The organism is Streptomyces sp. MMG1121 (assembly GCF_001280015.1).
Taxonomy (GTDB): Bacteria; Actinomycetota; Actinomycetes; order Streptomycetales; family Streptomycetaceae; genus Streptomyces.
The window spans coordinates 57,136-100,103 of sequence record NZ_LGDV01000188.1 but is presented as its reverse complement, the minus strand read 5'-3'; the positions used below and the strand labels follow the sequence as shown (position 1 = coordinate 100,103).

The 42,968-nt window shown below is 72.0% G+C and carries 40 protein-coding genes, 2 pseudogenes and 1 riboswitch (1 of these 43 running past the window's edge); of the genes and pseudogenes, 17 read left to right on the top strand and 25 right to left on the bottom strand.

From position 1 onward, the window contains the following. Positions 1–63: 63 nt before the first annotated feature. From ADK64_RS18655 to ADK64_RS18630, 6 genes are all read right to left on the bottom strand, one after another. Positions 64–1,356 carry an alkaline phosphatase family protein gene (locus tag ADK64_RS18655; RefSeq protein WP_053660352.1) on the bottom strand — a complete coding sequence of 431 codons (1,293 nt, stop codon included), beginning with the start codon at positions 1,354–1,356 and terminating at the stop codon, positions 64–66. Between the two features lie 41 nt (positions 1,357–1,397). Further along, complete coding sequence (locus ADK64_RS18650) at positions 1,398–2,435, bottom strand: hydroxyacid dehydrogenase (protein ID WP_234384629.1); 1,038 nt, start codon at positions 2,433–2,435, stop codon at positions 1,398–1,400. Positions 2,436–2,443: 8 nt separating this feature from the next. After that, positions 2,444–3,370, bottom strand: a complete 927-nt coding sequence (locus ADK64_RS18645; RefSeq protein ID WP_053660350.1) for a carbohydrate ABC transporter permease — start codon at positions 3,368–3,370, stop codon at positions 2,444–2,446. Then, positions 3,367–4,188, bottom strand: a complete 822-nt coding sequence (locus ADK64_RS18640; protein WP_420712996.1) for a carbohydrate ABC transporter permease — start codon at positions 4,186–4,188, stop codon at positions 3,367–3,369. The genes ADK64_RS18645 and ADK64_RS18640 overlap by 4 nt, the downstream gene beginning before the upstream one ends. A gap of 373 nt (positions 4,189–4,561) precedes the next feature. Continuing rightward, positions 4,562–5,872 carry an ABC transporter substrate-binding protein gene (locus tag ADK64_RS18635; protein ID WP_053660348.1) on the bottom strand — a complete coding sequence of 437 codons (1,311 nt, stop codon included), beginning with the start codon at positions 5,870–5,872 and terminating at the stop codon, positions 4,562–4,564. A gap of 156 nt (positions 5,873–6,028) precedes the next feature. After that, the gene (locus ADK64_RS18630; RefSeq protein WP_053660346.1) at positions 6,029–7,138 is read right to left on the bottom strand and encodes a substrate-binding domain-containing protein; all 1,110 of its coding nucleotides are present in this window, start codon (positions 7,136–7,138) and stop codon (positions 6,029–6,031) included. A gap of 258 nt (positions 7,139–7,396) precedes the next feature. On the opposite strand from ADK64_RS18630, the gene ADK64_RS18625 reads away from it, so the two are divergent. From ADK64_RS18625 to ADK64_RS18615, 3 genes and pseudogenes are all read left to right on the top strand, one after another. Beyond that, positions 7,397–8,140, top strand: a complete 744-nt coding sequence (locus tag ADK64_RS18625) for a TetR family transcriptional regulator (protein ID WP_053660344.1) — start codon at positions 7,397–7,399, stop codon at positions 8,138–8,140. Between the two features lie 160 nt (positions 8,141–8,300). Further along, positions 8,301–8,717, top strand: coding sequence for a Zn-ribbon domain-containing OB-fold protein (locus ADK64_RS18620; RefSeq protein ID WP_053660342.1), 417 nt, complete (start codon positions 8,301–8,303; stop codon positions 8,715–8,717). Positions 8,718–8,923: 206 nt separating this feature from the next. After that, a pseudogene (locus ADK64_RS18615) lies at positions 8,924–10,383 on the top strand (hypothetical protein); the annotation flags it as partial. A gap of 21 nt (positions 10,384–10,404) precedes the next feature. Here the strand turns inward: ADK64_RS18615 and ADK64_RS18610 are convergent. Then, positions 10,405–10,791 (bottom strand): PPOX class F420-dependent oxidoreductase, encoded by a 387-nt coding sequence (locus ADK64_RS18610; protein ID WP_053660340.1) that lies wholly within the window; start codon positions 10,789–10,791, stop codon positions 10,405–10,407. Between the two features lie 10 nt (positions 10,792–10,801). Beyond that, on the bottom strand, positions 10,802–11,998 hold the full coding sequence (locus ADK64_RS18605) for a MalY/PatB family protein (protein WP_053660338.1): 1,197 nt from the start codon (positions 11,996–11,998) through the stop codon (positions 10,802–10,804). 150 nt (positions 11,999–12,148) lie between these two features. Between ADK64_RS18605 and ADK64_RS18600 the strand changes: the two genes are divergently transcribed. Continuing rightward, positions 12,149–12,979 (top strand): SAM-dependent methyltransferase, encoded by an 831-nt coding sequence (locus ADK64_RS18600; protein WP_053660336.1) that lies wholly within the window; start codon positions 12,149–12,151, stop codon positions 12,977–12,979. 291 nt (positions 12,980–13,270) lie between these two features. Next, positions 13,271–14,620: a S1 family peptidase gene (locus tag ADK64_RS18595; protein WP_053660334.1), complete on the top strand. Its 1,350-nt coding sequence runs from the start codon at positions 13,271–13,273 to the stop codon at positions 14,618–14,620. An 84-nt stretch (positions 14,621–14,704) separates the two neighbouring features. Here ADK64_RS18595 and ADK64_RS18590 read toward each other — a convergent pair whose 3' ends face one another. Continuing rightward, the gene (locus tag ADK64_RS18590) at positions 14,705–14,899 is read right to left on the bottom strand and encodes a hypothetical protein (protein ID WP_053660332.1); all 195 of its coding nucleotides are present in this window, start codon (positions 14,897–14,899) and stop codon (positions 14,705–14,707) included. Between the two features lie 100 nt (positions 14,900–14,999). Beyond that, positions 15,000–16,148, bottom strand: coding sequence for an ROK family transcriptional regulator (locus ADK64_RS18585; RefSeq protein WP_234384627.1), 1,149 nt, complete (start codon positions 16,146–16,148; stop codon positions 15,000–15,002). A gap of 119 nt (positions 16,149–16,267) precedes the next feature. Between ADK64_RS18585 and ADK64_RS18580 the strand changes: the two genes are divergently transcribed. Next, positions 16,268–17,470, top strand: coding sequence for a Gfo/Idh/MocA family protein (locus ADK64_RS18580; protein ID WP_053660372.1), 1,203 nt, complete (start codon positions 16,268–16,270; stop codon positions 17,468–17,470). Between the two features lie 29 nt (positions 17,471–17,499). Here ADK64_RS18580 and ADK64_RS18575 read toward each other — a convergent pair whose 3' ends face one another. After that, the gene (locus ADK64_RS18575) at positions 17,500–18,195 is read right to left on the bottom strand and encodes a L,D-transpeptidase family protein (RefSeq protein ID WP_053660330.1); all 696 of its coding nucleotides are present in this window, start codon (positions 18,193–18,195) and stop codon (positions 17,500–17,502) included. Positions 18,196–18,307: 112 nt separating this feature from the next. After that, the gene (locus ADK64_RS18570) at positions 18,308–18,958 is read right to left on the bottom strand and encodes a maleylpyruvate isomerase family mycothiol-dependent enzyme (RefSeq protein WP_053660328.1); all 651 of its coding nucleotides are present in this window, start codon (positions 18,956–18,958) and stop codon (positions 18,308–18,310) included. A gap of 70 nt (positions 18,959–19,028) precedes the next feature. Here ADK64_RS18570 and ADK64_RS18565 point away from each other — a divergent pair, with 70 nt between their 5' ends. Beyond that, on the top strand, positions 19,029–19,928 hold the full coding sequence (locus tag ADK64_RS18565; protein WP_053660326.1) for a LysR family transcriptional regulator: 900 nt from the start codon (positions 19,029–19,031) through the stop codon (positions 19,926–19,928). 120 nt (positions 19,929–20,048) lie between these two features. Here the strand turns inward: ADK64_RS18565 and ADK64_RS18560 are convergent, their stop codons facing one another. From ADK64_RS18560 to ADK64_RS18540, 5 genes are all read right to left on the bottom strand, one after another. Continuing rightward, the gene (locus tag ADK64_RS18560) at positions 20,049–20,837 is read right to left on the bottom strand and encodes an SDR family NAD(P)-dependent oxidoreductase (RefSeq protein WP_063789921.1); all 789 of its coding nucleotides are present in this window, start codon (positions 20,835–20,837) and stop codon (positions 20,049–20,051) included. A 54-nt stretch (positions 20,838–20,891) separates the two neighbouring features. Then, positions 20,892–21,806, bottom strand: a complete 915-nt coding sequence (locus ADK64_RS18555; RefSeq protein WP_053660324.1) for an SDR family oxidoreductase — start codon at positions 21,804–21,806, stop codon at positions 20,892–20,894. A gap of 73 nt (positions 21,807–21,879) precedes the next feature. Then, positions 21,880–22,248, bottom strand: coding sequence for a DUF4180 domain-containing protein (locus tag ADK64_RS18550; protein WP_053660322.1), 369 nt, complete (start codon positions 22,246–22,248; stop codon positions 21,880–21,882). Between the two features lie 27 nt (positions 22,249–22,275). Then, a complete protein-coding gene (locus ADK64_RS18545; RefSeq protein WP_053660320.1) occupies positions 22,276–22,905 on the bottom strand; it encodes an MBL fold metallo-hydrolase in 630 nt (209 codons plus the stop codon). After that, positions 22,905–23,993, bottom strand: a complete 1,089-nt coding sequence (locus ADK64_RS18540; RefSeq protein ID WP_053660319.1) for an S-(hydroxymethyl)mycothiol dehydrogenase — start codon at positions 23,991–23,993, stop codon at positions 22,905–22,907. Before ADK64_RS18540 ends, ADK64_RS18545 begins: the two co-directional genes overlap by 1 nt. Positions 23,994–24,215: 222 nt before the next feature. Between ADK64_RS18540 and ADK64_RS18535 the strand changes: the two genes are divergently transcribed. Next, positions 24,216–24,995 carry an acyltransferase domain-containing protein gene (locus tag ADK64_RS18535; RefSeq protein ID WP_078992709.1) on the top strand — a complete coding sequence of 260 codons (780 nt, stop codon included), beginning with the start codon at positions 24,216–24,218 and terminating at the stop codon, positions 24,993–24,995. Between the two features lie 188 nt (positions 24,996–25,183). Here ADK64_RS18535 and ADK64_RS18530 read toward each other — a convergent pair whose 3' ends face one another. Continuing rightward, the gene (locus ADK64_RS18530; RefSeq protein WP_053660315.1) at positions 25,184–25,477 is read right to left on the bottom strand and encodes a hypothetical protein; all 294 of its coding nucleotides are present in this window, start codon (positions 25,475–25,477) and stop codon (positions 25,184–25,186) included. Between the two features lie 171 nt (positions 25,478–25,648). On the opposite strand from ADK64_RS18530, the gene ADK64_RS18525 reads away from it, so the two are divergent. Next, on the top strand, positions 25,649–26,014 hold the full coding sequence (locus ADK64_RS18525) for a nuclear transport factor 2 family protein (RefSeq protein WP_053660313.1): 366 nt from the start codon (positions 25,649–25,651) through the stop codon (positions 26,012–26,014). 236 nt (positions 26,015–26,250) lie between these two features. After that, positions 26,251–26,331, top strand: a riboswitch (ZMP/ZTP riboswitch). A gap of 24 nt (positions 26,332–26,355) precedes the next feature. After that, entirely contained in the window at positions 26,356–27,204 is an 849-nt protein-coding gene (locus tag ADK64_RS18520; RefSeq protein ID WP_053660311.1) for a bifunctional 5,10-methylenetetrahydrofolate dehydrogenase/5,10-methenyltetrahydrofolate cyclohydrolase, read from the top strand. A gap of 32 nt (positions 27,205–27,236) precedes the next feature. On the opposite strand, the gene ADK64_RS18515 is transcribed toward ADK64_RS18520, so the two are convergent. Further along, positions 27,237–28,226, bottom strand: a complete 990-nt coding sequence (locus tag ADK64_RS18515; RefSeq protein WP_053660309.1) for a CU044_5270 family protein — start codon at positions 28,224–28,226, stop codon at positions 27,237–27,239. A 395-nt stretch (positions 28,227–28,621) separates the two neighbouring features. Beyond that, a pseudogene (locus ADK64_RS43120) lies at positions 28,622–28,897 on the bottom strand (sigma factor-like helix-turn-helix DNA-binding protein); the annotation flags it as partial. Between the two features lie 180 nt (positions 28,898–29,077). On the opposite strand from ADK64_RS43120, the gene ADK64_RS18510 reads away from it, so the two are divergent. After that, complete coding sequence (locus ADK64_RS18510; RefSeq protein WP_053660368.1) at positions 29,078–30,307, top strand: glycosyltransferase; 1,230 nt, start codon at positions 29,078–29,080, stop codon at positions 30,305–30,307. Positions 30,308–30,629: 322 nt separating this feature from the next. Here the strand turns inward: ADK64_RS18510 and ADK64_RS18505 are convergent, their stop codons facing one another. Continuing rightward, positions 30,630–31,391, bottom strand: coding sequence for an SDR family NAD(P)-dependent oxidoreductase (locus ADK64_RS18505; RefSeq protein WP_053660367.1), 762 nt, complete (start codon positions 31,389–31,391; stop codon positions 30,630–30,632). A 294-nt stretch (positions 31,392–31,685) separates the two neighbouring features. On the opposite strand from ADK64_RS18505, the gene ADK64_RS18500 reads away from it, so the two are divergent. Then, positions 31,686–32,261, top strand: coding sequence for a TetR/AcrR family transcriptional regulator (locus ADK64_RS18500; RefSeq protein WP_053660307.1), 576 nt, complete (start codon positions 31,686–31,688; stop codon positions 32,259–32,261). Between the two features lie 367 nt (positions 32,262–32,628). Next, positions 32,629–33,684 carry an IS630 family transposase gene (locus ADK64_RS18495; protein ID WP_234384626.1) on the top strand — a complete coding sequence of 352 codons (1,056 nt, stop codon included), beginning with the start codon at positions 32,629–32,631 and terminating at the stop codon, positions 33,682–33,684. Between the two features lie 147 nt (positions 33,685–33,831). Here ADK64_RS18495 and ADK64_RS18490 read toward each other — a convergent pair whose 3' ends face one another. Together ADK64_RS18490 and ADK64_RS18485 are read right to left on the bottom strand one after the other, a co-directional pair. Further along, a complete protein-coding gene (locus ADK64_RS18490) occupies positions 33,832–34,857 on the bottom strand; it encodes an alcohol dehydrogenase catalytic domain-containing protein (protein WP_053660305.1) in 1,026 nt (341 codons plus the stop codon). 185 nt (positions 34,858–35,042) lie between these two features. Then, positions 35,043–35,705, bottom strand: coding sequence for a TetR/AcrR family transcriptional regulator (locus ADK64_RS18485; protein ID WP_053660303.1), 663 nt, complete (start codon positions 35,703–35,705; stop codon positions 35,043–35,045). Between the two features lie 140 nt (positions 35,706–35,845). Here ADK64_RS18485 and ADK64_RS18480 point away from each other — a divergent pair, with 140 nt between their 5' ends. Beyond that, complete coding sequence (locus ADK64_RS18480) at positions 35,846–37,099, top strand: YncE family protein (RefSeq protein WP_053660301.1); 1,254 nt, start codon at positions 35,846–35,848, stop codon at positions 37,097–37,099. Positions 37,100–37,163: 64 nt separating this feature from the next. Here the strand turns inward: ADK64_RS18480 and ADK64_RS18475 are convergent, their stop codons facing one another. Together ADK64_RS18475 and ADK64_RS45065 are read right to left on the bottom strand one after the other, a co-directional pair. Further along, the gene (locus ADK64_RS18475; protein ID WP_053660363.1) at positions 37,164–39,029 is read right to left on the bottom strand and encodes a cellulase family glycosylhydrolase; all 1,866 of its coding nucleotides are present in this window, start codon (positions 39,027–39,029) and stop codon (positions 37,164–37,166) included. 70 nt (positions 39,030–39,099) lie between these two features. Then, a complete protein-coding gene (locus ADK64_RS45065) occupies positions 39,100–39,528 on the bottom strand; it encodes a hypothetical protein (protein ID WP_107093015.1) in 429 nt (142 codons plus the stop codon). A gap of 131 nt (positions 39,529–39,659) precedes the next feature. Here ADK64_RS45065 and ADK64_RS18465 point away from each other — a divergent pair, with 131 nt between their 5' ends. The 3 genes in view from ADK64_RS18465 to ADK64_RS18455 are tightly spaced (each overlapping or abutting the next) and all read left to right on the top strand, a layout consistent with a single transcriptional unit that may run on beyond the window. Continuing rightward, complete coding sequence (locus ADK64_RS18465; protein WP_053660298.1) at positions 39,660–40,178, top strand: (2Fe-2S)-binding protein; 519 nt, start codon at positions 39,660–39,662, stop codon at positions 40,176–40,178. Next, positions 40,175–42,538, top strand: a complete 2,364-nt coding sequence (locus tag ADK64_RS18460; protein WP_053660295.1) for a xanthine dehydrogenase family protein molybdopterin-binding subunit — start codon at positions 40,175–40,177, stop codon at positions 42,536–42,538. The genes ADK64_RS18465 and ADK64_RS18460 overlap by 4 nt, the downstream gene beginning before the upstream one ends. Then, positions 42,535–42,968, top strand: the beginning of a protein-coding gene (locus ADK64_RS18455) for an FAD binding domain-containing protein (RefSeq protein WP_053660294.1). Its footprint extends 442 nt past the window's final position; 434 of the gene's 876 nt are visible here — the first part of the coding sequence; it begins with the start codon at positions 42,535–42,537; the stop codon falls past the right edge of the window. The genes ADK64_RS18460 and ADK64_RS18455 overlap by 4 nt, the downstream gene beginning before the upstream one ends.

Below are 42,968 nucleotides of genomic sequence, written 5' to 3'. Positions count from 1 at the left end.
GTGGTCGGGGGCGCCGTCGTGTGACGGGGGTGGCTGGTGTGGCGGAGGGGTCCGCCTCCCTGTTCAGAGACCGGCCGCCCACAGCTCCGCGGCGTCGAGGCCCGTCAGCCCCCGGCGTACGGTGCGGCGCGGTGCCGGGGCGAGTGGTGTGGAGGCCGGTACGGCGAGGACCCGGCAGCCGGCTGCCTCGGCCGCGGTGAGGCCGGCGGTCGAGCCGGTCACGGCGAGGCAGGCCGCCGGGTCCGCGCCCAGGGTGCGGGCGGCGGCCAGGTACGGGGCGGAGGCGGGCGCGGTGCGGCTGGTCTCGCCCACGGCGACCGTGGTGGCGAAGGCGGGGGCGCCTGCCGTGTCGAGCGTCTTCAGGACGGCGTCCGCGTCCGGCCGCGAGGACGCCGACACGAGGGCTGTCGGGATCTCCAACTCCCCCAGCAGGGTGAGCAGTTCCACGACGTCGCCGAGGTGGTCCGGCGTGAGCGACCGGGACTCGGTGCCGGCCAGGTCGAACAGTACGGCGTGCGGCCGGGCCGCGAACGGGCGGCCGTCGAAGGTCCAGTGCCGGTCCGGGTGCCGGCCGAGCGCGGCGAAGACCTGGGCGGCGACGTCGGCATGCCGGATCCGGCGCGGCGCGGCGGGCCCGATGCCGGGGCCGGCGGCCACCAGCCAGGCGGTGCGCTCGGCGGCGGTACGGCCACCGTGCCCGCCCGCGTCGGCATGGCCGTGGTCGGTGACGACCAGAAAGGTCCACTCCTCGTCGCCGTACGCGGGACGGGAGCGTACGGCGGCGAGCAGACGGCCGAGCCAGGCGTCGGCACGGCACACCGCCCTCTCGTACGCCTCCCCGCAGCCGAGGACGTGCGCGGTCTCGTCGGGTGCGCCGAGGTAGACGAAGGAGGCCGCCACGTCGTCCTCCGCCAGCACGCGCACCGCGGCCTCGGTGATCCGCCCGTCGCACTCCTCCCATGCCTCGGGGGTCTCGGCACGCGGGGCGATGTGCACGGTGCTGGACGGTGACCGGAAGAGGGGGCCGCCGTCGCACGGCTGGAGGAGGGGGCGCCAGCCGGCGGCGACGAAGGTGCGGCGGCCGTCGTGCCGGTCGAGGCGGGTGGCGAAGTCGGGGAAGACGTCGAGGCGGTGGCCGGAGAGGTCGTTGCTCCACACGCCGTGCTTGGCGACGTCCACTGCGGTGACGATCGTCGCCCAGCAGGGGCCGGACAGGGTCGGGGTGTCGTCGTCCACCTCGACCGGGGTGAGGAATCCGTCGGCCGCGAGGGCGTCGAGGTGCGGGGTGGGCAGCCGGCGCAGGGTGTCGAGGCGTACGCCGTCGACGCCGACGACGAGGACACGGCGCACTGGCATGAATCTCCTTGCCTGGAATGGGAGTTGTGGGCGATCGAGGGTTATGCCGAGCGGGTGAGTTCCTCGGGTCCGACCGGGTGGGCGAAGGGCAATCCGTGTGCGTAGCGGGAGAGTTCGTCCACGGCCCAGTCGGTCATACGGCCCAGTTCGTTGCCGAGCGAGCCCGCGATGTGCGGGGTGAGCAGGACGTTCGGCAGCGTGTAGAGGGGGGAGTCGGCGGGCGGTACGTCGGGGTCGGTGACGTCGAGGACGGCGTTCAGCCGGCCGGTGAGCAGGTGTCCGGTGAGGGCGGCGGTGTCCACGAGGGAGCCGCGGGAGGTGTTGACGAGGGTCGCGCCGTCCTTGAGCAGGGCGAGCCGCCGGGCGTCGAACATGTGTCTGGTCTCGGGGAGTTGGGGTGCGTGGATGCTCACCACGTCACTGCGTGCGGCGAGTTCGTCGAGGCCGGCCGGTTCGGCTCCGAGGGCGCGGGCCTCGGCGGGGTCGACGTAGGGGTCGTGCAGCAGGACGTGCAGGTCGAACGGGCGCAGCAGCTCGATGACACGGCGGCCGACCCGGGAGGCGCCGACCAGGCCGACCGTGCGCCGGTAGTTGCCGTGGCCGGTGTAGTACGGCAGGAGGCTCGGCCGGGTGCGGGTGCGGGCGTAGCCGCGGGCGATGTCGAGGACGCGTTTGCCCGCGAACAGGATGGCGGCCAGGGTGAATTCGGCGACGGGTACGGCGTTGGCGTCGGCCGCGGAGGAGACGGTGATGCCGCGTTTCCAGACGGCGTCGGTGACATGGTGCTTGACCGATCCGGCCGCGTGGACGACGGCCCGCAGCCGGGGCATACGACGCAGTGCGTCCTCGGTGAGCGCGGGTGCGCCCCAGTGGGTGAAGAGCACTTCGGTGCGGGCGAGCCGGACGGCCGTCGCCGGGTCGGCGTCGCTGATCGTCGTGATCGTCGTGGTCGTGTCGATGCGGGCGATGGCGTGGAGCCGGTCGAGACGGCCGTCGGTGAGCAGGGTGTGGTGGATGTCGGCGCCCATGGCGAGTGCGGTGCGCGGGCGCGCAGGGGTGGGGGAAGGGGTGGAGGTCACGGTCACCTTTACTTCACCGCGCCGGCGGTCAGGCCGGAGCGCCAGAAGCGCTGCAGACAGACGAAGGCGGCGATCAGGGGGAGGACGGCCACGAGCGAGCCGGTGATGACGAGCGCGTAGTACTCCGGTTGCTGCTGGGTGATGCTGTTCCACATGAACAGGCCCAGGTTGACCGGGTAGAGATGGTCGTCGTTGAGCATCACGAGCGCACCGAAGAAATTGTTCCAACTGGCCGTGAAGGAGAACAGGAAGATCGTCATGAAGCCGGGCGCCAGCATGGGCAGCCCGACGCGGGCGAAGGTGCGCAGTTCGCCGGCGCCGTCGACACGGGCGGCTTCCAGGACCTCGTCGGGTACGTAGCCCTCGGAGAAGACGCGGGCCAGATAGACGCCGAAGGGGTTGACCAGGGCGGGCAGCAGGAGCGCCCAGTAGGTGTTGACGATGCCGGCCTTGGTGGCGAGCAGGTACATGGGCAGCTGGATGACGGTGCTGGGGACGAGGACGCCGCCGAGGACGAGGGCGAACAGTTTCTCCTTGCCCTTGAAGTCGTACTTGTCGAAGGCGTATCCGGTGGCGACGCAGATGAGGCTGGAGGCGGCGGAGCCGACGACGGAGTACAGGACGCTGTTGCCGAACCAGCGCAGGTAGATGCCGTCGTCGAAGGTGAACAGATGCCGCAGATTGGCGAGGAGGTTGACGTCGCCGAGTGTGAAGCCGGAGGTGGCGAACAGGTCCCGGTGGTTCTTGGTCGCGGCGATGAGCAGCCAGCTGACGGGCATCAGGGTGTAGCAGGCGGCGAGGATCAGCAGCCCGTTGACGACGGTCTTCGACAGCAGGCCGTGCGCGGATGTGCGGCGGCGGGTGCCGGGCCGGGCGGGGCGTTCGGCGGCGGGCCGCCGGTCGGTGACGGAGGTGTCGTGGGTCAGGGTGGTCATACCGCCGCCTTCCAGCGGTTTCCGAGGCGGGTGACGACGAAGGAGAGGGCGATGCCGAGCGCGGCGAGCAGCAGGGAGGCGGCCGCGGCGAGGCCGTAGTCGTGCTGCACGAATCCCGCCTTCCAGATGAACAGGGTGGGCGACCACGCGGTGTCGATCGAGGGCGCGCCGCGCTGGTTGAGCAGCTTCGGTTCGGTGAAGAGCTGGATCGCGCCGACGCAGGTGAACAGGACGGTCATGACGATCGCCGAGGTGATCATGGGGATCTTGATCCGCACGGCGGTGCGCAGATGGCCGGCCCCGTCCACGACGGCCGCTTCGATCACTTCGCGCGGTACGGCCTGGAGGGCGGCGTAGAAGATGACCATGTTGTAGCCGGTCCACTGCCAGGCGGACAGGTTGACCATCGAGAGCAGGACGTGATCGTTGGCGTAGAAGTCCCAGCTGCCGCCAGCGGACTGGATCCAGTCGAGCACGGGGCTGAGGCCGGGGGTGTAGAGGTAGATCCAGATGATCGAGGCGATCAGTCCGGGGATCGCGTGCGGCAGGAAGAGCGCCAGCTGGAAGAACCGTTTCGCTCGGGCGAGGGCCGAGTCGACGAGCAGGGCGAGGGCGAGCGAGGAGCCGATCATCACCGGGATGTACAGGGCGCAGTAGAGCGCGATGTGCAAGAAGGAGTCTCGGAAGCTGGCGTCGGAGAGGGCGGCGGTGTAGTTGCCGAGCCCGGCGAACACCCGACGGGTGCCGCCGAAGCCGAGGCCGGAGGAGCGTTCCTGGAACAGGCTCATCCACAGCGCGTAGCCGATCGGTGCGACCATCACGGCGCCGAACAGCACGAAGAACGGGGTGATGAGCAGGGCTGCGGCCCGGCGCTGGCCGCGCCTGAGCGGTACGGCTGCGGACGGCCGGGCGGCGTCCGGTCCGGCCGAACCGCGCTGCCCGGCCGGCCAACCGGCGGTTCGGGCCGGGGGTGCTGCCACGACGGCTCCTTCGGAGTCGGGGGTGGGCGGTGGAGGGGGAGACGGGTGAGGCGAGGGGGTGCGGGTCCCTTTGCCGGGCCGGAGTCGGTGGCGCGGGGTGTCGTGAGAGGCCGGGGCGGGTGCGGTGCGCCCCCTTGGCGTGCCGCACCCGCGCCGCGTCCCCTCCCCCCAGCTCTCTCTCGGGGCTCAAGAGGCGGGAGTCTCCCGTGGGTTACCTGGCGAGCTTCAGGCCGCGGTCGGTGATGCCGGACTCGGCCTTGCGTTCGCCTGCCTCGACGCCCGCGAGGAAGCCGGACTTGGCGGTGGTGTCCTGGATGGCGGTGTAGACGTCCATCTGGTCCGGGCCCCAGGTCCAGCCGGGCACGATGGCGTCGGCTTCCCGGGAGGCGAGGGCGTAGAGGTCCTGGCCGTTGAAGTAGGAGGTGTCGAACTTGGCGGCGGCGACCTTGCGCATGTCCGGGTTGGCGGGCAGTGCGCTGCTCGGGGACGTCAGGTCGGCGAGCCGGGCCTCGACGCCGGCCTTGTTCGTGGTCAGCCAGGTGATGAACTCGGCGGCGGCCTCGACGTGCTTGCTGCCCGTGAGGACGCCGTAGGAGGTGCCGCCGTAGTTGCCGCCGGCGGGGGCGGACCAGCTGGGCATGGGGGCGGCGGCCCACTTGCCCTTGAGGTCGGGCAGGGCGGTCTTCATGCCGCCGGCCGACCAGGAGGCGCCCAGGAAGGAGAGCGTCTTGCCCTCGGCGCGGGCCTTGGTCTCCTCGGGGCTGTAGCCGGTGAAGGTCTGTACGAGGTCGTCCTTGACCAGGCCGTCCCAGTAGGCGGCGACCTTCTTGGTGGCGGCGTCGTCCACGCCGGTCTTCCAGGCGTCGCCCTGGGTGCCGAACCACTTGCCGCCGGCCTGCCAGGCCAGGGCGGCGAGCAGGGCGGGGTCGTTCTTGGGCAGGGAGGCCAGCCGGACGCTCTTGTCCTGCTCCTTGACCTTCTCGGCGGCCTTCTTGAAGTCGTCCCAGGTCTTGGGCACGGTGATGCCGTACTTCTTGAAGAGGTCGGTGCGGTAGTAGAACAGCTGCGGTGCCACGTCGTAGGGGACGGTCCAGGTCCGGCCGCCGAAGGTCACCAGGGACTGGATCGACTTGGGGAACTTCGTCTTGACCGTTTCACCGGCGTATTTGGTCAGGTCGATCAGATTGCCCTGGCTGGCGAACTCGGGGACCATCTGGTATTCGATCGTGGCCACGTCCGGGGCGTTGCCCGCTTTCACCGCGTTGGCCAGCTTGCTGTAGCCCTCGGTGCCGCTCGGTATCTCGGTGAATCTGACCTTGACGTCCTTGTGCGTCTTGTTGAACGCGTCGACGGTCGACTTGGCGCCGAGGGTCCAGGTCCAGTAGTCGATGGTCACGGGCTTGCCGTCGGACGCGTCGCCCGTCGAGCCGGAACCGCCGCCGCAGGCGGTGGCGAGCAGGCCCAGCGCGGCGACGGCGGCGGTGGCGGTGACTGTGCGGAACGATCGTGGCGTACGCGTCATGGCACGGCTCCTACGAGACCTCGTACGGGAAGAGGCGGTCGCAGGACATCTTTTGTGCACGCACGATCAACGTCAAGAGCGTTCGCGCAAGATAATCAAAACGATCGTTATTCGATCGCCTTCCGAGCGCTTCGCCGCTACGGGGAGTGCGGAGAGTCAGGAGGCGTCGTCGGGCTGCTGACCGCCGCAGGAGGAGCGGATACGCAACTCCGGGAGCAGGTCGAGGTGTTGCCGGGGTCCGGGACGCCGTCCTTCGGCCTGCTCGGCGAGGCGGCGCAGCAGCAGTTTCGCGGCGAGTTCGCCGACCGCGCGGGTGGGCGGGGCGATGGCGGTCAGGGGCACGTCGGCGAGGCCGGCGACCTCGTCCTCGTACGTGATGAGCGCGAGGTCGTCGGGCACCCGCACCCCGTGCGCCTGGAGCCGGGGGACGAGCACGATGGCGTCCTCGTCGCTGTGCACCAGGGCTGCGGTGACGCCGCGTTCGCGGACCGCCCGGACGAGGTAGTCGACGGAGGCGTCGTAGTCGCCGTGTTCCCGTACGCTCGGGGCACCCTGGTCGACGTCGATGCCGCGCGCGCGTACGGCGGCCTGGAAACCGGCGCTGATCTGGACGGCGTGCGGGCCTTCCTGGAGCACCGCGGTGATCCTGCGGTGGCCGAGGGCGGCCAGGTGGCCGACGGCGACGGCGGCGCCGTGGGCGCGGTCGGTGCGGACCCGGTCGAGGTCGGCGGCGGGGTTGCCGGGCGGGGCGGAGCGCTCCACCAGCACGGTGGGCACCCCGCTCTCCATCAGCCATTTCTCCTGCCCGTCCTGGGGGACGCCGGCGAACCAGCTGGGCGCCACCAGCAGCCCGCGCGCACCGCCCGCGATCAGGTGCTCCGCCTGGACGCTGTCCTCGGTGTCGACGTAGCCGGAGACGCCGAGCACGAGCCGTCCGCCCCGGGCGGCGACGGCTTCCCGGGCGCCGCGCACGATGGTGGCGAAGAGGTTGACCGTGGTCGGCACGATCATGCCGATGACGGCGCCCTCGAGGGACCCGTGGTGCGGTTCGCCGGCGGTGGCCGTGCCGGGGGCGCGTTCGCCCGGCCAGACGACCGCGCCGTGCAGCCGCCGTACGCGGCCCTGGGCGGCGAGCGTCTCCACGTCGCGGCGCAGGGTGACGGCGGAGACGCCGAGTTCGGCGGCCAGTTCGGCGACGCGGAGGCTGCCCCGCTCCCGGACGAGTTCGAGCACCCGCTCATGGCGCTGGTCGACGTGCAGTCGCATGGGGTTCCCCCTGGAACAGTGATCGCGCGGGATCAGTGATCGCGAGTCGCTTACTCTACGCCCACAATCGTATCGATCGATTACAGTCAATTCGATCGCTCCGGTGTTCGGAAGGACCCGCTCGGCACGCCTCAGCGCAGGCCCCAGCGCAGGCCTCACGGCACACCGCACCCCTCCTCACAGCACTCAGTTCCCCCGCGAGAGCACTCGTACTGCACTGAGTGTCACACTTCCCTTCCGAGTGCTACGTTCCCGTCCATGAGCTCCAGCAGCGCGGCGCCGACCGCGAAGCCGCCGATGCGGGAGGCCCTGGTCGCGGCGGCCTTCCGGCTCTTCCTGGAACGCGGGTACGAGCAGACCACCGTCGACGACATCGTGGCCCTGGCCGGGGTCGGCCGGCGTTCGTTCTTCCGCTACTTCCCCTCCAAGGAGGACGTGGTCTTCCCCGACCACGAGCGCTGCCTGGCCGACATGACCGCCTTCCTCTCGGCGGGCGGCGCGGAGCACGAGCCGGTGCGGCGGGTGTGCGACGCGGCCCGGCTGGTGCTGCGGATGTACGCCGAGAACCCCACCTTCTCGGTGCAGCGCTACCGCCTCACCAAGCAGGTGCCGGGCCTGCGCGCCTACGAGCTGTCGGTGGTGTGGCGCTACGAGCGCGCGCTCGCCGAGTATCTGCGCGGGCGGTTCGCGGGCCTGCCCGACGGGACGTTGCGGGCCGATGTGATCGCGGCCTCGGTCGTCGCCGCCCACAACAACGGCCTGCGCTCCTGGCTGCGTTCGCACGGCGAGGGCGACGCGGGCGCGGCGGTGGACCACGCGTTGGGGTATGTGCAGAAGGCGTTCGGGCGTTCCGCCGAAGTCGAGGCGTCCGTCCGCGTCAACCCGGTGCCGGTCGGCGGGCCCGCAGGAGATCCTGACGACGTGGTGGTGCTGGCCTGCCGCCGGGATGCGCCGCTGTGGCGGGTGGTGCAGGAGCTGGAGGCGGTGCTCGGCCGCGTCTGACGCGGCTCGCACAGATGAATTCAGGGTACGGAGTGCCTTTACGAGTGACACTGAGTGCCATACGCTGTGGGCGTGCACGGTGGCACGGCTGCCGCGTACACGTGTGCCCGGTGCGCGCCGGACACGCGGGATTCCGGCCGAGCGCAGGGAGTTGACCAGCGTGTACCACCACTCAGCAAACGCCTCGTATCCGGCGGCCGGCACCGCGGCGGGTGTGCTCGATCCCGCCCCCGTGGACTCCAAGGACGCCATCCTCTTCCAGCGCTGCGCCTGGTGCGGCACTGCGATGTACCACCGGCTGCTCTGTCCGGTCTGCCAGGGCAGCGAGCTGCGCACGGAGCGCAGCGAGGGCGTCGGAACGGTCCGGCACTCCACCGTGCTGCACCGCAACACGCCCGCCGCGCGCAACGTGTCGCTGATAGAGATGGCCGAAGGGTTCGTCGTACGGGGCAGGGTCATGGGCCCGCCGGTCGGCATCCACAGCGGCGACCGGGTCCAGCTGTCCACCGCCAAGGACCCGGTGCGGGGCGAGCCGGTCTTCCAGCTGCTGGACGAGCCCTACCGGGCCTGGACCTGACGGTCCCGCCCGGCGGAGACGGACGTCGGACCACGGATCCCGGGCCCCGGCTCTCACTCGTCCGCCGCATCGCGCACAGGTACTCACCGGCGCCACACCCCGGGCACCAACTCCCGTACGCCGACCGGCTGTCCGGTCTCGAACGCGCGGTGGGCGCCGAAGCCGACGGCGAGGGCGAGTGCGCCGTCACGTTCGGTGGCCGCGAGCTGTGCAACAAACACGCGGCGACCCGGCTCACCGCCGACCGGCAGCACCAGGCCGGCTCGACGTACATCGCGGCCGCCGCACGGCTGTTCCTGACCGGCGACGACCGGGTACGGCCGCTGCTCGACGGCTCCGGCAAGCGGGCGCCGTCGGCGGACCCCGCGCGGGTCCCATGCGGTGGGGGCGCGCCGGAGTGCCGGGTTCCTGCCGGACGGCGGGGTGTCGGTGACCGGCGCCCGGCTGTGCGACGCGGTGGGCTCCGCCCCGGGCAAGGCCTGTCTGGGGCAGCGGGTGAACGGGGCGTCGCCGCACTTCGCGCGGTGGGCGACCGACCCGGAGACCGGTCGGCGCGCGTTCGCGCTGCGCTGGACCCGCACCGGTGCCCCGGCCCGGGTGAGCGTCCGGCGGCCCGTGTCGCTGTCGGGTTCCGAGGCGCCGGCGCTGCGGCTGTTCGTGCCGCCGAACTCCAAGGGAACGCAGCTGGCCGTGTCCCCCACCGACACCGGCGGCCACCAGGTGAAGCTGGGCCGGGTCCGTGCCGACGGACTGCCCGGCAGTGAACGCACCGCGTCGTACTGGGCGCGGGAGTTCCGGGTGCCGCTGACCGCTGCCCGCCGCGCCGGGCTCGCGCTCGGCTCGGTCAAGTCCCTTGAGCTGACGTCGCGTTCCGCGTCCGGGCAGGCCTGGCTGATGGACGCGTGGGGCTGGCGGCCCGGCACACCGGCGGCGCGGGCGGGCGCGCTGCCCCGCGTCGACATCGGCCGTACCACGGTCGACGGGGGTGACTCGGGTGTGCGCACCTACCGCGTTCCGGTCGAGGTGAGCGGTCACGGCAGCGGGCAGGTGCGGGTGTACGTCGTCGACCCGGTCACCGGGAAGGCGAAGGACCGGCTGGTGACGGTGCGTCCGGGCGGTCACGACATCGACGTACCGGTCGTGGTGAAGGGCAACACGCGCTACGGCGGCGACGTGACGCACGACGTCCTGGTCAAAGCGGTCCGCGGTGCGGTCGTCGGCTCCTACCGGGGCGGCATCACGGTCCACGACGACGATCCGGCGCCGACGATGACCGTCACCCCGGTCGCCGACCGGGGTCGCGGAGGACAAGTCCCTGACGTGGCGGCTGTCGCTGTCGCAGGCGGTCGGCGTGGACATGAACGCGATGTTCACCGTGGTGCCGGCCACCGCGCCGGAGCTGTCCACGAAGGACGTCCCGGCACGCTGGCTGGAGGAGAGCGCCGGGGTCGGGCCCGATCCGGAGCGTCCGCTGTCGAAGGCCGGGGTCTCCCTGTGGGTGGACGTCCCCTCGGGAAGGACGACCGTGGACATCACCGTGCCCACGGTCAGGGACAAGGTGGAGGAGCCGGCGGAGTCGGTGCGGTTCCAGCAGGTCGACATGGCGACCGGCGAGCCGGGGCCCGACGGGCTGACGCTGTCCGGTTCGATGCTGGACGCGTCGTAGCACGCCCTGTCCGGGTGGCCCTCATTCCGCGAGGGTCACCCGGATCCCGACGGTGCCGTCCCGGCCGCGCCGCAGCCGGCTGCCCAGCAGGGTGAGGCGGCCGAGGATGCCGTACTTGCGGGCGAGGAGGTCCCGGTAGCGGGCGGTGGTGGCCGGGTCGGCGATCGCGGCGGTGGCCGGCAGCTGGTCGCCGGTGGGGTTGCCGCGCAGGTCGCAGGGGCCGACGAGGACGTCGGGGCGGCGCCGGATCCGCTTGACCTTGAAGCTGTCGGCGACCGTCCACACCCCGAGGGTGTCACCGTCCCGGACCACCCACACCGGGGTGGCGACCGGGGTGCCGTTCTTGCGGTAGCTGGTCACCAGCAGGTACTTGCCGGAGCCGAGCCGGTCCAGCCGCATGTCGTCCATGCCCGGCAGTCTAGGAGCCCGCCCGCCCTGCGGGCAGCGCCGCCGCCATGCGCCGTACCCCCTCGGCGAGGATCTCGGGCGAGGTCGCCAGGTTCAGCCGTACGTGCCCCGCGCCGCCGGTGCCGAAGGGCAGGCCGGAGTTGAGGGCGACCCGGCCGCGGTCCAGGAAGACCCGCGCGGGGTCGTCGCCCAGGCCGAGGGCGCGGCAGTCGAGCCAGGCCAGATAGGTGGCCTCGGCGGGGTGGAGGCGGATCGCGGGCAGGTGCTCGGCGAGCAGGTCACCGAGCAGCCGCCGGTTGGTGTCGAGACCGGCCAGCAGGGCGTCCAGCCAGCCGGTGCCCTCGCGCAGGGCGGCCGTGTGGGCGATGACGCCGACGTGGCTGGGGCCGTGGCCGACCTCCTCGGGCAGCCGGTCGAGGTCCATGGCAGCTTCCGGTCCGGCGAGCGCGAGGGCGGCCTTGAGGCCGGCCAGGTTCCAGCCCTTGGAGGCGGACATCAGGGACAGTCCGCGTTCGGCGCCGGGCACGCTCAGATACGGCACGAAGGGGACGCCGGGGGCGACGAGCGGGCCGTGGATCTCGTCGGCGACGACCCGGACGCCGTACCGCTCGGCGAGCGCGGCGACGGCGGCCAGTTCGTCCGCGGTATGGACGGTGCCGGTGGGGTTGTGCGGGCTGCACAGCAGGAAGGCGGCGCGGCCGCGGCCGGCGGTGGCCGCCCGGAACGTCGCCTCCAGGACAGCCGTGTCCAGGCGCTGGCCGGAACCGAGCGGGGCCTCGACCACCTTGCGGTCCATGTGGGCGAGGAACTGGAAGAACGGCGGGTACACCGGCGGGTTGACGATCACCGGATCGCCCGGCCCGGTGACCAGTTTGATCATCTCGACCACACCGAGCATCACGTCCGGAACGATCGCCGTGCGCGCGACGGCGATCCCCTGCCAGCCCCAGCGGTCGGCGGCGAACGCGGCGAATGCCTCCGCGTAGGCGGTGCCGGCGGGGTATCCGGTGTCGCCGAGGGCGAGTGCGTCGGTGACGGCGCGGACCACCGGTTCGGCGACAGGTACGTCCATCTCGGCCACCCACAGCGGCAGCACGTCCTCGGGGTAGGTGCGCCATTTCATGCTCGTACGACAGCGCAGTCGCTCCAGGTCGAGGGCGCGCAGCGGGTTCGGTTCGCCGGGATTGCCGTGCAGGGTTCCGGTCATGGGGCACACGATAGGCGGCCGGTGCGGCAGCGGGAACGACCGGAAAACCCGGAGTGCCCGACGATGATCAACTCGGACGTCTAGATTGCGTCATGAACAAATGAACGCGACGCTCGTCCGGCTTTCTCAGGCATCCAGGAGCTGACCCACGTGACCGACAACCCGGCAGCCACCAACGACGTGGCCGTGTCGCTGCGCGGCCGTATCAACACCAGCCAGCCGCACACCGCCCGGATCTGGAACTACTGGCTCGGCGGGAAGGACAACTACGAGGTCGACCGCGCGGCCGGCGACCGGATTCGCCAACTGCACCCCGGCATCGGGGAGTACGCGCGTGCCGACCGGCTCTTCCTCGGCCGTGCCGTGCGCCACCTCGTCGCCGAGGCGGGCATCCGGCAGTTCCTGGACATCGGCACCGGGCTGCCCACCGCCGACAACACGCACGAGGTCGCCCAGCGCATCGCACCCGATGCGCGGATCGTGTACGTCGACAACGACCCGCTCGTCCTCGCACACGCGCGTGCCCTGCTGACGCGCACGCCCGAGGGCCGTACCGACTATCTGGACGAGGATCTGCGCAACGTCGACGCGATCTTCGAACACGCGGCGAAGACCCTGGACTTCAGCGAGCCGGTGGCGCTGATGCTGCTCGGCGTGGTCATCTTCATCGGTGACGACGAGGATCCGTACGGTCTGGTACGGCAGTTGACCGACCGGCTGCCGTCGGGCAGTCATCTGGTGCTGTCGCACACCGTCACCAGCCCCTTGATGCCGGACGTGGACGAGGCGGTGAGGTTCTGGAACGAGAACGGCACGCCGAAGCTGACCCAGCGCACTGCCCAGGACGTGACCCGTTTCTTCGACGGCCTCGAACTCCTGGACCCCGGCGTGGTGTCCTGCTCCCGCTGGCGCCCGGAGCATGCGCACGGGGCCGAGCCGGAGGAGGTCGCCATGTTCGGCGGGGTGGCCCGCAAGAGCTGAGTTCGGCGGGGTCCGTTCCCCGTGGTGGCCGGACGCCGGGACGGGCGGGCTCGCCGTCGTCGCCGCACGCCCGAACGGCGTCGCACACCCGGGCAGGCCGAACCGTCGCCGTCACCACCCGCGGGGGGGCAGGATCGCCTCCGCCGCCGCGCACCCGGTCGGTGAGAACTCCGCCGTCGCTGAACGCCCCGGCCGTGGGCCGCGTATGGAGGTGCGGGTCCTCGATGGGTCGGGGGTCTCGCGCTGTCGGTCCGGGCGGCGCGCTTTCGGGTTCGGCTTCGGGAGCCACGCATGCGGCACGCACGACGACGGATCGTCCGGCGAGTGACACGCCTGGCGGCGGTCGGCGGACTCCTTCTGGGGGGCGCGATGGTCGCCCAGGCGGCCATGGCGAGCGAGACCCCGCCGGCCGCCGGCGCCGGGGACACCGGCGCCGCGCTGGTGGCGCGGCTCGGCACGGGGCACACGGCGGGCGACTGGATCGGCGCCGACGGGCGGCCGGTGGTGGCGGTGACCGACGACGCGGCGGCGCGGGCGGTACGGCGCGCGGGGGCCGAGGCGAAGGTCGTGCCGCACAGCATGGACGAGCTCAAGTCGGCGACCGGTCGACTGCGTTCGGCACCGCGTGTGGCGGGCACGGCGTGGGCGGTGGACTACCGGACCAACCGGGTGGTGGTGACCGCGGACAGTACGGTGTCCCGGGGCGACTGGTCCCGGATGTCCCGACTCGCCACGCGCATAGGCGACTTCGTGCGGATGGAGCGGGCGCAGGGCACGTTCACGACGCGGCTCAACGGGGCCCAGCCGATCCTGTCGACCGGCGGCCGCTGCTCGGCGGGGTTCAACGTGACCGACGGGCAGAGCGACTTCATCCTCACCGCGGGGCACTGCGGTCCGGCCGGATCCACCTGGTTCGCCGACAACCAGGGCGACCGGCAGTTGGGGCAGACGGTGCGCAGCACGTTCCCCGGCAATGACTTCTCGCTCGTGCGGTACGCGTCCGGCAAGGCCGGTGACGGCGCCGACGTCGTCGCGATCGGCGGCGGCAACGGGGTGCGGATCACCGGGGCCGCCGATGCGGCCGTGGGACAGCGGGTGTTCCGCAGCGGAAGTACCAGTGGTCTGCACGACGGCCAGGTCACCGCGCTGAACGCGACCGTCAACTACCCTGAGGGGACGGTCACCGGACTCATCCAGACCAATGTGTGCGCCGAACCGGGCGACAGCGGCGGCCCGCTGTTCTCCGACGGTGTCGCACTCGGTGTCACCTCCGGCGGCAGCGGTGACTGCAGGACGGGCGGGACGACGTTCTTCCAGCCGGTGACGAAGGCGATGGCGGCACTGAACGTCAAGCTCATCGTGTCGGCGCAGAACGCCGGCGGCAGTGCCCGGAGCGCGCCCCCCTCCCCCGCGGCCACGCAGGCCGCGATCGCGCCGAACGCCGCCGCGCCGGGCTCGGCGGCGCCGGTGACGGGCAGCCAGGGGCGGACGCTGCTGGCCCGGCTGACGGACACCCGGACCATCGGCCCCGGGCTGCTGGTCGTCGCGGGCAGTCTGATCGCGCTCGTCGCGACCCGGTACATCCGCGCCGAGCAGGACCGCAAGGCGTATCAGCGGTACTACTCGGCGACGTGGGGCTGACGAGGAGTCGGTGGTGGCACCGGAAGGGCACCCGTGCGCTCACGGATGCCCTGGACGGTACGGCGCGCGGTCCGCGCGAGGCGGTCAGGCCGCCTGGTGCGACGGCGGGGCCGCGGTGGCCCACTCCAGCACGAGGCGCTGGTACTCCGCGCGCTGCTCGGTGGTCAGTGTCCCGCCCGACCGGCGCCACAGGGCCCTGATCTCCTCGTTGACCTCCGCGGCCGATCGCGCGGAGCGATCGGTGGCGGCTTCAACAGTGGTGGACATGCTGTGAAGCATATGCCGATCGACGTGAAGGCGCTGTGAGCAAGCACACGAGATACGGACATTCCGGACCGTGTTACTCGTCACGTCGATGTGTCAAGCGGCAGACGGGAGTTCACACCGGGCCCTCACCCAGCACGAGCACCTGGATCGCCAACACCGCTGCGCCGCGCGCCCAGTCGTGGAAGTCGGAGACCTTCGTCTCCAGGTCGACGGGAGCGGCGAGCGGATGCCGGTGGGCGCGGATGGTCTCGTGGACCGTGTTCCCGGCCACATCCATCAGACCGACGCCCTCGCCGGCGAGCAGGATCTTCTGCGGCAGGGCGAAGTTGGCGATCTGCGCGACCAGGGTGCCGAGTGCGCGGGCGGCCTCGTCGACGACCCGGGAGGCCATGGGCTCGCCCGCGCACGCGCCGGTGAGGATCTCCTCGTAGGAGGTGTCACGGCCGGTCGCGGCGCGGACCTGGTACTCGATGCCGGGGATGGTGAGCAACGACACTGCGCTGCCGCGCGCGCCGTCCGGGGTGAGCGGGCCGTGCGGGTCGATGATCCAGTGCCTGCCGAAGCCGCGGCCCTCCTCGGCGAACGGCACGCGCCGGCCGCCGAGCACCAGCCCGTAGCCGATGCCGGCGCCGATGGTGAGGACGGCGAAGCGGTCGAGGCCGCGGCCCGCGCCGAACCAGGTCTCGGCCTCGGCCAGGGCTGCCACGTCGTTCTCCACGACGACCGGCAGTGCGGTGCGTTCCTGGACCAGTGCGGCGAGCGGTACGTCCCGCCAGCCGAGGAAGGGCGAGTCCTCGACCACCACGCGCTCGCGCACCAGGCCGCCCACGCCGATGCCGATGCCGGCCGGGGCCGGACGCCCCCCGGCCAGTTCGGCGGCCAGCTCCGCGACCAGGCCTGCGACGGCGTCCGGGGCGTGCGAGGCCAGCGGCCGGTCGAGGCGGGCGGTGACCTCGCTGCGCAGGGTGGTCACGACGCCGTAGACCATGTCGGCGGTGATCTTGAAGCCGAGGAAGGAGCAGGAGTCGGCCACGACGCCGAGCGGCTGGGACGGACGCCCCTGGCGCGCCTGCGTCCCGCCGCCCGTCCCGGGGGCCTCCACCAGCAGTCCGGACTCGATGAGGGGCTTGGTCAGCCGGGTGAGGCTGCCCTGGGAGAGCCCGAGGCGCCGGGCCAGCCCGGTGCGGGACAGCGGGCCGTGCACGAGCACCTCGATCGCCACGGAGCGCTCCGCGGGGCTCAGTGGCAGCCAGTCGGTCACGACATCTCATTTCTTTCACATCAGAAGTAACCAGGTCACCCTACTGTGCGCGGAGTGCCCCGCAGAGGCGACCTCCCGCATCTTGACGGCCTGATTCTTGCACCACAAAAGTAATGGGCATGACTTTCTCTCTCGGCATCGTCGGCGCCGGACAGTTCTCCGGGCAGTTCGCCTCGCTGTTCCAGGCCCATCCCGGCATCCGTGACGTGTATGTCACCGATCTGCTGCCCGAGCGGGCCGAGCGGCTCGTCGCCGCGCAGCACCTCGCGGGCGCCTTCCCGTCGTACGAGGCCATGCTGGAGTCGGCGGCGGTCGACGCGGTCGCGGTCTTCACCCAGCGCTGGACGCACGGCCCGCTGGTCCTGCAGGGGCTCGGTGCGGGCAAGCACGTGTACTCCGCCGTCCCCATGGCGATCACCACGGAGGAGATCGCCGCGATCATCGACGCGGTCCGGGCGACCGGGCTGACGTACATGATGGGCGAGACCAGCCAGTACAACCCGGCGACCGTGCACGCCCGCAACCGGATCGCCGAGGGCGCCTTCGGCCGGCTCTTCTACGCCGAGGGCGACTACGTCCACGACATGGACCTCGGCTTCTACGACGCCTACCGGTACAGCGGCGGCGAGAGGTGGAAGGCGACCGCCAGCTATCCGCCGCTGCTCTACCCGACGCACTCGGTCGGCGGGGTGCTCGGCGCGTGGCAGACGCACGCGGTGAGCGTCTCGGCCATCGGGGTGCGGGACGATCGCGGTGATGGCGTTTTCGATCGTTCGGTCAGTCAGTTCGACAACGACGTGTCCAACGCGACCGCTCTGTTCGAAGTGGCGGGCGGTGGATCGTTCCGGACGAACGAGTTCCGGCGGGTCGGCTATCCCTCGCACATCCGCGAGTCCCGCTTCCGCTTCTTCGGCACGCAGGCCAGCATGGAGCAACTGGCGACGGTGGCGCTGTGGCAGGACAAGCACGGGGTCAAGGACATCAGCGAGCTGCTGGAGCCCAGGGCGACGCTCTCCCCCGGCGATCCCTCGCTGGCCCACGTCGCGCCAAAGCTGCGGGCCGCCTTCACCTCGGGCTCGGCCCCGGTGCACGACCGGTCAAGGCTGCCGAGGGAGTTCGACCACCTGCACAACGGCCACGAGGGCAGCCATCACTTCCTCGTGGACGACTTCGTCACCGCCGTCACCACCCGCTCGCTGCCCTCGGTGAACGCGTGGACGGCCGCCCGCTACACCCTGCCGGGCATCATCGCGCACGAGTCCGCGCGACAGGGTGGCGTACGGCTTCCGATCCCCGACTTCGGGGACGCTCCCGAGGTGTGACGGTCCGGGCGGCGACAGTTCGGGGACGCTCAGGTGCCCGGCTTGCGGCCGTAGACGAAGACGTCGTCGCCCGTCCTCAGCAGCGACCAGTACTTCTGGGCTTCCGTGGTGGTCATGTTGACGCAGCCGTGCGAGCCCGGCGGATTCCACATGCTCAGGCCCACCGAATGGAAGGCCTGGCCGCCGTCGAAGAACTGGCTGTAGGGCATCGGCACGTTGTAGAGGGTCGACACATGGTGGAGGTCCCGCCAGTAGATCTTCTTCAGACCGGTGCGGGTGGCGTAGCCCTTGCGGCCGGTACGGACCGGCACCGGCCCGTAGACGAGCTTCTTGCCGTCCTGGATCCAGCTGAGCTGGAGCGTGAGGTTCACGCAGGCGATCCGGCCCTTGTTCACCGGGCACTTGCCGTCCTTGTTCGGGTTCTTCCCGACGGCCTTCTGCTTGTTCATCAGATCCATCACGCCCCAGGTGACGGGTCCGGCGTAGCCGATGTCGGGCGTGATGCCGTGCCTGTCCTGGAAGGCCTTGACGGCCTTGCAGTCGGCGGCGGACTGCCTGCCGTCGACCGGCCGGCCGAGGAACTTCTCCACCTGCTTCTGATACGGCCCCGTCCGCGTGCTGCAGCTCGCGGCCTGGGCCGGCGCGGCGGTGAGGGCGAGCATGAGCGGTGCCACCAGTCCCGTGAGGCCCAGCGCGACGACGCCCCGTCTGCGTATGTCCCCCATATGTCTCCCCTTCTCCCCTTGCCGCCCGGGATCGGTCCCGGGCGCTTTCTGCGCGATTCCCACGAACTCGGACTACTAGACCTGTGCGGGGCGTTGAGGGTTGTGGTTCCGGTCAGGCTGTGACGAAACGGTGAACTTCATCGCCGCGCAGCCGGCCGGCGGGGAGTCTGCGGCCGTAGGCGGCCAGCAGCAGGTCCTGGCCACGGCCGTACAGGGGCGTGCCGGTGCCGAAGGTCCAGTCGAGGTCGTCCGCGCACAGCCGTACGCCGGTGAGGTCGGTGCCGAAGACCCGGAAGGCACGTGGGTCGACGCCGTCGAGGAGCATCCGCAGGCGGTCGCCGGGCACGTCGCGGTCCAGGCCGAGGGCGACGATAACGTCCAGGCCGTGGACCACGTCGTGGGCGAGGGCCGAGGCGAGGCCGCCGATCGGGGGCGTCCAGGGATGGTGCGCGTGGGTGCGCAGGAAGGCGGCGAGTCCGGCGTCCGGGTGCGCGGCCGCGTCCCGGCGGGCGAGCCGGTCGGTCATGCGGTGCAGGCTGCCGCGCGCCTTGACCAGTTCCCGCAGCACCTTCGCCGTCGGGTACCGGAACCCCATCGACATGTGCGCCACGACCTCCCGCACCCGCCAGCCCGCGCACAGGCTGGGCGCCTGCCACTGTGCGGGGGTCAACGTCTCGAAAAAGTCGGCCAGTTCGCATCGTTCGGCGGCGATGGCGGCGGCTGTGGCAGCCCTGTCCGCCGTGCCGTGTGCTGTTTTCCCCATGCCTCCAGGGTGGGGAGGCCGCAACCGGAAGTCCAAGACATGATCCGTCTTCCATCTAGCATGATTCGTTATGGAGTTGAGGCAGCTGCGGTACTTCGTGACGGTGGTGGAGGAGGCCGGGTTCACCCGGGCCGCCGAGCGGCTGCATCTGGCCCAGCCGGGACTGAGCGCGCAGATACGGCAGCTGGAGCGGGAGTTGGGGCAGCCGCTGCTGGACCGGTCGGGTCGCTCGGTGCGGCCGACGGAGGTGGGTGAGGCCGTACTGCCGTACGCGCGGGCCGCGCTCGCGGCCGTCGACGGGGTGCGGCAGACGGTGGAGGAGTACACGGGCCTGCTGCGCGGCCGGGTCGCCGTCGGTCTCGTGCCCGGCACCCTCGCGCACGCCTTCGACGTGGCCGGCCAGCTGGCGGACTTCCACGACGCCCACCCTCGGGTGGAGGTCACTCTCACCGAGGACACCTCCGACCGGATGCTGGCCGGGCTGCGCCGGGGCGAACTGGACCTCGCCGTGATCGGCGTCGCGGACCAGGCACTGCCGCCGGGTGTCGCGCTGCACGTGGTGATCGACGAGCCGCTGGTCGCGGCGGCCGCCCCCGGGCATCCCCTGCTGCTCGAGTACGACGGCGCCGACGCCGTTGCGCCGGCGGCCCTGCGCGGGCACCGGCTGATCGGCCTGCCGCGCGGGACCGGGATGCGGGCCGTCCTGGAACGGCTGTGTGCCGAGGCCGGCTTCCGCCCGGACATCGCGTTCGAGGCGGCGACCCCGGACGGCCTGGCCCGCCTGGCCGCCCGGGGCCTGGGCGTGGCGCTCCTGCCCGGCCTCGGTGCCCGGCCCGGCCTCGCCACCCTGCGCCTCGCCGCCGCGGGCGCACGCGGGCGGGTGGCGCTGGCCTGGCGCACGGAGGGCCCCCTGGCTCCGGCGGCGCGGGAACTGCTGGGACGGCTACGGCAGGCAATGGGCGACGGGTAAGCGCCCTGGGGAGTCCGGCCGTTGCCGGGTACAGCCCCGAGGCGGGGTGCTCGCGCCCATGTGGCCCAGTCGCGTGCCGGTACGACCCCGCGCCGCTCGGGGAACTGCACCGCCGACGGCTCAAGGGTGCCGTAGGGCCGCTTGGAAACCGGTGTTCACCGCCGTGAGGCCGCCGTCGACCACCAACGTGGTGCCGGTGATCCAGGCGGCGTCGCGGGAGGCGAGGAAGGCGACCGCGGCGGCGACGTCCTCGGGCTCGCCGATGCGGCCCAGCGGGTACAGGGGCCGGACGGCGTCGAGTTCGTCGTCGCGTCCCTGCCACGCCGAGGTACGGACCGTGCCCGGCACCACGAGGTTCACCCGCACGCCCCGGGCCGCCGCGTGCCCCGCCAGGGTGCGGGTGAGCGAGCCGAGGCCGGCCTTGGCGGCGCTGTAGGCGTGGTTGCCGAAGTCCTGCAGGCCGTTGACGGAGCTGATGCTGACGATCGCCCCGCGCCCGGAGGCGGCGAGGTGGGGCAGCGCGGCCCGGCAGCAACGGTGGACGCCGGAGAGGGTGATGTCGAGGTCGCGCGCCCACCCCTCGTCGGGGTCGTCCTCGAACAGCGGGACGTCCGGCGTGCAGTGGGCGGCGCAGTTGACCAGTACGTCGAGCGAGCCGAACTCTGCGACGGTGTGCGCCACGGCCGCCTCCACGGTGGTCCGGTCGGCCACGTCGCACGCCAACGCCTGTGCGGCGAAGCCCTGTTGACGCAAGCCGGCGGCGGTCCGCGCCGCCTCGGGCAGGTGCCGGTCGGTCACCAGGACGCGGCCGCCCTCCTCGGCGAGCCGCCGGGCGACGGCCGCGCCGATACCGCGGGCCGCGCCCGTGACGAGTACTCCGTGTCCGGCGAAGCGGGTGTGATCGGTCATGGGCCGACGGTACGGCCCGCGGGCCGCCGTTTCACCGGGTACGGCGGGACCGGATCACCGGTACCCGCTGACGTCCGCGGGCTTGCCCGCGTCCTGCACCTCGACCAGATACCGCCAGGCGTCGGGGCGGCTGCCGTCGAGGTCGGTGAAGCCGTACACCGGCGCGAGTCCGCCGCTGGAGAGCGACTGTCCGTTGAAGCGGGCCACGCCGGGGTCGGCGGCCAGCGCGGCGACCGCACGACCGACGTAGTGCGGGGTCTCGGAGATGGCGAAGTGCGGCTCCTTCGCCAGGGCGTCGCGCCAGTTGTCCTCGCGGACGCCGTAGCCGTCGAGCATCAGCTCCGAGCGCAGCCAGCCCGGGGTGAGCGCGACGGCGGTGGCACCGCGCGGGCCCAGCTCGTGGCCGAGGGCGAAGGCCATGCGCAGGACGGAGCTCTTGGCGAGGTCGTAGAAGAAGTTCACGCGGTAGGTGTCGCGGTTGTGGTCCGCGGTGCCGTCCGTGACCTCCACGACCAGTCCGCCGGGCCGGCGCAGCAGCAGGGGCAGCGCGTAGTGGCTGGTCACGGCGTGTGTCTCGACGGCGAGCCGGAGGAGCCTGAGCCCGTTGTCGAGATCGTGCTCCCAGAGCGGGGTGTCCCACTCGAAGAGTTTCTCGCCGCCCCAGATGTCGTTGACGAGGAGGTCGAGGCGGCCCTGTTCGTCCGCGATCCGGTCCACCAGGGCGCGTACGGCGCGGTGGTCCAGGTGGTCGACGGGTACGGCGATGCCCTGTCCGCCGGCTGCGGTGACGAGGTCGGCGGTGTCCTCGATCGTCTCGGGGCGGTCGTACTCGGAGCGTCGGGCGCGGGTGCTGCGGCCGGTGGCGTAGACGGTGGCGCCGGCCGCGCCGAGTTCCACGGCGATGCCGCGTCCGGCGCCCCGGGTCGCCCCGGCGACCAGCGCCACCTTGCCCTGTAGCGGTCCTGACATGTCCGGCCTCCTGTGCGGTGCGACTGCTGTCGTCCACCACACTCACCGGGAAACCCGACGTCTTCTGTCGGTATTACCTGCGCAGTCGCCCGTCCAGCTCGGCCGCGTCCGCGACGAACCAGAGCTGGCCGCCCTGGTTGGACTCGTAGACGAAGTCCCGCAGGGCGTCGCTCGCCTCGACGTGGGCCGCGATGTCGCCGAGGACGGCGAGCCGCAGCCGGTAGGTCACGAACTTCTGCACGACATCGCCGGCGACACCGGAGCGCAGCCGGAAGAACTCGTCCGCCACCCGCTGCACCGGGACCACGACCAGCTCCGCCTCCTGGCCGAAGGCGTCGCCGATGAGGTCCAGCGCCGCGCGCTCGCCGTCCAGCGCGGGGCCGTCGGGTGCGCAGCGCAGGACGCGTGTGCCGTGCAGGGTCTCCAGCGTGTTCGTGGTCATGATCGTGATCGTACGGGTGTACGGGGCTCAGTGCCCGCGTTTGATCCACTCCTCCAGGTGGGGTGCCTCGGCGCCGATGGTCGTGGACTCGCCGTGTCCGGTGAGGACCTTGGTCTGCGGGGGCAGGGTGAGGAGCTTGTCCCGGATGGAGTCGATGATCGTCGGGAAGTGGGAGTACGAGCGTCCGGTGGCGCCGGGGCCGCCCTGGAACAGGGTGTCGCCGGTGAAGAGGACGCCGAGCCCGGGGTCGTGGAGGCAGACGGCGCCGGGGGCGTGCCCGGGGGTGTGCAGGACGGTCAGGTCGGCCCCGGCCGCCTCGATGACCTGGCCGTCGAGGAGGTGCCGGTCGGGGTCGCGGTCCGGGTGGGTCTGCTTCCACAGCGGCAGGTCGTCGGGGTGCAGCCAGATGACGGCCCCGGTGAGGTCGGCGAGGGCGGGGGCCGCGTCGATGTGGTCGTTGTGGGCGTGGGTGCACACGATCGCGGTGAGGCGACGGTCGCCGACGGCGCGGGCGATGGCCTCGGCGTCGTGGGCGGCGTCGATGACGATCACCTCGTGGTCGTCGCCGACCAGCCAGACGTTGTTGTCGACGTCCCAGGTTCCGCCGTCGAGGGTGAACTGCCCGGAGGTGACGAGGCGTTCGATGCGGACGGTCATCACAGCACCACCACCGAGCGCAGCACGTCGCCGTGGTGCATCCGCTCGAACGCCTTCTCCACCTCGTCCAGTCCGATGGTCTCGGTGACGAACGCGTCGAGCGGCAGCCGGCCTTGCAGGTGCAGGTCGATCAGCATGGGGAAGTCACGGGAGGGCAGGCAGTCGCCGTACCAGGAGGACTTCAGGGCGCCGCCGCGGCCGAAGACGTCCAGCAGGGGCAGTTCGAGCTTCATCTCGGGGGTGGGGACGCCGACGAGGACGACGGTGCCGGCGAGGTCGCGGGCGTAGAAGGCCTGCTGGTACGTCTCCGGGCGGCCGACGGCCTCGATGACGACGTCGGCACCGAATCCGCCGGTCAGCTCGCGGATCGCCTCGACGGGGTCGGTCTCCTTGGAGTTGACGGTGTGGGTGGCGCCCAGGGTACGGGCCGTGGCGAGCTTGCGGTCGTCGATGTCCACGGCGATGATCTTCGCCGCACCGGCGAGGTTCGCCCCGGCGACGGCCGCGTCCCCGACACCGCCGCAGCCGATGACGGCGACGGAGTCGCCCCGGCCGACGCCACCGGTGTTGATGGCCGCGCCGATCCCGGCCATGACCCCGCAGCCCAGCAGACCGGCGACCGCCGGGGAGACTGCCGGGTCGACCTTGGTGCACTGGCCGGCGGCGACGAGCGTCTTCTCGGCGAACGCGCCGATCCCGAGGGCCGGGGAGAGTTCCTGCCCGGTGGCCGCGAGGGTCATCTTCTGCCGGGCGTTGTGGGTGTTGAAGCAGTACCAGGGCTTGCCGCGCAGACAGGCGCGGCAGCTGCCGCAGACGGCCCGCCAGTTGAGGACGACGAAGTCACCGGGTGAAAGACCGGTGACGCCCTCACCGACCGACTCCACCACGCCGGCGGCCTCGTGGCCGAGGAGGAAGGGGAAGTCGTCCGAGATGCCGCCCTGCTTGTAGTGCAGGTCGGTATGACAGACCCCGCAGGCCTGGACGCGTACCACGGCCTCGCCGGGCCCGGGGTCCGGCACCACGATCGTCTCGACCCGTACGGGCTCGTCCTTCCCCGGTGCGATCACGCCGCGTACTTCCTGCGCCATGGCCTGGTCCCTTCATCGGTTGCCTTCCCTGCCGACCCTACGCGCGACCGATCGGTAGCGGGACGGACCACGGCGATGACCGTGGATCTTTCCGGCGGGCCGCACTGCGCGAACTGCACCGGTATCTGACCGGAAATGGTCATTCCATGATGGTAATTTTTTTGCAGGGTGTGGGAGTCTGCCTGGTGTGGGCACCCCGCCCGGCCGTGCCTCAATGGGGGCATGCCCCTTGACGGCCGCACTGGACGTACCGCATTCCTGTTCTCGGCCGGTGCCTCGCCACGGCCCGGAACCGGTCGTGAACTCCGGGCGGAGTTCCCGGTGTTCGCCGAGACGCTGGACGACATCTGCGCGCGCCTCGACCCGTACCTCGAACTTCCGCTGGCCTGCGTGATGTTCGCGGCCGACGGCACGCGTACGGCGGCGCTGCTGGACCGGGTGTCGTACGCCGGTCCGGCGCTCTTCGCGCTGCAGGTGGCGCAGTACCGGCTGCTGGACAGCTGGGGCGTCCTGCCGGACGTGGTCTACGGACAGGCGGCCGGGCGGATGGCCGCCGCGTACGCCGCGGGCGTCTTCTGCCTGGCGGACGCGTGTCACGCGGTCGGTACCCTGGCCCGGCTGCTGGGCGCGCTGCCCGACCCGGCACCGGGGTGCCCCGGCACGGACGGCATCCTCGGCGCCTACGGCCGCACACTCGCCACCCTGCACCCTCGTGCCCCGCGCCTCCCGCTCGTCTGCGACTTCGCCGCCCGCCCGGTGGGTGCCGAGACGGCCGAGCCGGGGTTCTGGGTACGGCGCACCCCGCTGCGCTTCGCGGACACGGCCGGTGTGCTGCACCGCGACGGGGTCCGCACCTGGCTGGAACTGGGCGCGGGCGACGTGCTCGTCCACCTGCTCCCCCACTGCCTGCCGGCCGCCGCGGTCTCGGCGTTCGCGCTGTCCCGGGACTGGCCGGTGCTGCGGACGGGGCCGGACAAGGATTGCGGGGCAGGGCAGAGGTGAGGGTCGTACGGGGAGGCCCGTGCGGGGTGGTTCGTACGGGGTGGTTCGTACGGGATGGGACGTACGGTGGTGCGGGCCGCACCGACGTGACGGCCGCGCCGCCGTGAGGGCTGACGGCCGCGAGGGCCGCTCCCTCGGGGAACGGCCCTCGTCGTGCCCCGGCCGGGGGTGCCGTCCCGGCCGGGGGGTCAGGCCTCGACGGCCGGCAGCAGGCCCGTCGCGGGGGCCGCGAGGCCGGTGACCTGGTGCAGTTCGTTCAGTTGATCGATCCGGTTCAGCGCGCGGATCCGCTTCGAAACGCGCGGGACCCGCGCCCTGTGCGCGGCGGGGATGTCGCTGACGGCGAGCGCGTCGAGCGTGGTGACGGGGTCGGTCTCCCCGTGTTCGCTGCGCTCGCGCCGGCCGCGGTCACCAGCGGGGCGGCAGCCCGTGACCCCGGCGGGGAGGCCGAGGGCGGCGACGATACGTCGTGTGGGGATCACGCCCCGGCAACGGCCCCGGGCCCCGGCCGGACTCGGGCGGCGGACCGCGCTCACCCGTGACGCGGCCCCGCCGACTGCGCTTGCCGTGGCCGCCGGGCCGGAGGAGTCTCGAAGAGTGGGGGCCGCGCGGTCCGCTCCTCGCCGGGCCGCGGGCGCCTGAAGGAGGTCACCATGGGCACCGCGACAGGTTCCGCCTTCGACACCGAGACACTGCGCCGGGGCGTAGAAGGGAACACCGGCAACACCCTGCTCGCGCTCTACGCCGACGACGCTCGGATCCGGATCGTCGACCACAACAACCAGCCCAGCCATCCCACCGTCCTGCACGGCCGGGGCCAGATCGCCGAGTTGCTGGACGACATCTACAGCCGCGACATGACGCACAAGCTGGACCAGTGCGTCCTCCAGGGCGACCACGTCGCCTTCACCGAGACCTGTCAGTACGGGGACGGCACCCGGGTCCTCGCCGAGTCGATGGTCACGTTGCGCGACGGCAAGATCGCCGACCAGCTGATCATCCAGGCCTGGGACGAGTAGGTGCACCCCGGCGTGGCAGGCGGCGGAAGGAGAAGGGCGAGGGTCCAGGTCACCTCCAGGCTGACCTGGACCTTCTCTGCCCGCGCGAGCCTGGGAGGGATACGGCTGCGGTCGGTGCGTGCGCTGCTGAGGGCCGCGCGCCCGCACCCCGTGCCGCGCACCCGGCACTGCCGGCACCGCTGAGCCGCACCCGGCCACCGCCGGGGACGGGGTCGTACGCGCGCTCGGCTACGCTGTACGCGGGCCGTGACTGGCGCTGAGGTGGAGTACCACCGGGGAGCGGTCCGTGGTGGATGCCGCGCGCCTGGGCGAGAGAGTCGATCCGCTCAGGAGTGTGCAGCATGACCCAGGCCCGTCTCATGGACGGCACCGCCCTCGCCCGCCGTACCGTCGAGCAGAGCGCGCACAAGGCCGCCGAACTCACCGCGCGGACCGGTGTGACGCCGTGTCTCGCGACCGTGCTGGTCGGCGAGGACCCGGCGTCCGTGACCTACGTCCGTATGAAGCAGAACCGCTGCCGCAAGGCGGGTGTCGCCTCCCGCCACGTGGCGCTGCCCGCGACCACGAGCACCGCCGAACTCGTGGGCACCCTAAGGGAGTTGTCCGCCGACCCGGCCGTGCACGGCATCCTGCTCCAGCACCCGGTCGGTGACCATGTCGACGAGCGGGCGGCGTTCGAGGCGATCGCGCCCGAGAAGGACGTCGACGGGGTCACCTTCGCCTCCTTCGCGACGATGAGCTTCGGCCTGCCGGGCTTCGTCTCCTGCACACCCGGCGGGATCATGCGGCTGCTGGACGAGTACGGCGTCGACCCGGCCGGCAAGCGCGCCGTGGTCGTCGGCCGCAGCGCGATCCTCGGCAAGCCCGTGGGCATGCTGCTCCTGTCCCGGGACGCCACCGTGACCTACTGCCACTCGCGCACCCGGGACCTGTCGGCGGCCGTCCGTGAGGCCGACATCGTCGTCGCCGCCGTCGGCCGGCCCCGGCTGATCCGCGGGCAGGACGTCAAGCCCGGCGCGGTCGTGATCGACGCGGGCTACAACCCGGGCAACGTCGGCGACGTCGACTTCGGCTCGGCCGTGGAACGGGCCTCGCTGATCACGCCGGTGCCGGGCGGTGTCGGGCCCATGACGATCGCCACGCTGCTGGAGCAGACCGTCGAGGCCGCCGCCCGGCAGCTCGCCGCATAGGGATCAGCGGTACCCGAAAGGGTCCACGCGTGTCAGCGCATCCAGGCGCTGTACTCCATCACGTCCCCGGCCCTCACCCCGAACCGGGGAACGTCCCGGGTGAAGATGGCCTCGCTACCGAGGACGGCACCGGTACGTGGATCGAGGATCAGCATGCGCCGGGCGCCCGGGGCGTCGTACACGTACGCCTGCCCGGGGCGCCCGAGCCGGTCCGTCACCTGCCCGACGGGGCGCAGACCCCGCTCCTGCGCGAGGAGACGCACGAGTGCGGCCGACTCGCGGGATCCGAGTGTCCAGTGGTTCAGCAACTCGTGTACTCCGTCGATGAGTTCGGGCGTGGACAGGGCGTCGCCGCCGGTGTGGGCCGACTCGGTGAGGTAGACGCGCAGGGCGGCCGGGGTGTGCGGGGGGCGTGCGTCGGGCGGGGCGTCGCTCCAGCTCGGCGGGTAGGTGGTCCGGCTCAGCACATGGCCGTCCGCCACCAGGCGCGGCTCGTCGCCCTCGTCGGTGAGGACCGGGCGGCCCGGACAGCGCGGGTCGGTGGCCACGAGGAGTTCGGTGTGGCTGTCGTCCGGGTTCCAGCGCACGACGCGTTCCTCGGGAAGGGTCACGGGCGGCTTGTCCTCGCTCATGCCGAGGCTCCAGGACTGCACATGGGTGCCCTTGCGCAGGCCGGGCGAACCGTCCGCGGCGGCGACGGCGGCCAGTTCGGCCAACTGGTGGAGCGGTACGGCGGCGGAGTGCGCCCGGACGGCGAGCGGACGGGGCGCCGCGACAGCGGGCGGAGCGCTCGTGCCGCCCAGCAGCGCGGTGAGGGTGGTCGCGAGGACGACGGCGGTGGCGGCGAGGCCCCACAGCAGCCGGGCGCGCGGGGCCCGGGTCCGGGCGCGGCGGCCGGCGTCCTCGTACGGCAGCGACTCCAGCCGCCGCTCGGCACAGTGGTCCGTTGGGCCGTCGCCGAAGTACGGGCCGTGGGCCGGGACCGGGTTGGCCCGGCGCAGGAGGTCGAGTTCGTCAGGCATGGCGGGGGTCCTTGCGCAGGGGTACGGCGGCGGGGCCGACGGGATGTGACGGACGCCGGGCGGTGTCGCTCTTCCCGGCGAGTGGCTCTTCGCCGGTAGGGGCCCGGTCGGCGGGGTGCCCCTCGGCACCGGGCAGGTGCCCGGGCGGTGGGGCGGCCGAGGGCGTCGTGGGTGTCGTGGGTGTCGTGGGCGTCGTGCGGTCCGTGGGCGTCGTGCGGTCCACGGACGGCGACGGATCGGCGGGCCCCCGCGGACCTCCCCGCGCACGGCCGTTGCCCGGGGAGCGACGCGCCGTCCGACGCACCCGGGCGGGAAGGGCCTTCGAGGGGTGCCACGCCGTGCGGCGCCGCAGGACGCGCGCGCTGCCCGGGCTGTGTGGCGGACGTCGCCTCCATCGGGCGCAGGCGGTCGATCTCGGCGCGCAGCCGGCGGCGGGCGCGGTGCAGCCGCATCGCCGCCGCACGTCTGCCGCAGCCGAGCGTGACCGCGATCTGCTCGGCGTCGGGTTCCTCCCAGGCCGCGAGGCGCAGTACCTCCTGGTCGGACGGGGAGAGCCGGTGCAGGGCCTCGTGCACCCAGGCGCCCGGTGCCTCCGCGTCCTGGCTGTCCACGACGTGCCGGCCGTGCGCGGCCTCGTCGTTGCCCAGCCGGTCCACGAGTCTGCGCCGGCGAACGCATATCGACCAACCGAACATACCGCGCGCCGACCGTAGAGCCGCCCGAGGACGAAGTCAACGGCTGCGACGGGCGTGAACCAGACGCCCGTGCCGGGAAGTTGAGTCCGTCCGGTGCACGGGTACAGCCCGTTCGGCCTTCGTGCCGCCATACTTTCCGTCGTGCGCATTGCGATCATGACGGCCGGGTCCCGGGGCGACGTGGCCCCCTACACCGGACTGGGGCACCGGCTCGCCCTCGCCGGGCACGAGGTCACCCTGGTCACCCACGCCCGCTTCGAGCCGCTCGTGTCCGGCTCCGGTGTACGGTTCCACGGGCTGCCGGTCGATCCGCGCGCGGAGCTGGAGTCGCCGCGCGGCCAGGGTCTGCACCGCAGCGCCCACAACGCCGGGAAGCTGCTGCGCCTGGCGGACCTGGCGCGCCGGCTGGTCGGGCGGATGACCGAGGACCTGATCATGGCGGCCCGGGACAGCGAGGCCCTGCTCGTATCCGCCTCGCTGGCCCCGCTCGGCCATACGATCGCCGAGGGACTGCGGCTGCCGAGCATGGGCGTCTACCTCCAACCCATCGCCGGTACGAGGGAGTTCGCACCTCCGGTGCTCGGCGGCGGCTTCTGGGGGCCGGCGGTCAACCGGGTCGCCGGGCACGGTGTGTGCCTCGCCACGGAGCACATCTTCACCGGCACGCTGCCCGGGGTGCGCGAGCGGCTCGGACTGCCCCCGGCACGGGCCGGGGCCTCGCTGCGGACCCGGGAGCGGCGGCTCTGGCCGGTGCACCACGGCTTCAGCCCCCTGGTGGTGCCCCGGCCCCGGGACTGGCGGCCGGGCCTGGCGGTGGGCGGCTACTGGTGGCCGTACGACACGGATGGCCAACTCCCCTCCGAGGTACGGGAGTTCCTCGACGCCGGTCCGCCGCCGGTCTTCGTCGGTCTGGGCAGCGCCACCGTGCCGGACGCCGGACAGCTCAGTGCCCAGGTGGTCGCGGCGCTGCGGCGGGCCGGGCTGCGCGGGGTGATCCAGCGCGGCTGGGGCGGACTCGCGGCCGACGGCGAGGACATGCTGACCATCGGCGACGTGCCGCACGCGCTGCTCTTCCCGCGCATGGCCGCCGTGGTGCATCACGCGGGCGCGGGCACGACCGCGGCGGGCCTGCGCGCCGGGGTGCCGGCCGTGCCGGTTCCGATCCAGTTCGACGCGGCGTTCTGGTCCGCCCGCCTGGTCTCGCTGGGAGTCGCCCCGACCGCCGTGCCGCTGCGCCGCCTGACCGTGCACACCCTGACCGCGGCCCTGACACGGGCCACGCGCGAGCCGGCGTACCGGCAGCGGGCACGGTCGCTCGGCACCCGCATCCGCTCGGAGGACGGCACAGCGCCGGTCCTGGCCACACTGGCCCGGCTCGGCGACTGACGCCGCTGGGCCGGAGCGGGCGCGTTCGACGATCGGCGGGCATGGCCGGGGCAGGCTGGGCGGAGGCGGGAGCGGGGGGCTCGGCTGGAGGCGGGCACGTCGGCCCTGGGCGGGTACGGCCTTAGTGGTCGACGGTCGAAGTCCTCCGGGGGTTGACCCGGGAGCCGCTGTCGCGTCTGGCAGTCGGTCAGATCCCGGGCATGGCGAGGCAGAGGCTGCAGGCGTAATCCAGGGCGTCCTCGGGGGTGCCGGCGCATCGCTGCGCTGCGCCAGGCCGGGGGTGGCGGTCCGGCCGGGTGGCCGGACCGCTGGGCGGGGTGGCTCACACCTGTGCCATGCCGCCGTCCGCGAAGAGTTCGACGCCGGTGATGAAGCTGGAGGCGTCGCTGGAGAGGAAGACCGCGGCCGTGCCCATCTCGCGCGGGTCGGCGATCCGCCCGGTCGGGTTGCCCTCTCCCATGGTCTTGACGGCGGCGTCGACGTGGTCGGCTCCCTGGGCCATCGCCAGTGCGCTGCGCAGGGAGTCGGTGTCGACCGCACCGGGGCTGAGGATGTTCATTCGGATGCCCGATCCCTTGGTGTCCTGGATCCAGGCCCGGATGAAGTTGCGTACCGCGGCCTTCGAGCCGCCGTACAGGCTCATCCCGCGCGGCGGCTGGATGGACGCCGTGGAGCCGATGACGACGACGGTGCCGCCGGGCGGCAGCAGCGCGAGCGCGGGCTGAACGGTGAAGAGGACGCCCTTGGCATTGACGTTGAAGGTCCGGTCGAACTGCTCCTCGGTGATGGCGCCGAGCGGGGCGTGCGCGCCGATCCCGGCGTTGGCCACGACCGCGTCGAGTCGCCCGTGACGCTCCTTCACCTGCCGGTAGGCGGCCTCCATGTCCGCGAGCTTGGTGACGTCGGCCACGATCCCCGAGCAGTTCGGCCCGATCGCCGCGACCGCCTCGTCGAGCGCCTCCTGGTGCAGGTCGGTGATGACCACGCGGGCGCCGTTGGCGACGAATTCCTGGGCGATGCCCAGGCCGACCCCGGACGCGCCGCCTGTGACGACGGCGACCTTACCTTCGAGCGAGAGACTCATCTTCTTCTCCTGTGAGTGGGCGGACTCCCACGTGCTGCGTTCGCCGCAGGAATCGTGCAGATTGATGTGAAAGCCCGGCCGTGACTGGGTCGGGGCCAATGGCCCACCCGTTGCTCCCTGGGGGTGGCGGCCGTGGCCGCGCGACGTCGGGAGTATGGGGCGGAGGCACGAATGCGCTCGCGTGCGGCGGATGCGGGCGTGTATGCCCTACAGTGGAAATGGAGGCGCCTCCAGTTCCCTCACTGTAAGTGGAGGCGTCGCCGGTTAGCAAGCCGGGACGACAGGAGACCGCGGATGGCCAGAGAGACAGGGCGCCCGCTGCGGGCCGACGCTCAGCGCAACCGGGACAAGATCCTCTCGGCTGCGGTGCGCGTCTTCGCCGAAGAGGGACTGGAAGCGCACCTGGAGCGCATCGCCAAGGAGGCCGGCGTCGGCTCCGGCACGCTCTACCGCAACTTCCCCACCCGGGAGATCCTCATCGAGGCCGCCTACCGCAACGAGCTGATCCGGCTGTGCGACGCCGCCCCCGACCTGCTGGCCGCGCTGGCCCCGCGCGAGGCCCTACGCGCCTGGACGGGCCGCTTCATCGACTACGCGACCGCCAAGCTCGGCATGGCCGACGCCCTGCGCGCCCTTGTCGAAACCGGCGTCAACCCGTACGCCCAGAGCCACGAGATGATGATGGCCGCCCTGACCTCGCTCCTGGCCGCTGGCGTCGAAGCCGGCACCATCCGCTCCGACATCGGCGCCACCGACATGTTCGCCGCCCTCACCGGCATCGCCCTCACCTCGGGAAAGCCGGAGCAGCGAGAGCAGGCCGAACGCCTCCTCGACCTCACCCTGGACGGCCTGAGCACCGACCGGCGCTGACAGGCGGCGGGACCCAAGATCTCATTGCTTCCGGGAGGGCCCCACTCTCCGACTCGGTCGAACAGGGCGGAGGAGCAGGACCACATCCTCGGACGCCCGTGGCCGATCCCCGGCGAGGTAAGCAGTTTCTGGGCGCGGGGGGCCTTGGTCGACTCCGGCACGTCGGGCATGCGCCCATCCAGCCCGGTCGCCGTGGAGGGGGTCGGCAGACTCCCGCAGTTAAGATCCACTTCTGCTGATCGGCTTGCCTGCCTTGCCCGTTGCCGTCGGCCGCCCGATCGTCTTGACCGCTGCCGAGCGGCACCGGCTGAAGAAAGCGGCCTACGGTCACAAGACCCCAGATCAGGCCCGGTGCAGGGCAACGATCGTGCTGTACGCGGCACGGGGGCGCTCCAACGCTCGTACCGCGCGCGAGACGGGCCTGCACCTGGACACGGTTCGCACCTGGCGCGGCCGGTTCGCCGCCGGCGGGCTTGCCGCCTTGGAAGATCGCAAGCGGTCCGGGCGGCCGCCCTCCTTCACACCGCTGCAGGTCGCCGAGGCCAAGGCGCTGGCCTGCCAGTTGCCCGCCGAGACCGGCGTACCGCTGTCACGCTGGTCCCGCCCGGAATTGGCCGCTGAGTTGACCGCGCGCGGGATCGCCGACACGACCTCGGCGTCCACGGTGCGCCGTTGGCTGCGCGAGGACGCGCTCAAGCCCTGGCAGTACCGGTCCTGGATCTTCATCCGCGACCCGGACTTCCGTACCAAGGCCCAACGAGTCCTGGACCTGTACGCCCGCCCCTACGAGGGTGTCCCGCTGGGCGAGGACGAATACGTGATCTCCGGCGACGAGAAGGCCTCCATCCAGGCCCGCTGCCGCTGCCGTCCGACCCTGGCACCCGGGCAGGCCCGGGCGATGCGCGTCAACCACGAGTACGAGCGCGGCGGCGCGCTGGCCTACCTGGCCGCCTACGACGTCCACCACGCGAAGGTCTTCGGCCGCTGCGAGCCCAAGACCGGCATCGTCCCCTTCATGAACCTGGTCGAGCAGGTCATGGCCCAGGAGCCCTACGCCAGCGCGCAACGCGTCTTCTGGGTCGTCGACAACGGCTCCTCCCATCGCGGCCAGCGGGCTATCGACCGCCTGGCCAGCAGGTTTCCGAACGCGGTGATGATCCGCACCCCCCTCCACGCCTCCTGGACGAACCAGATAGAGATCTTCTTCTCGATCGTCCAGCGCAAGGTGGTCTCACCCAACGACTTCACTGACCTGACCCAGGTCGGGGATCGGCTCCGAGCATTCGAAGACCGCTACGACGCCACAGCACAGCCGTTCCAGTGGAAGTTCACCACCTCCGACCTGGACGACCTGCTGGCCAGGCTCGATCGACACACACCCACCGACCGGCAAGAAGAATCCTCCGTCGCCCTGGCCGCCTGATCAACCCCCGAAGGACTTCCAGCGTCGACCACTTGGGCAGGTACGGCCGGGCAGCGGCGGGAGGCCGACGCGTGCCGCCGGTCCCGCGAACTCCCGATCCGGCGGCGCGCGCACCCGCACCCGCGCGCCGCGAGTCCCGCCCGCGGGTCAGCCGTTGGTCAGCACCATGCGGAAGCGGGCACCGCCGGAGAGCATCCTCTGGAAGGCCCCGTCCACGTCCTCCAGCGGCACGGTCTCGGTCATCGGGCGGATACCGTGCAGGGCGCTGAACTCCATGGTGTCCTGCACCTCCCGCGAGGTGCCGGACGGGTGGCCGCGCACGACACGAGCGCCCATGATCAGCTGGAACGGGCTGATGCCCATCGGCTCGGAGTCCGCGCCGATGACCACCAGTTCGCCGCGCGGCGCGAGGCCGTCCACGGTGGCCGTGATGGCCGGGGAGTTCCCGGCGGTGGCCAGTACGACGTCCGCGCCGCCCAGGGACTGGAGGGACTCGGCGACCGGGGTGCCGGAGGTGCTGTCGACATAGTGGTGGGCGCCCAGCTGCTTGGCGAAGTCGGCCTTCTCCGCGCCCCGGGCGATCGCCACGGTCTCGAAGCCCATCGCCACCGCGTACTGCACCCCGAGGTGCCCGAGACCGCCGAGGCCGAGCACGGCGACCAGGTCCCCCGGCTCGGCGGAGCTGCGTCGCAGCCCGTTGTACGTGGTCACCCCCGCGCAGGCCATGGGCCCGGCGTCGCTCGCCGACAGCGCGTCGGGGATCCGGGCCAGGGCGTCGACGGGCGCGAGCATCTTCTCCGCGAACCCGCCGTCGTAGGCCCACCCGGGGACCTTGAGGGCGGTGCACAGGATGAAGTCGCCCCGCCGGCAGGGCTCGCAGTGGAAGCAGCTGCCGCCGAACCAGCCGACCGCGACGCGGTCCCCTTCCTGCCAGCCCCAGTCCGCCGCGCCCGCGCCGAGTGCCTCGACACGCCCGGCGACCTCGTGCCCGGGAACCTCCGGGAACGTCACGCCCGGCACCGCTGCGTTCACGAACAGGGCGTCGCTGTGGCAGACGCCGCACGCCTCGACGGCGATCCGCACCTGGCCGGTACCTGGCTCCGGAACCTCCCGCTCGGCCAGCTCGAACGGGCCGCCCGCGGCCCTCACCTGCGCCACTCGATAGGTACTCATCACACTCTCTCCTGTGTCCGGCGGTGTGTCTGCCGTTCCGGAGCAGGGGCCGGAGCAGGGGCACGACGCCCCGCACCACCCCTCGAACCGCCCCCGCACCAGCAGACCAGCTCCCGGCCGATCCCGCGCGCCGAACCGCACGGACCAGACCTGACCTGCGATGACGGACTCGGCGAGCGATCCGGTCACGCGGTCGCGGGGGGCCAGCCCTGCGGGCGGAGCATCCCCAGCAGCAGCCGCACCAGCTCGTCCACGATCTCGTCGAGCGTGGCGTCCACCCAGCCGGCGCTCCAGTCGTGCAGGAGCCCGTTGACGCTGCCGATGAAGGCCGTCGCCGCGAGCCGGTAGTCCCGGGGCGCCGCCTCTCCGCGCGCCACGGCCGCGTCCGCCTCGGCGCGGATGAGGTCGACCCAGCGGGCCCGGCGGGCCAGGCGCTGCTCCTCCAGGCGGGGGCTGACGCCGATGATCTCCACGAAGGTGATGCGGGTACGGCGCGGATCGTGGGTGACGTCGTGGGCGTAGGACCGGAAGAGCACGGCGGCACGTTCTGCCAGCGGCAGGCCGTCCGCCGTGGCGAGCGCGTCCAGCACCGCCTGTTCGGCCCAGCCGTTGACCTCCAGGTGCAGTGCGGCGAGGACGTCCTCCAGGGTGCGGAACTCCTCGTAGAACTGGCGCGTGGACAGTCCGGCGGCCTGGCTGAGCGCGGCGACGGTCGTCCCTCGGTAGCCGGATGCGCCGCCGAACAGTTCCAGAGCCGCGTCCAGGAAGCGCCGGCGCCGCTCGGCCTGCCGTTCCTCGGCGGACCTGCCGCCGTAGCGGCCCGTCGGCGCCTTGAGCCTGCCCGTCACGTGTCCCCCTCCGTCCGCCCACCGATCACCCAATCTTGTCGTGCACACATCTTGTCGAGAAGGCGGCTCGACCTTACTTTTCAGTAAGTTCACTGTGAATGCGCCCGTGTTCAGAATTCCCCCGAGGAAGGAGAGCAGCCATGCCTGCCTCCAGAACCAGGCACCTGTGCTCCGTGGCCGCCGCTCTCTCCCTGGCCGCCGCCGGGCCCGCGACCGCCGCCTCCGCCGCCACGCCCGGCTCCGACGGCCTGCGCGAGGTGCTGTTCGTGGGCAACAACTGGGACGGCACCGCCGATGTCATCAAGTCCTCCGGCGACTTCGCGAGGATCGGCCGGATCGATGTCGTCCCCGACAAGCAGCAGCGGCTGGCCGAGATCAACGCCGACCCGATCAAGTGGATCTACTACATGTCCATCCGCAACGAGGTCGGCCAGGGGCACGACCAGTACGCGGACGACATGTACTCCACGCCCGACGGCAGGTCGGTGGTCGTCTCCCGCCCGAGCTTCGCCGACGTCGTCTCCATCGACCTGGCCACGGACAAGGTCAACTGGCGTTTCCCGGTGGCCGGTTACCGCGCCGATCACATGGCGGTCTCCCCCGACGGCACCCGGGTCGCGGTTTCGGCCTCGACCGCGAACAAGGTGCAGGTGCTCGACATCGACACCGGCAAGGAACTGGGGGAGTTCGGCACCGGTGACAAGCCGCACGAGAACTTCTTCACGAACGGCGGCACGTACATCTGGAACATGTCCATCGGCGAGGTCACCACGTCCCTCGACGACCCCGGCTGGGACTGGACCAAGGGCGACCGGCACATCACCGTCGTCGATGCGACCACGTTCAAGCAGGTCAAGACCATCGACATGCGGCAACGGCTGGACGCGATCGGGCTGAAGGACTTCTCCGACGCGGTCCGGCCCGCCGCCTTCACGCCCGACTGGTCCAAGCTCTACTTCCAGGTGTCCTTCTTCAACGGCTTCCTGGAGTACGACGTGGCCACGGACAGGATCACCCGGGTGAAGACGCTGCCGCAGAACCCGGCGACGAATCCGGACCGCACCACCTGGCTGCTGGACTCGCGCCACCACGGCATCTCGATGAACCCCGAGGGCACCAAGCTGTGTGTGGCCGGGACGATGGACAACTACGCGACCGTGGTGGACCGGGCCTCCTTCGACGTCGGTCCGCTCATCACGGCGTCGACGCCGTACTGGGCGACGGTGAGCGGCGACGGCAAGGACTGTGTCATCTCCGAGGCCGGCGCCGACCAGGTCACGGCCATCGACTTCGCCACCGGCCAGAAGGTGCTGTCCGTGCCGGTCGGCGATCATCCGCAGCGCGTCCGGCTCGGCCATGTGCCGGCCGACTGGTCGGGCCCGTCGGGGAGTTGAGCGCCGGCGGCCTCCGGGGGGACCCCACTCTCCCCGGAGGTCGTACGGCTTTCGTCCGGATGTCTCAGAAGTGCGCCGCCGCCCACGCGGCCAGCTCGGACCGGGCCTCGTTCAGCAGGTCCGCCGAGGGTGCCGTGGCGCCGTTGGTCACCAGCGCGTAGTGCAGGGCACCGGAGTCCGTGTCGGTGAGCAGCAGCCGGCGGCTGCCGGTGCCGCCCGGTTCGGGGGCGACGGCGACCGGGGTGGTGGCGGTGTAGGCGGGCGGGGCGTGCACCGTGCCCAGGTCGGAGACGACCGTGGTCGACGCGGTCGGGAAGGACGCCGGCAGATGCAGTTCGGTGGGTGCGGTGCCCGTCCCGGAGCGCCACACCAGCAGCCCGTACTGGCCGGAGCCCACCAGTTGGGCCACGTCCGGCAGCGAACTCGGCACCGGGTTCCAGGTGAGCGTCGTCGAGCCGTCGCGGGAGCGGTCCTCGTAGGTGAAGGCCAGCGTCGTGCCGGCCGTGGCACTCGGATAGAGACGGTCGAGGAGCCGGACGTCCTGACGTGGTGTCACGTTCCCGGATCCGTCGAGGTTCACGGCGGAGAGGTCCTCGTCGTTCCAGGCGTCGCCGGAGGTGAGCACCTTGTCGGGGTTGCCGTTCATCAGCTCGTGGTGCCCGCCGTCGTAGATGTCCCACTGCCACTGGGTGCCGGAGAGCACCGGGCCCGAGGCGGCAGGGTTCGACCACCAGCCCGCGCCCGGCAGCCGGGAGTCGAGGGCCTGGTACATGGCCTTCAGGACGGTCGGTGCCTTGTCGGACACCGTGCCGGACAGCGGGTGCCCGAACTCGCTCACCACGGCCGCGGTACCGGCGGACGCGGCGCGGTCGCGGACGGCGGCGAAGTCGGAGGCGTACTGGCCGTCGGCCGCCTTGCCCCACATCAGGATCCCGGAGATGGCCTTCTGGTCGTAGAAGTGGGTGTTGAAGACGTAGCGGGGGCCGAGGGTGCCCGCGTCCTGCAGGCCGCCCTCCTGCTTCTGGGTGGAGATGTTGGAGTTCCAGAAGAGGTTGGGCTCCACGAAGGCGGGCTTGTCCTGCCAGCCGGCCGCGTCCATCCTGGCCCGGAACTTCACGTAGAACGGCCACAGCAGGTCCCGTTCCCAGGTGCGGGAGGTCTGTCCGGAGTCATAGCTGCCGGCGTACGGCTCGTTGTACGGATCGAAACCGGCGATGCCGGCGAACTCCGTGTCATTCAGGTGCTGCTGGAGATAGGCCATGGTCGCCTGGGCGGTGGCGAGGAAGGCGTCCTGGACGCCGTGGCCGTTGTGCCAGAAGTCGTACTGCGCCTGCTGCACGGCCGCGTTCTGGGTGATGTTCTGGCCCCAGAAGAGGCAGATGCCGCAGGACTCCTTCGGGTAATGGCCCGCGTCCACCGCCCACTCGGGGGCACCGTCGCCGGTGTACCAGCTGCCCGAGTCGAAGAGGTAGCGGGAGTAGAGGTCCTGGTGGAAGTCGGGGAAGACGCGGATGCCGGCGTCGAGGAAGGCGCGTATCTGCTCGGTGACGGCGGCCAGATAGGCGGTGTCCACCTGGCCGCGTACCGGTTCGGCGTGCGCCCAGGAGAGCAGGAAGCGGACCGCGTCGCCGCCGCCGAGGGCGCGCAGCGCGGCCGCGGACTTGCGGGCGTCGGCGACCGAGGCGAACGGCAGGCCGCTGTTCTCCTCCAGCTTGGTCTCGCCGGAGACGTTGTAGCCGCGCAGGACGATCTCGCGGCCCTGGCTGTCGGCGAAGCGGCCGTCCCGCACGGCGAGCGGGGAGCCGTCGAACCAAAGGGAGTCGGAGGGAAGAGCCGAGGTGGCGGCGGTGGCGGGCGGGGTGCCCGCCACCGTCAGGAATCCGCAGAGGACGACCAGGACAACCAGCAGACGCACCCGAATATTCGGCATGTCCACCACAGTCCGGGCCAGGCCCGGACAGCGTCAATACCACCTGACCCACAAGTAAGTTGACTATCAGTCAGCTCGTCAGGTCCGGCGCGCAGTGGCCGAAGGCCGTCTCCAGCCCGCCCTCGCCCCGGGGGAGCCCGGTCAGCCGCCGCTCCGGCTCGCACGCCCGGGCGGCCGGGACCGTGCCGTGCGGTGCGGCGGCCGGCCCGGGCGCGCCGGTCGCCTCCGGTACGCCGCCCGGCTGGGCGAGCACCGGCAGCGGCGCACCCAGCGTGTCCGCCGGGGCTTCGAGCCGGAAGCGGCGCATCGGCCCGCGCACGGCGGTGCCCGCGCGACGCGGCGCCCCGGTCACCGTGACGCCGTCGAGCGGGAACGACACGACGGCGGACTTGATCGTGATGCCGCGCCGGCGTTCCAACGCGAGGGTGTCGGTCCGGGTGTTTCCGTCGCCGACGCTGCCGATCCCGTCGATGACCGACAGTAATGGATTAATGCTCAACAAAAGCCTCTTCGCAGGGCTCGCCGCGAGCAGGGCATGGTCGTAATGTCGTCTACGGCACCATTGGCACGTAACGTCCGCACCCTCACCTCTGGTCGCCCCTGCCCCTCTCCCGCGCTGTTGGAGGGCCCATGACCCGTATCTCGGTGACCGTGGACGGCACGACGTACGAGGACGACGTGGAACCCCGTCTCCTCCTGGCCCACTATCTGCGCGACCGGCTCGGCCTGACCGGCACCCCGATCGGCTGCGACACCTCCCACTGCGGCGCCTGCACGGTCGACCTGGACGGGGCGAGCGCGAAGAGCTGCTCGGTGCTCGCCGTCCAGGCGGACGGGTGCGAGGTGACCACGATCCAGGGGCTGGCGCACGACGGCGCGTGGACGGCGCTCCAGCAGGCGTTCCACGACCAGCACGCCCTTCAGTGCGGCTACTGCACCCCGGGCATGATCATGGCGGCGCGTGATCTGCTCCGCGAGAACCCGCACCCCTGCCCGGACGAGATCCGCCAGGCCCTGGAGGGCAACCTCTGCCGCTGCACCGGTTACCAGAACATCGTCCGCGCGGTGCTCGAAGCGTCCGGGCAGCAAGCTCATGGAGCTCACGGGGCCGGCGCGGCCCAAGAGGCCGGTGAGGAGGTCACGGCATGACCGACCAGGCCGTCGCACACGAGGTCGGCCGCCCGAGGCCGCGCAAGGAGGACGCGCGGCTGATCACCGGCCAGACCAACTGGACCGACAACATCCAGATGGCCGGACTGCTGCACCTGGCCGTCCTGCGCAGCCCGATGGCCCACGCCCGCCTCACCCGGGTCGACGTCTCCCCCGCCCGCGAACGCCCCGGTGTCGTCGCGGCGTTCAGCGGCGCCGACCTCGCCGAGGGACTGGGCTCGTTGCCCTGCGCGTGGCCGGTGACCGAGGACATCGTGCTGCCCGACCATCCGCCGATCGCCGTCGACGAGGTCCGCCACGCCGGCGACCCGGTCGCGGTCGTGGCGGCCCGCGACCGCTACGCCGCGGCCGACGCCCTGGAGGCGATCGAGGTCGACTACGAGCCACTGCCCCCGGTCCTGGACCTGGAGGCCGCGCTGGCACCGCACGCCCCGCTCGTCCACGCCGACAAGGGCACCAACCGCTGCTACACCTGGCCGCTGGCCACCGGCGAGAGCTTCGAGGCGGTACGCGCCCGCGCCGACGTCGTACTCAAGCGCCGCTACCACCAGCAGCGGCTGATCCCCAACGCGATGGAGCCGCGTGCGGTCGTGGTCACCCCGCTCGCCGCCTCCGGCGAGTACACGGTGTACTCGGCGACCCAGATCCCGCACATCCTGCGCACCATGCTCGCGGTGGTGACCGGGATCCCCGAACAGAAGCTGCGCGTGATCGCCCCGGACGTGGGCGGCGGCTTCGGCTCCAAACTCCAGGTGTACGGCGAGGAGGCCCTCGCGCTGGCGGTCGCCCGCAAGCTCGGCCGGCCGGTGAAGTGGACCGAGTCCCGCTCCGAGGGCTATCTGGCCACCCACCACGGCCGCGGCATGATCCAGGACATCGAGGTCGCCGCCACGAACGAGGGCAGGCTGCTCGGCCTCAAGGTGGACCTGACCGCCGACATGGGCGCGTACCTGATGCTCGTCACCCCGGGCATCCCGATCCTCGGCGCCTTCATGTACCCGGGGATCTACAAGATGGACGCCTACGAGTTCACCTGCACCGGCGTCTTCACCACCCGGACCCCCACCGACGCCTACCGCGGTGCCGGGCGCCCGGAGGCGACGTTCGCCATCGAGCGGGCCATGGACGAGCTGGCGGCCGAACTCGGCCTGGATCCGGTCGAGTTGAGGCGCCGCAACTGGATCCGGCACGAGGAGTTCCCGTACACCACCATCGCCGGTCTGACCTACGACAGCGGCAACTACGAGGCGGCCACCGCCAAGGCGCTCGACCTGTTCGGGTACGAGGCCCTGCGCGCCGAGCAGCGCGAACGCGCCGGGCGCGGCGACCCCGTACGGCTCGGCATCGGCGTGTCGACGTACACCGAGATGTGCGGCCTGGCGCCGAGCCGGGTGCTGCGCGATCTGCGGTACGCGGCCGGCGGCTGGGAGGCCGCGAGCATCCGTATGCTGCCCACCGGAAAGGTCGAGGTGGTCACCGGCACCAGCCCGCACGGGCAGGGCCACGAGACCTGCTGGAGCCAGATCGCGGCCGACGTGCTCGGCGTGCCCTTCGAGGACGTGGAGGTGGTCCACGGCGACACCAGATCGTCCCCGCAGGGCATGGACACCTACGGCTCGCGGTCGCTGGCCGTCGGCGGCGAGGCCGTGCACCGCGCCGCCACGACGGTCGTGGAGAAGGCGCGCAAGGTCGCCGCCCATCTGCTGGAGGCGAGCGAACAGGACCTGGAGTTCACCGACGGGGTGTTCTCCGTGAAGGGCTCGCCCGAGGCGCGCAGGACGATCCAGGAGATCGCCTTCGAGACGTTCACCAACCACGACCTGCCCGACGGCGTCGAGCCGTCCATCAACGCCGAGCACGTCGTGGACCCGGAGAACTTCTCCTACCCGCACGGCACCCACCTGTGCGCGGTCGAGGTCGACACCGAGACCGGGCGGACCCGGATCCGGTCCTACGTCTGCGTGGACGACGTCGGCCGGGTCGTCAACCCGATGATCGTGGAGGGGCAGGTGCACGGCGGTCTGGCGCAGGGCATCGCGCAGGCGCTGTACGAGGAGGCCGTCTACGACGACGACGGCAACCTCGTCTCCGGCACCATGGCCGACTATCTCGTGCCGTCGGCGGCCGACCTGCCGGACTTCGTGACCGACCGGACCGAGACGCCGGCCTCCTCGAACGCCTTGGGCGTCAAGGGTGTGGGCGAGGCCGGGACGATCGCCTCGACACCCGCCGTGGTCAACGCCGTCGTGGACGCGCTGCGCCCGCTCGGCGTGCACGACGTCCGGATGCCCTGCACGCCCGAGCGCGTGTGGCGCGCGGTGAAGGAGGCGTCGGCATGATTCCCGCGGCGTTCGAGTACGCCCGTCCGCACAGCGTCGAGGAGGCGGTGCGCACGCTCGCCGACGCGGGCGAGGAGGCGAAGGTGCTGGCCGGCGGGCAGAGCCTGCTGCCGCTGCTCAGGCTCCGGCTGGCCGTCCCGGAACTGGTGGTGGACGTCGGGCGGATCCCGGAGCTGCGCGGGGTCTGCGAGGACGGTGACACGCTCGTCATCGGCGCCCTGACCACCCATCACGACGTGATCCGCGATCCGCTGGTGCGCCGGCACGCCGGTCTGCTGGCCGGGGCGACGGCCACGGTCGCCGACCCCGCCGTACGGCATCGGGGCACCCTCGGCGGGTCGCTGGCGCACGCCGATCCGGCCGCAGACCTGCCCGCGGTGGTACTGGCCCTGGACGCCGAACTGGTCGTGGCCGGTCCGGACGGCCGGCG

What these genes read in the sequence shown, in the direction of transcription:
- ADK64_RS18630 (WP_053660346.1), bottom strand. Translation starts at nt 7,138, where the DNA reads ATGCGACTGCACGTCGACCAGCGCCATGAGCGGGTGCTCGAACTCGTC.
- ADK64_RS18510 (WP_053660368.1), top strand. Translation starts at nt 29,078, where the DNA reads ATGACGGCCGGGTCCCGGGGCGACGTGGCCCCCTACACCGGACTGGGG.
- ADK64_RS18475 (WP_053660363.1), bottom strand. Translation starts at nt 39,029, where the DNA reads ATGCCGAATATTCGGGTGCGTCTGCTGGTTGTCCTGGTCGTCCTCTGC.
- ADK64_RS18550 (WP_053660322.1), bottom strand. Translation starts at nt 22,248, where the DNA reads ATGACCACGAACACGCTGGAGACCCTGCACGGCACACGCGTCCTGCGC.
- ADK64_RS18505 (WP_053660367.1), bottom strand. Translation starts at nt 31,391, where the DNA reads ATGAGTCTCTCGCTCGAAGGTAAGGTCGCCGTCGTCACAGGCGGCGCG.
- ADK64_RS18625 (WP_053660344.1), top strand. Translation starts at nt 7,397, where the DNA reads ATGAGCTCCAGCAGCGCGGCGCCGACCGCGAAGCCGCCGATGCGGGAG.
- ADK64_RS18655 (WP_053660352.1), bottom strand. Translation starts at nt 1,356, where the DNA reads ATGCCAGTGCGCCGTGTCCTCGTCGTCGGCGTCGACGGCGTACGCCTC.
- ADK64_RS18460 (WP_053660295.1), top strand. Translation starts at nt 40,175, where the DNA reads ATGACCGACCAGGCCGTCGCACACGAGGTCGGCCGCCCGAGGCCGCGC.
- ADK64_RS18640 (WP_420712996.1), bottom strand. Translation starts at nt 4,188, where the DNA reads ATGGTCGCACCGATCGGCTACGCGCTGTGGATGAGCCTGTTCCAGGAA.
- ADK64_RS18645 (WP_053660350.1), bottom strand. Translation starts at nt 3,370, where the DNA reads ATGACCACCCTGACCCACGACACCTCCGTCACCGACCGGCGGCCCGCC.
- ADK64_RS18540 (WP_053660319.1), bottom strand. Translation starts at nt 23,993, where the DNA reads ATGGCGCAGGAAGTACGCGGCGTGATCGCACCGGGGAAGGACGAGCCC.
- ADK64_RS18610 (WP_053660340.1), bottom strand. Translation starts at nt 10,791, where the DNA reads ATGGACGACATGCGGCTGGACCGGCTCGGCTCCGGCAAGTACCTGCTG.
- ADK64_RS18480 (WP_053660301.1), top strand. Translation starts at nt 35,846, where the DNA reads ATGCCTGCCTCCAGAACCAGGCACCTGTGCTCCGTGGCCGCCGCTCTC.
- ADK64_RS18520 (WP_053660311.1), top strand. Translation starts at nt 26,356, where the DNA reads ATGACCCAGGCCCGTCTCATGGACGGCACCGCCCTCGCCCGCCGTACC.
- ADK64_RS18515 (WP_053660309.1), bottom strand. Translation starts at nt 28,226, where the DNA reads ATGCCTGACGAACTCGACCTCCTGCGCCGGGCCAACCCGGTCCCGGCC.
- ADK64_RS18560 (WP_063789921.1), bottom strand. Translation starts at nt 20,837, where the DNA reads ATGACCGATCACACCCGCTTCGCCGGACACGGAGTACTCGTCACGGGC.
- ADK64_RS18465 (WP_053660298.1), top strand. Translation starts at nt 39,660, where the DNA reads ATGACCCGTATCTCGGTGACCGTGGACGGCACGACGTACGAGGACGAC.
- ADK64_RS18570 (WP_053660328.1), bottom strand. Translation starts at nt 18,958, where the DNA reads ATGGGGAAAACAGCACACGGCACGGCGGACAGGGCTGCCACAGCCGCC.
- ADK64_RS18605 (WP_053660338.1), bottom strand. Translation starts at nt 11,998, where the DNA reads ATGACCGGAACCCTGCACGGCAATCCCGGCGAACCGAACCCGCTGCGC.
- ADK64_RS18590 (WP_053660332.1), bottom strand. Translation starts at nt 14,899, where the DNA reads ATGCTTCACAGCATGTCCACCACTGTTGAAGCCGCCACCGATCGCTCC.
- ADK64_RS18545 (WP_053660320.1), bottom strand. Translation starts at nt 22,905, where the DNA reads ATGACCGTCCGCATCGAACGCCTCGTCACCTCCGGGCAGTTCACCCTC.
- ADK64_RS18500 (WP_053660307.1), top strand. Translation starts at nt 31,686, where the DNA reads ATGGCCAGAGAGACAGGGCGCCCGCTGCGGGCCGACGCTCAGCGCAAC.
- ADK64_RS18565 (WP_053660326.1), top strand. Translation starts at nt 19,029, where the DNA reads ATGGAGTTGAGGCAGCTGCGGTACTTCGTGACGGTGGTGGAGGAGGCC.
- ADK64_RS18575 (WP_053660330.1), bottom strand. Translation starts at nt 18,195, where the DNA reads ATGGGGGACATACGCAGACGGGGCGTCGTCGCGCTGGGCCTCACGGGA.
- ADK64_RS18595 (WP_053660334.1), top strand. Translation starts at nt 13,271, where the DNA reads ATGCGGCACGCACGACGACGGATCGTCCGGCGAGTGACACGCCTGGCG.
- ADK64_RS18635 (WP_053660348.1), bottom strand. Translation starts at nt 5,872, where the DNA reads ATGACGCGTACGCCACGATCGTTCCGCACAGTCACCGCCACCGCCGCC.
- ADK64_RS18555 (WP_053660324.1), bottom strand. Translation starts at nt 21,806, where the DNA reads ATGTCAGGACCGCTACAGGGCAAGGTGGCGCTGGTCGCCGGGGCGACC.
- ADK64_RS18535 (WP_078992709.1), top strand. Translation starts at nt 24,216, where the DNA reads ATGCCCCTTGACGGCCGCACTGGACGTACCGCATTCCTGTTCTCGGCC.
- ADK64_RS18525 (WP_053660313.1), top strand. Translation starts at nt 25,649, where the DNA reads ATGGGCACCGCGACAGGTTCCGCCTTCGACACCGAGACACTGCGCCGG.
- ADK64_RS18580 (WP_053660372.1), top strand. Translation starts at nt 16,268, where the DNA reads ATGACTTTCTCTCTCGGCATCGTCGGCGCCGGACAGTTCTCCGGGCAG.
- ADK64_RS18490 (WP_053660305.1), bottom strand. Translation starts at nt 34,857, where the DNA reads ATGAGTACCTATCGAGTGGCGCAGGTGAGGGCCGCGGGCGGCCCGTTC.